49 protein-coding genes and 2 pseudogenes (2 of these 51 only partly in view) are annotated in these 57,671 nt (G+C 72.2%); 23 read left to right on the forward strand and 28 right to left on the reverse strand.

Translation table 11 applies throughout. From position 1 onward, the window contains the following. On the forward strand, positions 1-3,100 hold the 3' portion of the coding sequence (locus tag BJY14_RS04495; RefSeq protein ID WP_179842441.1) for a HEAT repeat domain-containing protein. The gene continues 1,514 nt to the left of window position 1, outside the view; 3,100 of the gene's 4,614 nt are visible here — the last part of the coding sequence; the start codon falls outside the window, past its left edge; it ends in the stop codon at positions 3,098-3,100. A 10-nt stretch (positions 3,101-3,110) separates the two neighbouring features. Here the strand turns inward: BJY14_RS04495 and BJY14_RS44340 are convergent, their stop codons facing one another. After that, entirely contained in the window at positions 3,111-4,841 is a 1,731-nt protein-coding gene (locus BJY14_RS44340; RefSeq protein ID WP_312878975.1) for a serine/threonine-protein kinase, read from the reverse strand. Positions 4,842-4,877: 36 nt separating this feature from the next. Next, positions 4,878-5,339, reverse strand: a complete 462-nt coding sequence (locus BJY14_RS04505; protein ID WP_179842442.1) for a hypothetical protein — start codon at positions 5,337-5,339, stop codon at positions 4,878-4,880. A gap of 164 nt (positions 5,340-5,503) precedes the next feature. On the opposite strand from BJY14_RS04505, the gene BJY14_RS04510 reads away from it, so the two are divergent. Further along, the gene (locus tag BJY14_RS04510) at positions 5,504-6,271 is read left to right on the forward strand and encodes a phosphotransferase (RefSeq protein WP_179842443.1); all 768 of its coding nucleotides are present in this window, start codon (positions 5,504-5,506) and stop codon (positions 6,269-6,271) included. 156 nt (positions 6,272-6,427) lie between these two features. Then, positions 6,428-7,534 (forward strand): epoxide hydrolase family protein, encoded by a 1,107-nt coding sequence (locus tag BJY14_RS04515; protein WP_179842444.1) that lies wholly within the window; start codon positions 6,428-6,430, stop codon positions 7,532-7,534. A gap of 7 nt (positions 7,535-7,541) precedes the next feature. Here the strand turns inward: BJY14_RS04515 and BJY14_RS04520 are convergent, their stop codons facing one another. From BJY14_RS04520 to BJY14_RS04550, 7 genes and pseudogenes are all read right to left on the reverse strand, one after another. Beyond that, positions 7,542-7,886 carry a 4Fe-4S dicluster domain-containing protein gene (locus BJY14_RS04520; RefSeq protein WP_179842445.1) on the reverse strand — a complete coding sequence of 115 codons (345 nt, stop codon included), beginning with the start codon at positions 7,884-7,886 and terminating at the stop codon, positions 7,542-7,544. After that, positions 7,883-9,433, reverse strand: a complete 1,551-nt coding sequence (locus BJY14_RS04525; RefSeq protein WP_179842446.1) for an FAD-binding protein — start codon at positions 9,431-9,433, stop codon at positions 7,883-7,885. The genes BJY14_RS04520 and BJY14_RS04525 overlap by 4 nt, the downstream gene beginning before the upstream one ends. Continuing rightward, on the reverse strand, positions 9,430-10,401 hold the full coding sequence (locus tag BJY14_RS04530; RefSeq protein ID WP_179842447.1) for an ABC transporter substrate-binding protein: 972 nt from the start codon (positions 10,399-10,401) through the stop codon (positions 9,430-9,432). Before BJY14_RS04530 ends, BJY14_RS04525 begins: the two co-directional genes overlap by 4 nt. 35 nt (positions 10,402-10,436) lie before the next feature. Beyond that, complete coding sequence (locus tag BJY14_RS04535) at positions 10,437-10,778, reverse strand: 4Fe-4S dicluster domain-containing protein (RefSeq protein ID WP_179842448.1); 342 nt, start codon at positions 10,776-10,778, stop codon at positions 10,437-10,439. Further along, a complete protein-coding gene (locus BJY14_RS04540) occupies positions 10,775-12,343 on the reverse strand; it encodes an FAD-binding protein (protein ID WP_179842449.1) in 1,569 nt (522 codons plus the stop codon). The genes BJY14_RS04535 and BJY14_RS04540 overlap by 4 nt, the downstream gene beginning before the upstream one ends. Before the next feature lie 190 nt (positions 12,344-12,533). Further along, positions 12,534-13,232: pseudogene (locus BJY14_RS04545) on the reverse strand (ABC transporter ATP-binding protein); the annotation flags it as partial. Beyond that, complete coding sequence (locus BJY14_RS04550; protein WP_312878976.1) at positions 13,229-14,077, reverse strand: ABC transporter permease; 849 nt, start codon at positions 14,075-14,077, stop codon at positions 13,229-13,231. The gene BJY14_RS04550 and the pseudogene BJY14_RS04545, both read right to left, overlap by 4 nt. A gap of 790 nt (positions 14,078-14,867) precedes the next feature. On the opposite strand from BJY14_RS04550, the gene BJY14_RS04555 reads away from it, so the two are divergent. After that, entirely contained in the window at positions 14,868-15,077 is a 210-nt protein-coding gene (locus tag BJY14_RS04555) for a DUF397 domain-containing protein (RefSeq protein WP_179842451.1), read from the forward strand. 66 nt (positions 15,078-15,143) lie between these two features. On the opposite strand, the gene BJY14_RS47655 is transcribed toward BJY14_RS04555, so the two are convergent. The 5 genes and pseudogenes from BJY14_RS47655 to BJY14_RS04580 form a co-directional block, all read right to left on the reverse strand. Continuing rightward, complete coding sequence (locus BJY14_RS47655; protein WP_376769993.1) at positions 15,144-15,557, reverse strand: DUF397 domain-containing protein; 414 nt, start codon at positions 15,555-15,557, stop codon at positions 15,144-15,146. Positions 15,558-15,706: 149 nt separating this feature from the next. Then, positions 15,707-17,449, reverse strand: coding sequence for an FxSxx-COOH system tetratricopeptide repeat protein (gene fxsT / locus BJY14_RS04565; RefSeq protein ID WP_246396504.1), 1,743 nt, complete (start codon positions 17,447-17,449; stop codon positions 15,707-15,709). Between the two features lie 70 nt (positions 17,450-17,519). Further along, positions 17,520-20,072 (reverse strand): annotated as a pseudogene (gene fxsT / locus BJY14_RS47660) (FxSxx-COOH system tetratricopeptide repeat protein); the annotation flags it as partial. A 107-nt stretch (positions 20,073-20,179) separates the two neighbouring features. After that, entirely contained in the window at positions 20,180-21,337 is a 1,158-nt protein-coding gene (locus tag BJY14_RS04575; RefSeq protein ID WP_246395796.1) for an AAA family ATPase, read from the reverse strand. A 169-nt stretch (positions 21,338-21,506) separates the two neighbouring features. Beyond that, the gene (locus BJY14_RS04580) at positions 21,507-23,084 is read right to left on the reverse strand and encodes a VMAP-C domain-containing protein (protein WP_179842454.1); all 1,578 of its coding nucleotides are present in this window, start codon (positions 23,082-23,084) and stop codon (positions 21,507-21,509) included. 317 nt (positions 23,085-23,401) lie between these two features. On the opposite strand from BJY14_RS04580, the gene BJY14_RS47110 reads away from it, so the two are divergent. Further along, a complete protein-coding gene (locus tag BJY14_RS47110; protein WP_179842455.1) occupies positions 23,402-24,316 on the forward strand; it encodes an effector-associated domain 2-containing protein in 915 nt (304 codons plus the stop codon). Between the two features lie 31 nt (positions 24,317-24,347). Here the strand turns inward: BJY14_RS47110 and BJY14_RS04590 are convergent, their stop codons facing one another. Genes BJY14_RS04590 through BJY14_RS04630 form a run of 8 tightly spaced genes read right to left on the reverse strand, consistent with a single transcriptional unit; the run spans position 24,348 to position 31,271 of the window. Beyond that, positions 24,348-25,529 (reverse strand): cytochrome P450, encoded by a 1,182-nt coding sequence (locus BJY14_RS04590; protein WP_179842456.1) that lies wholly within the window; start codon positions 25,527-25,529, stop codon positions 24,348-24,350. Continuing rightward, complete coding sequence (locus tag BJY14_RS04595; protein WP_179842457.1) at positions 25,526-26,230, reverse strand: TcmI family type II polyketide cyclase; 705 nt, start codon at positions 26,228-26,230, stop codon at positions 25,526-25,528. Before BJY14_RS04595 ends, BJY14_RS04590 begins: the two co-directional genes overlap by 4 nt. Before the next feature lie 51 nt (positions 26,231-26,281). Then, positions 26,282-27,787, reverse strand: a complete 1,506-nt coding sequence (locus BJY14_RS04600; protein ID WP_218905102.1) for a methyltransferase — start codon at positions 27,785-27,787, stop codon at positions 26,282-26,284. Further along, a complete protein-coding gene (locus BJY14_RS04610; protein WP_179842458.1) occupies positions 27,784-28,062 on the reverse strand; it encodes an acyl carrier protein in 279 nt (92 codons plus the stop codon). Before BJY14_RS04610 ends, BJY14_RS04600 begins: the two co-directional genes overlap by 4 nt. Positions 28,063-28,076: 14 nt before the next feature. Further along, complete coding sequence (locus BJY14_RS04615) at positions 28,077-29,399, reverse strand: ketosynthase chain-length factor (RefSeq protein WP_179842459.1); 1,323 nt, start codon at positions 29,397-29,399, stop codon at positions 28,077-28,079. Continuing rightward, a complete protein-coding gene (locus tag BJY14_RS04620) occupies positions 29,396-30,679 on the reverse strand; it encodes a beta-ketoacyl-[acyl-carrier-protein] synthase family protein (RefSeq protein ID WP_179842460.1) in 1,284 nt (427 codons plus the stop codon). The genes BJY14_RS04615 and BJY14_RS04620 overlap by 4 nt, the downstream gene beginning before the upstream one ends. Then, complete coding sequence (locus BJY14_RS04625; RefSeq protein ID WP_218905104.1) at positions 30,676-31,131, reverse strand: cupin domain-containing protein; 456 nt, start codon at positions 31,129-31,131, stop codon at positions 30,676-30,678. Before BJY14_RS04625 ends, BJY14_RS04620 begins: the two co-directional genes overlap by 4 nt. Next, positions 31,128-31,271 (reverse strand): hypothetical protein, encoded by a 144-nt coding sequence (locus tag BJY14_RS04630; protein WP_179842461.1) that lies wholly within the window; start codon positions 31,269-31,271, stop codon positions 31,128-31,130. Before BJY14_RS04630 ends, BJY14_RS04625 begins: the two co-directional genes overlap by 4 nt. A 924-nt stretch (positions 31,272-32,195) precedes the next feature. Between BJY14_RS04630 and BJY14_RS04635 the strand changes: the two genes are divergently transcribed. Continuing rightward, on the forward strand, positions 32,196-32,999 hold the full coding sequence (locus BJY14_RS04635) for an SAM-dependent methyltransferase (protein WP_246395798.1): 804 nt from the start codon (positions 32,196-32,198) through the stop codon (positions 32,997-32,999). A 43-nt stretch (positions 33,000-33,042) separates the two neighbouring features. Here the strand turns inward: BJY14_RS04635 and BJY14_RS44870 are convergent, their stop codons facing one another. Both BJY14_RS44870 and BJY14_RS04645 read right to left on the reverse strand, forming a co-directional pair. Then, complete coding sequence (locus BJY14_RS44870; RefSeq protein WP_179842463.1) at positions 33,043-34,119, reverse strand: DUF4190 domain-containing protein; 1,077 nt, start codon at positions 34,117-34,119, stop codon at positions 33,043-33,045. An 82-nt stretch (positions 34,120-34,201) separates the two neighbouring features. After that, complete coding sequence (locus BJY14_RS04645; RefSeq protein WP_179842464.1) at positions 34,202-34,825, reverse strand: maleylpyruvate isomerase family mycothiol-dependent enzyme; 624 nt, start codon at positions 34,823-34,825, stop codon at positions 34,202-34,204. Between the two features lie 288 nt (positions 34,826-35,113). Here BJY14_RS04645 and BJY14_RS04650 point away from each other — a divergent pair, with 288 nt between their 5' ends. The 7 genes from BJY14_RS04650 (at position 35,114) to BJY14_RS04680 (ending at position 43,718) form a co-directional block, all read left to right on the forward strand. Continuing rightward, on the forward strand, positions 35,114-36,550 hold the full coding sequence (locus tag BJY14_RS04650) for an MFS transporter (protein WP_179842465.1): 1,437 nt from the start codon (positions 35,114-35,116) through the stop codon (positions 36,548-36,550). A 96-nt stretch (positions 36,551-36,646) separates the two neighbouring features. Then, positions 36,647-38,176 carry an FGGY family carbohydrate kinase gene (locus BJY14_RS04655; RefSeq protein ID WP_179842466.1) on the forward strand — a complete coding sequence of 510 codons (1,530 nt, stop codon included), beginning with the start codon at positions 36,647-36,649 and terminating at the stop codon, positions 38,174-38,176. Continuing rightward, on the forward strand, positions 38,173-39,846 hold the full coding sequence (locus tag BJY14_RS04660) for a glycerol-3-phosphate dehydrogenase/oxidase (protein ID WP_179842467.1): 1,674 nt from the start codon (positions 38,173-38,175) through the stop codon (positions 39,844-39,846). Before BJY14_RS04655 ends, BJY14_RS04660 begins: the two co-directional genes overlap by 4 nt. Further along, on the forward strand, positions 39,843-41,390 hold the full coding sequence (locus BJY14_RS04665) for an FAD-binding oxidoreductase (RefSeq protein ID WP_179842468.1): 1,548 nt from the start codon (positions 39,843-39,845) through the stop codon (positions 41,388-41,390). The genes BJY14_RS04660 and BJY14_RS04665 overlap by 4 nt, the downstream gene beginning before the upstream one ends. A gap of 19 nt (positions 41,391-41,409) precedes the next feature. After that, positions 41,410-42,021, forward strand: a complete 612-nt coding sequence (locus BJY14_RS04670) for a glycerol-3-phosphate responsive antiterminator (RefSeq protein ID WP_218905107.1) — start codon at positions 41,410-41,412, stop codon at positions 42,019-42,021. Between the two features lie 211 nt (positions 42,022-42,232). Continuing rightward, positions 42,233-43,078: a DMT family transporter gene (locus BJY14_RS04675; RefSeq protein ID WP_179842469.1), complete on the forward strand. Its 846-nt coding sequence runs from the start codon at positions 42,233-42,235 to the stop codon at positions 43,076-43,078. Between the two features lie 34 nt (positions 43,079-43,112). Further along, positions 43,113-43,718, forward strand: a complete 606-nt coding sequence (locus tag BJY14_RS04680) for a TetR/AcrR family transcriptional regulator (RefSeq protein WP_179842470.1) — start codon at positions 43,113-43,115, stop codon at positions 43,716-43,718. A gap of 4 nt (positions 43,719-43,722) precedes the next feature. On the opposite strand, the gene BJY14_RS04685 is transcribed toward BJY14_RS04680, so the two are convergent. Together BJY14_RS04685 and BJY14_RS04690 are read right to left on the reverse strand one after the other, a co-directional pair. Next, complete coding sequence (locus BJY14_RS04685) at positions 43,723-45,024, reverse strand: oxygenase MpaB family protein (RefSeq protein WP_179842471.1); 1,302 nt, start codon at positions 45,022-45,024, stop codon at positions 43,723-43,725. Positions 45,025-45,067: 43 nt separating this feature from the next. Next, positions 45,068-46,537, reverse strand: a complete 1,470-nt coding sequence (locus tag BJY14_RS04690; protein WP_312878977.1) for a flavin-containing monooxygenase — start codon at positions 46,535-46,537, stop codon at positions 45,068-45,070. 107 nt (positions 46,538-46,644) lie between these two features. On the opposite strand from BJY14_RS04690, the gene BJY14_RS04695 reads away from it, so the two are divergent. From BJY14_RS04695 to BJY14_RS04720, 6 genes are all read left to right on the forward strand, one after another. Continuing rightward, positions 46,645-47,256, forward strand: coding sequence for a TetR/AcrR family transcriptional regulator (locus tag BJY14_RS04695; protein ID WP_179842473.1), 612 nt, complete (start codon positions 46,645-46,647; stop codon positions 47,254-47,256). Positions 47,257-47,382: 126 nt separating this feature from the next. Further along, the gene (locus BJY14_RS04700) at positions 47,383-49,248 is read left to right on the forward strand and encodes a hydroxysqualene dehydroxylase (protein ID WP_179842474.1); all 1,866 of its coding nucleotides are present in this window, start codon (positions 47,383-47,385) and stop codon (positions 49,246-49,248) included. Positions 49,249-49,341: 93 nt separating this feature from the next. Continuing rightward, positions 49,342-50,580: a PucR family transcriptional regulator gene (locus BJY14_RS04705; protein ID WP_179842475.1), complete on the forward strand. Its 1,239-nt coding sequence runs from the start codon at positions 49,342-49,344 to the stop codon at positions 50,578-50,580. A gap of 40 nt (positions 50,581-50,620) precedes the next feature. Continuing rightward, positions 50,621-50,959 (forward strand): ArsR/SmtB family transcription factor, encoded by a 339-nt coding sequence (locus BJY14_RS04710; protein WP_179842476.1) that lies wholly within the window; start codon positions 50,621-50,623, stop codon positions 50,957-50,959. Beyond that, positions 50,956-51,432, forward strand: a complete 477-nt coding sequence (locus tag BJY14_RS04715; RefSeq protein ID WP_179842477.1) for an SRPBCC domain-containing protein — start codon at positions 50,956-50,958, stop codon at positions 51,430-51,432. The genes BJY14_RS04710 and BJY14_RS04715 overlap by 4 nt, the downstream gene beginning before the upstream one ends. Next, positions 51,429-52,055 carry a dihydrofolate reductase family protein gene (locus BJY14_RS04720; RefSeq protein ID WP_179842478.1) on the forward strand — a complete coding sequence of 209 codons (627 nt, stop codon included), beginning with the start codon at positions 51,429-51,431 and terminating at the stop codon, positions 52,053-52,055. The genes BJY14_RS04715 and BJY14_RS04720 overlap by 4 nt, the downstream gene beginning before the upstream one ends. A gap of 78 nt (positions 52,056-52,133) precedes the next feature. Here BJY14_RS04720 and BJY14_RS04725 read toward each other — a convergent pair whose 3' ends face one another. Next, entirely contained in the window at positions 52,134-53,207 is a 1,074-nt protein-coding gene (locus BJY14_RS04725) for an L-type lectin family protein (protein WP_179842479.1), read from the reverse strand. A gap of 236 nt (positions 53,208-53,443) precedes the next feature. Next, positions 53,444-54,232: an SAM-dependent methyltransferase gene (locus BJY14_RS04730; protein ID WP_179842480.1), complete on the reverse strand. Its 789-nt coding sequence runs from the start codon at positions 54,230-54,232 to the stop codon at positions 53,444-53,446. 120 nt (positions 54,233-54,352) lie between these two features. Here BJY14_RS04730 and BJY14_RS04735 point away from each other — a divergent pair, with 120 nt between their 5' ends. The 4 genes from BJY14_RS04735 to BJY14_RS04750 all read left to right on the forward strand — a co-directional run. Continuing rightward, positions 54,353-54,838: a MarR family winged helix-turn-helix transcriptional regulator gene (locus BJY14_RS04735; RefSeq protein ID WP_246396511.1), complete on the forward strand. Its 486-nt coding sequence runs from the start codon at positions 54,353-54,355 to the stop codon at positions 54,836-54,838. 2 nt (positions 54,839-54,840) lie between these two features. Beyond that, entirely contained in the window at positions 54,841-56,196 is a 1,356-nt protein-coding gene (locus tag BJY14_RS04740) for an MFS transporter (protein WP_179842482.1), read from the forward strand. Positions 56,197-56,371: 175 nt separating this feature from the next. Beyond that, positions 56,372-56,854 (forward strand): cation:proton antiporter regulatory subunit, encoded by a 483-nt coding sequence (locus BJY14_RS04745; RefSeq protein WP_179842483.1) that lies wholly within the window; start codon positions 56,372-56,374, stop codon positions 56,852-56,854. 7 nt (positions 56,855-56,861) lie between these two features. Continuing rightward, positions 56,862-57,671, forward strand: partial view of a cation:proton antiporter gene (locus BJY14_RS04750; protein WP_179842484.1) — the 5' portion only. It continues 498 nt past the right edge of the window; the window shows 810 of its 1,308 coding nt (coding positions 1-810); the start codon lies at positions 56,862-56,864; the stop codon falls past the right edge of the window.

The raw sequence follows: 57,671 nt of genomic DNA on the forward strand, positions 1-57,671 counted from the left end.
CGACCCGGGAGATCTACCCCGCCGCATCGCCGCCGATCTCGGCGGGCCCGACGAGCGGGAACTGGCGTTGCTCCGCGCGGGCCTGGACCCGGGCAGGCCCGTGGCCGCCCTGTGCAGGCTGGCGCGCAACGCCGGCTCCGGCACCGTGCCGGCCATCGCCGACCTTCTGCTGCGGGTCGTGTCCGATCTCGCAGCGGCGTGGGCGCCGGGCGCGTCCGGAGACGCCGGCGAACCGACGGTGCCTCAGGAGGTCGTCACGGCCCTTCGCGATCTCGGCGGCCGTCTCCACGCACGAAGGAAGATCAGGCCGCGCCTGCTGCTGGACGCCGTGGACGAGCGGGAGGCGGGCGAGGCGCTCGTCGCCGGCCTCACGCTCGATCTGCTGGACCGCCCTGAACTCACGGCGGCCGAGCAAATGATCCTGCTCAGCCTGCTCCTGCAGACTTCCCATCGCGGAATCCGGTCACGGGTGCATCCGCTGCTGCGCCACCGTGACCGCCATGTCCGCAAGCATGTGATCGCCCTGCTCGCCCGCGACGCCGATGGCGAGGACGCACAGGCCCTGTCGGCGAGCCTGGTCCCGCTCACCACCGCCTCCGACGTGCAGACCGCGCGCCAGGCGCTGCTCGCGCTCGGACACGCGGGCGCGCGCTGGGCCGCGGAACCGATCGCCGCCTGTCTCGACCACCCCAACATGAACGTCAAGAAGACCGCCGCGAACGCGCTGATCAGCGCGGGAGCCCCACCGGCTGTGCCGAAGCTGCTGTTCTGGCTCGGACGGCACGACAATCCGGGCCTGCGCGACGCGCTCGTCGAGGCCTTGCGGACGATCCTCGGCGACGCCTACGCCGCCACCGTCGTCGCCGCGGCCGACCGCGCCGACGACGACCGCACCCGTTCCCTGCTGCTGACCGGCCTCGGCGGCGCGCTGTCCGCCCGTGCCGTCGGTGCCCTGGCCGACCAAGGATCACCGGCCGGGGCCGCGCTGCTCTCGCTCGTCGCCGCGGGGCGGCTCACCCTTGGTTCGGGTACGGCCGCGGAGCTGACGGACCGGATGGCGGCCCGCGGCATCACGCCGCCGGTCCCGCGAGTACCGCCGGCCGCTCGGCCGGACGCCGAACTCGACGCTCTGGCGAACCGCGGCTGGGACGCCGAGACCGCACGGCGCCTCGTGGAGAGGTTCGAACGGGATCCCGGCGAGCTGACCGCCGAGCGGCTGAGCCGGCTCCGGCCGCTGCTGGAGCGTTGGCTGGAGCTGGCCGCCGAAGGGCCGGAACAGCGCGGACGGGTCCTGCGGCTCACGTTGCGGCTCTGCCCGCCGCCGTGGACGGCCGGTGAGACGGCGGTCTTCGCCCGGTCGGCGCGGACCCTGGTCGCGGGGCTGGCAGACGTCGGTGACGCTGATCGCGACCGTCTTCTCGCGCTGCTCAAGGAGACGGTGGTGCGCTTGTCGTCCACCGCCAGGTTCGACATCGCCGCGCGGATTCGCGCGCTGCCGCCGGAGGCCGCGGGAGGCCGGTCCTTCCTGGTACTGCTGCGCCGGTGCGGCGCTGTGCTGACCCGGCCCGATCTCGTGCGCGCGCTGGACGCCGCCCGCGCGGGCGCGAACCCGTGGCTGGCGGAAGAGGAGGCGCTGCGGGAGGCGTTCGGGCTGACGGAACCGATCAGCGCCGAGGCGTCCGAGCGTCCCGCCGTCCGCCCCTGGCGGGAGGCCCTCGCCGCGGCCGTCCGCACGCCTGACACCCTCCGGCGGTTCCGTGCGGACCCGCCCGTCGATCTCGACGGACGCCCGATCGGTTCGCGAGACCAGCTCGACGCGCTGATCGGCGTCTTCGTCAACGCCGGCCTCCAGGCGCGCGATGCTCTCCTGGACTGGATGATCGAGTTGCAACCGCCCGGCGCACCGTCATGGACCATCGCCGAGGACGCCTGCCGCCCCGCACCGAGCCACCCCGCCGATCGGGACCGGCCCCGGTCCGCGGACAGGCATGAGCGCCTTATGGAACTGCTGGACGATCCCGCGCGGGATCAACGCGAAGCCGCGGCCCGCGTCATGCTGGGCTGGCCCGAACCTCAGTTCCGGCTCACGGTGCTGCGTGCCTTCCTCGACGGCCGGATCGATCTCCCCGTCTCCTCGACTCTCGCGCAGGCCCTGACCCTGATGAGCGATACCGAACTGCGCCAGGCCGGTGACCGCGACTCCGGCGGCGACACGGTTCGCGAACGCATCGCCCTCGTCGCCGCCGGTCTGGACCCGCCGGACGTGGAACGGCTCATCCCCCTGCTGCTGACATGGTGGGAGCACGGCGGCGCGTCCCTTCACACCTCGGCCGGGCGAGCACTGCGCAAGGCGGACCCCGACGTCCTGGCGGGAGCCCTGGCCGCCCGCATCGACAACGGAGACTGGGGCCTGCTCGATCTCGTGTCCAGAGTCGCGTTGCTGCGCACCCCCGCGCTGGTGCGAGCGCGCCGGCGGCTCCGCGAAGAGGGACGTCACGACCTCGCGGACAAGATCCTGCTGGTGGACGGGCCGCTGCGCCGTCCCGGCGCGGCCCAGCAGGACACCGCCGCCCTCTCGGCGCTTCGCGTCCGAACCCCCGTCCCGCAGGCAGAGCGGCGGCCGGGACGAGCGGAACTGTTCCACCTGGCCCGCACCGGCGGCCCCGAGCAGATCCGGCGGGCGCTGACCCTGCTCGCCGAGTCCCACGCCGGCGCTCCCGAACTCGAGGAGCTGCTCGCCGAGTCGCTCGGCCATCCCGAGGCCAGGGTCCGGCTGCACGCGCACCGGATCTCCCGCAAGGTGATGGGCCGTGGGGACTACCTGGAGCAGACGGTGCTGCTGCTCGACGACCGGCAACCCGACATCGTGCGCTCGGCGGTCAAGACGTTGTCGCACGCGGCGTGGAAACCGGCCGTGCCGGCGATGGTCGATCTGCTCACGCACTCCCACCCCGCCGTCCGCAGGGCCGCGTCCGACGGGCTCGTCCTTATGGGAGCGCAGGCGATCCCCGCCCTCAAGCACGCCGCAGGCCGGGCGCGCCCGGACAAGCGTCCCCTCTACACCACCGTGCTCGAAAGGATCGCGGCCACGGTGAGCTGACGGCGCGTCGTCAGTCGGCGGGCCCCTGCCAGACGCTCAGGTCGAAGTTCATGAACTCGTAGTCCTTGGTCCTGATGTGGACGATGCCGAGAAGGCCGGACTCGGTGTAGACGCACCAGGTCGTCCCCGGGTCGGGCTGGAAGATCCTGTCCTCGATGTACTTGGTGTTGTCGTGGCAGGTCTTGTAGGTCGCCGGCCGGCCACGCGCGATCGGACCGAACTTGCCGTCGCCGCGGATGTTCCCGGCGAGAAACTCCATATCGCCGCCCTCGCCCTTCTTGGGGCGCTTCGGGTTGTCGGCGAAGCCGATGGTGTAGCCGGTCGAGATGTCGATCTTGCTGTAACGGGCCAGGAGCGTGCCGGGCTTCTTCCCCTTCCCGCCCTTGCCGCCGCCGGACCGCGGCGACGCGGTCGTCTTCCCGGAGCCGTCCGTGCCCGTCTGGCTCCCGCTGCCCGACTGGCCGGCCCTGACGACGAACCCGAGGACGATGAGCAGCGCGACGACGCCACCGCTGACCAGCAGGAAGGTCCTGCCGCAACCCGAGCCCCTCTGGCGCGCCGGCGGGTACGGCGGGTACGGGGTGTGCGCGCCAGGCGGGGGCGGAGCGGGCACACCACGCCCAGGTGGAGGGGGCGTGCCCGGGTAGGGCGGTGCGGGCGCACTGTGCGGGGGCGGTGTGGGCGCGCCGTGCGGCGGAAGCGTGGGCGCGCCGTACGAGACGCTGGTGGGCGCGCCGTACCGGGGCTGCTCAGGCGCACCGTAGCGGGGTTGCTCAGGCGCGCCGTAGTGGGGCTGCTCGTGCGCGCCCGCCGGGAGCGTGCGGGTGCGCGGCTCGTCCAGGACCCGGGTCGGAGACGGCACCTCCTTGTACGCCCGGAGCTGTTCGGTGACCGGCTCGGGCGGCCAGACGGCGGCCCGCGACGACTGCATGCGGCTGAGCTCGCCGAGCAGTTCGGCGTCGGACGGACGGTTCGCGGGGTCCTTGTCCAGGCACCGCTCGATGATCGGCCGCAGCGCCTCGGGGCACCGGTCGAGCCGGGGCGCCTCCTGGACGATGCGGAACATGACCGCCTGCGGGTCGCCCTCCCCGAAGGGGCTGAGGCCCGTCGCCGCGAAGTGGAGCAGGGTGCCGAACGCGAAGATGTCGACCGCGGCGGTGGACGCGTCGCCGCGCACCTGCTCCGGCGCCATGAACTGCGGCGATCCGATGACGCCGCCCGTCCGGGTGAGCGGTGTCGCGTCGGCGGCGCGGGCGATCCCGAAGTCGATGACCCGCGGGCCGTCGTCGGCCAGCAGCACGTTGGACGGCTTGAGGTCCCGGTGCACGATCCCGGTCCGGTGGATGCTCTGCAGCGCCTCGGCGACGCCCGCCCCCAGCGTGGGCAGCGCCGACGGCGGCAGCGGCCCCGACTCGGCGACCGCCTCCGCGAGGGAGGGGCCGGGGACGTGCACGGTGGCCAGCCACGGCATCGCGCCGCTCGGATCGGCGTCGACGACCGCGGCCGTGTAGAGGTTCTGCACGCGTTGCGCGGCGGTGACCTCCTGGGCGAACCGGCGGCGGAACTCCCGGTCGTCGGCGAACTCCGGGCGCACCACCTTGATCGCGAGCTTCCGCCCGCTCTGCGTGGCGGCGAGGTAGACCCGTCCCATCCCGCCGGCGCCCAGCCGGGCGAGGAGGCGGTACCCGCCGATCTCGGCGGGGTCATCCTGGGCCAGGGGCTCGTACACCTGGTGACGCACTTTTCCTCCGTCAGTTCCGCTGCGTCTCGAACGGTCCTACTGCTGCCGCATCCAGCGTTCGCTCTTGAGCCATCCCTCGCGGCAGGCCGCCAGGAAGGCGTCGCGTCCCGCCGGGAACGACCCTCCTCCCTCTACGCCCTTCCGGTAGGACTTCTCGCAGAAGCCCGACGGGGCGTTCTCCCCCATGGTGACCCGCATGCCCGCGGCCATCTGCGCCATCGTCGTGAACGTGTAGCGCTTGCCCTCGGGATCGATCATCACGATCTGCCTGCTGTTGGTGACCTTGGGATCGGCGGGCGTGGCCCGCGATGTCGGCGAGGCGCTCGCGGTCGGCGCCGCGGAGGGCGGCGCCGGCTCGCTGGTCGCCGCGGAGGGGGTGCCGGCGGCGGACGGCGCGGACGATGAGCCCGCCGCGTTCCCACCGTCGCCGTCGCACGCGGCGGCGCCGATGAGCAGCAGGCCGCTGACGGCCAGGCGGATCGCGATCGTCTTGGTCACGGGGAGCTCCGGGGGGCGGTGATAACGGACGGACACCGAAGAGACATGCGTCTGTGTGACGGCCGCCCGGCGGGGAAAGGTTCGCACCATTATCGGGATTCGGAGAGTACTACTCTCGGGAAAAACCAGATGCGCGGGCTCGCGCCTCGGGTTAGAAAGCCCGCATGGAAGAGCAGCCGCTGCCGGGTGGCAGGCACGTGGGCGGGGTCCGTGTCGGAGACACCGTGCACCGTCCGGCGAATCCTTGGACACCCACCGTGCACGCGGTGCTGCGGCATCTGGAGGCGGCCGGGTTCGAAGGCGCGCCGCGGGTGCTGGGGTATGACGAGCGGGGGCGCGAGGTCCTGACATTCCTGCACGGCGACACCATCGGCGAACGCCACCCGTGGCCGGCATGGCCTCATTCGGACGGAGCGCTGCGGCAGGTCGGCGCGTGGATGCGGCGGCTGCACGACACGACGGCCGCCTTCGTCCCGCCCGAGGACGCGACCTGGTTCGCCGGGCAGAGCTGGCAGCCCGGGTCGGTCATCGGCCATCACGACGCCTCGCCGTACAACGCGGTGTGGACCGAGGCCGGCGGTCTGGTCGGGTTCGTCGACTGGGACACCGCCGGGCCCTCCTCGCGCGAGTTCGACCTGGCCCACCTGGCACTGACCTGGGTTCCGCTCCAGGCACGGCACGTCGCCGAGTTCCAGGGGTTCACGGCGTTCGAGGACAGGTCCCGCCGTCTGCATCTCCTGCTGGACTCCTACGGCTACGACGGCGATCGCGAGGCCTTCGCCGCCGTCGTCGTCGGCCGGGCCCGCCGTCAGGCCGCCATCATCCGCCGCCTGGCCGACGCCGGGCAGACGGCGCTGCGGCCGTTCGGCGAGCGGCTGGAGCAGGCCGCGACCGAGATCGAGACGCTGCCCCCCTCGTTCTGGCGCGCCTAGGAGGCCGTCCCGTCCTCGCCGCGGGCCCGCATTCGATCACGCACCGGCTCGGCCACGGGGCCGCCGAACTTTGTTGGCACGACCAACAATGCCGTGTATGGTTGGCAATACCAACGTTGGCCATGCCAACAAAGTGGCGATCCCTGGAGTCAGAGCATGATCAAGCCGTTCCGCATCGAGATCCCCCAGGCCGACCTCGACGACCTGACCGACCGGCTCTCCCGCACCCGCTGGCCCAACGAGGTCGCCGGCGCCGGGTGGGACTACGGCTTCCCGCTGGCACGGCTCAGGGAACTGGCCGAGTACTGGCGCACCGGCTACGACTGGCGCGGGCACGAGGCCGAACTCAACGAGCTTCCGCACTTCACCACCGAGATCGAGGGCCAGAACATCCACTTCGTCCACGTCCGGTCGCCGAGACCGGACGCGCTCGCGCTGGTCCTCACCCACGGCTGGCCCGGCTCGTTCCTGGAGTTCCTCGACGTGATCGAGTCGCTGTCCCGCGACTTCCACCTGGTGATCCCGTCCATGCCGGGCTACGGCTTCTCCGGGCCGACCCACGAGCGCGGCTGGGACGTCACCAGGATCGCGCGGGCGTGGGCCGAACTGATGCGCCGTCTCGGCTACGAGCGCTACGGCGCGCAGGGCGGCGACTTCGGATCGGGCGTCTCGCTGGCGCTCGGCGCCGTGGCTCCCGAGCAGGTCGTCGGGGTCCACGTCAACTACCTGCCGACCCGACCGGACCCGGACGCGGGCATCGACCTGTCCGAGACGGACGAGGCCAGGCTCGACAAGGTCAGGCGGTTGATGGCCAACCGTCCCCCCTTCCAGGCTCTGCAGGCCCTCACCCCGCAGACCATCGGCTACGCGCTGACCGACTCGCCGGTCGGCCAGCTCGCCTGGATCGCCGAGCGCTTCGCGGAATGGACGGATCCTCGCTCGCAGATCAGCGACGACCGGATGCTCACCGACATCTCCCTGTACTGGCTGACCGCCACCGCGGCCTCCTCCGCGCGGCTGCACCACGACGCCCCGCGAAAGACCGAGCCGTGCCCGGTGCCGGTCGGGGTGGCGGTCCTCCCGCACGACATCACGCAGTCGGTGCGGCCGCTGGCCGAGCGGCTCTTCGACATCAGGCACTGGTCGGAGTTCGAGCGCGGCGGCCACTTCGCCGCGATGGAGGTGCCGGATCTGTTCGCCGAGGACGTCCGGGACTTCTTCCTCACCCTCGCCAAGGACGAGAATCCGGTCACCTCCCGCTAGAAGACGGTCAGGGCGAGGAGCGGAGGCGTTCGGTGAAGATGTGGTTGCGGTCCGCGCGGCTGCCCGGGGTGCGGCCGCGGCCCCAGCCGACGATGCGGCGGTACTCGCCGAACGCGTCGCCCAACACGTCCTCGTCGGTGTGGGGAGAGTCCGCCGGGGCCGGGCCGGTGAACGGCGCGACGTAGAGCGCGTCCGTCGGGCAGTGGGCCTCGCACATGAAGCAGGTCTGGCAGTCGCTCTGCCGGGCGATGACCGGGATACCGCCCGGGCCGCGGTCGAACACGTCCGTCGGGCAGACCTTGACGCACACGTCGCAGCGTACGCAGCGGTCCGCGCTCACCACCTCGATCATGCCAGAGCCTCCTCGGGTTCGGCGGCCGTCCAGAGCCGGTCCAGACCTCCGACAAGGTGCCGGTGCTCGAACCGCGGCAGTTGCGGAAGGCCGTCCAGCCGGTGCATGCCCCGGGACTCGGGACGGGCCAGAGCGGCGCGGTAGCTCCACCGGGCGTGCGCCGTCATCGCCGCGGCCGATCTCGCGCGGAGACGTTCGCGGCCGGTTCCGGCGATGCCCTGGGAGGTGATCTGCTCCCACAGGGCGTCGAGCGAGGCGAGGGAGTCGCGAAGCCCGTCACGTGTCCGGAAGAGGTTGCGGTCGAGCGGCAGCATCTCGTCCTGCACGGCACGGACGACCGCCGCCGCGTCGAGCCGTCCGGGACGCAGGCCGGCGCGCCCGGCCGGGACGGCGTGCGGACGTGCTCGTCCCACGGCGAACCCGGCGGCGCCCCGGCCGGCCCAGGTGCCCGAGGAGATCGCCCATGCTCCGTTGTAGGCACCGCCGCCGCTGACGGCGCCGGACACCAGCTCCCGCGTCGCGACGTCACCGGCGGCGTAGAGGCCGGGGACGGTCGTCGCGCAGTCGTCGCCGACGATCCGCAGACCGCCCGTCCCTCGGACCGTGCCCTCCAGCACCATGCGCAGCTCGTAACGGTCGCGAAAAGGGTCGATCCCCGCCTTGTCCAGTGGGAGGAAGTAGTTCGGCTGGGCGTCCCGCATCGCCTCGTGCAGGTGCGGAGGCGCCTTGTCCAGACGCGCGAACACCTTCTCCCCCGCCGCGAGCCGCTCCGCGACGCGGATCCTGGCGCCGAGCGGGTCCGGCACGTCGATCGGGGCGCCGTCCTCGGCGTAGTACGTCGCGAACTGCATCATCAGGCCCTTGGTGTGCGAACCGTGTGCCGGGGAGAACGCGTAGGCGCTGGAGAACTCCATGCCCGACAGCTCGGCGCCCAGCTCGGCGGCCATCAGGTGCCCGTCACCGGTGTCGACGTTGGTGCCGAACGCGCCGGAAAGGAACGCGCAACCGCCGGTGGCCAGGACGACCGCGCCCGCGCGGACGGTCCACGTCTCGCCGCCCTTCTGGCGGGCGATGCCGGACGCGCCGGCCGCGACGCCCCAGTCGTCCACGAGCAGCCGCAGCGCGGGATGGTGGTCGAGGATCGTCACGCCCGATCTGTGCACACGGCGCCGCATCCGCTTCATGTACTCGGGCCCCTGGAGGCTGCCCCGCCGCTCGACGCCGTCCTCGCCGGAGGGGAACGGGTAGCCGAAAGAGGCGAGGTCGTCGACACGGCGGTAGGTCTCGTCAAGGACGCGCGCCATGACACGGCGGTCGGCGAGCCGGCCGCTCTGCTCGAAGCGCTCGTCGACGGCCCGTGCCCGCGCCTCGGTGTCCGGCGGGACGTACCAGAGGTTGTTGCCGCCCGACGCGGTCGGGCCGCTGGTCCCGCAGTAGCCCTTGTCCGCGAGGACGACCGCGGCCCCGGCGCCGGCCGCGGCGAGCGCCGCCCACGCCCCGGCGGGCCCGCCGCCGAGGACGAGGACGTCGGCGTCCAGCCGGGTCACGGCCTGGCTCCGGGCGCCAGCCAGGAGTCGAGCGTGTAGTCCTTCTTGACGAGCGCCTGCCGGACGAGGAACGTCTTGGTCCCGTCGAGCAACTTCAGACCCTCGGCCGGAAAGGGCTCGTCGGGCAGCTGGTCCTTCAGTGTCGTCTTGACCGAGATGTCGGGGGCGTAGCCGCCGGTCTCGGCCACGTACGCGGTGTAGCCGGGCCAGTCGGCCTTGGCGACCTTCGCGGCCCTCGTCTCGGCCTTCTGCCACACCTGGACGATGTCCTTGTGCCCCGCCAGGTACTTCTCCGTCACCACGGTGACGGACGTGCCGAGCAGGTCGGGATGGTCCCGCGACGCGATGTCGATCGACCGGTAGCCCTTCTTCTCCTGCGCGGCCTGGTCGGCGGAGACCAGGCCGCCGGCGTCGATCGCGTTCTTCTCCAGCGCCGCGATGATCGCCGGCGTGTACATGTGGATGATCTCCTTCGGCCTCACCCCGGCCCGCTCCAGCGCGCCGAGCAGGTAGCGGTGGATGTAGGAGCCGGTCTGGACGCCGATCCGCTTGCCCTCCAGGTCCTTCAGGGACGCGGGCCCGCCGTCCTTCCTCGCGACGATCGCGGCGTCGAGGCGGACGGAGTTGAGCGACAGCAGCCGGGTCGGCAGGCCCTGCCCCCGGCCGATCAGGGCGGGGGTGTCCCCGTACTGGCCGATGTCGAGGGAGCCGCCGGCGAGGGCCTGGTTCAGGTCGGGGCCGTTCGGGAACGTCGCGACCCGGATCCTGGTGATGCCGGCGGCCTTCAGCTCGGGCAGCAGCTCGCCGCGCCGGTCGAGGAACCCGACGGCGCGGGTCAGCTTGTTGCCGGCCCCCGACCCGATCACTCCGATGCGGAGCGTCCCGGAGCCGCTGTCGGCCTCGGAGGAGCCGCACGCCGTCGCGGCGAGGACGAGGAGGCCGGCGGCCAGAGCTCGGGGAAATCTCACGTGGTTGCCTTTCGCGGGGTCGATCGAGTGGTGTCTCAGGAGGTGAGGGGGGCGCCCGGGTCGAGCGACGGGCCGATCGCGAGCCTGGCGCCGGGGGTGCGGCCCCGGCCCCAGCCGATCTGCGCGCGGTAGGCGCCGAGCGTCCCGTCCGCGGCGAGCGCCGCCTCGTCCGGAGGCTCGGGCAGCGCGTGCGAGCGCGGGTCGACGAACAGGGCGTCGGCCGGGCAGTACGCCTCGCACATGAAGCAGGTCTGGCAGTCGCCCTGCCGGGCGATGACCGGGACGCCGTCCGCTCCGCGGTCGAAGACGTTCGTCGGGCACACGTCCACGCACTTGTCGCAGGCGATGCACCGCTCCCGCGAGACGATCTCGATCACGACGCCACCGCCTCGTCCTCCGGACGCGTCCAGATCTCGTCGAGGCCGCCGGTGACGAGCCGGCGGTGCTGGGCCGGGTCCTGGTCGGGCAGGTCCTGGCGCTTGTGCATGCCCCGCGTCTCGGTGCGGGTGAGCGCGGCGCGGTACATCCAGCGGGCGTGCGCGGTCATCGCGGCGGCCGACCTCGCCCGGACGACCCCGGCGCCCTCCTCGCGGAGCGTGCCGCGCAGCTGCCGCCACGTCCGGTCCAGGACGTCCAGTGCCGGGGCGAGGCGCCCGCCGTGCCGCAGCAGGTTCTTGTCGTAGGGCAGCACCTCGGCCTGGACGGCGGCGACGTAGTCGGCGTGGCCGCCGGCCGCCGTCCCCTCCGGGCGGACGCCCGCCTCGCCGAGGGCGTGCACGGTCCGCGCTCCGGCGCGCCCGCCCAGTCCGGCGGCGTACCGGGCGGCGCCCTGCCCGGCCCAGGTGCCCGACGACATCGCCCACGCGGCGTTGTGGCTTCCGCCGCCGGTGAAGCCGCCGCAGATCAGTTCGCGGGTCGCGGCGTCCCCCGCCGCGTACAGGCCGGGCACCGTGGTGGAGCAGTCGGCGCCGGTGATCCGGATGCCGCCGGTGCCGCGGACCGTCCCCTCGGCGAGGAGGGTGACGGGGAACAGGTCCGTGAACGGGTCGATGCCCTGCCGGTCGAACGGGAGGAAGAAGTTCGCCTGCGCGAGCCGCATCGCCCGCCGGTCCTCGGGCGTGGCCCGGTCGATGCGGCACAGGACGGGTTCGCTGAGCAGCGTCCGGGCGATCACCGATCGTCCCCGCCGGCTGCCCGCCCCTTCCAGTACGGTCCCGTCCGCGTGGTAGAAGGTGGCGAACGAGTAGAACGCCGTCTTGGTCACGGACGTGAAGGCCGGGGCGATCGCGTAGGCGTTGGAGAACTCCATGCCGGACAGTTCCGCGCCCGCCTCCGCCGCGAACAGGGCGCCGTCCCCGGTGTTGACGTCGCAGCCCAGCGCCTTGCTGAGGAAGGCGCACCCGCCGGTCGCGAGCACGACCGCGCCCGCTCGGACCCGGAACGGCCGGTCGTCCCGCACGCGGTACCCGGCGGCGCCGGCGACGGCCCCGGCGCCGTCCGCGAGCAGTTCGGTGACCGGGCTGTGGTCGAGGACCCGCACCCCCGACCGGCGGACCCGCACGCGCATCCGCCGCATGTACTCGGGCCCCTGCAGGCCCCGCCTGATCTGGCGGCCGTTCCCGTCCTCCGGGAACGGGTACCTGGAGATCTCGGCCAGCTCGTTCATGTTCGCGTACGTCTGGTCGAGGACGCGGGCCATCCACCCGCGGTCGGCGAGGTACCCGCCGAGGGCCTCGCGGCCGGCCATGGCCGCCTCCCGGGCCTCCGGGTCCGGCTCGACGTACCAGACCCCGGTGCCCGCCGACGCCGTCGCGCCGCTCGTCCCGAGGTAGCCCTTGTCGGCGAGGACGACGTCGGCGCCGGCCTCCGCGGCCTTGATCGCGGCCCACGCGCCGGCGGGGCCGCCGCCCGCGACGAGCACGTCGGCGGTCAGATCGGTCATGATGCCTCCTTGGCAGTCAGACGGTTGGTCGAGCGGAGCTCGTCGGTTGAATGGCGGCGGGTGGGGGCTGGAGGACGGTTGGTCGAGCGGAGCTCGTCGGTTGAATGGCGGCGGGTGGGGGCTGGAGGACGGTTGGTCGAGCGGAGCTCGTCGGTTGAATGGCGGCGGGTGGGGGCTGGAGGACGGTTTGGATGCCGAGCCCGTCGAGCAGGTCGCGCCGCAGCGCGATGAACCTCGGGTCGTCCAGCGACCTCGGTCTCGGGAGGTCGACGGCGTACTCCCGCTCGATCCGGCCGTCCGCGAGCAGGAGCGCGCGGTCGGCGAGCAGCAGCGCCTCCTCGACGTCATGGGTGACCAGCAGGACCGCCGGCCGGTGCTCGGCCCACAGGTCGGCGACGAGCGCCTGGGCGTTGAGCCGGGTGAGCGCGTCCAGGGCCCCGAACGGCTCGTCGAGCAGGAGCAGGTCGGGCGTCCGCACCAGCGCCCGCGCCAGCGCGACGCGCTGGGACTCGCCGCCCGACAGGGTGAGCGGCCACGCGTCGGCGCGAGCCGTCAGCCCGACCTCCGCCAGGGCCGCCTCGGCCCGCCCGCGCAGGTCGCGTCCCCGCAGGCCGAGGACGACGTTGTCCCACACCCGGCTCCAGGGCAGCAGGCGGTGCTCCTGGTAGACGACGGCCCGCCTGCCGGGAACATCGATCTCGCCGCCGCCTTCGCCGTCCAGCCCGGCCAGTGCGCGCAGCAGCGTGCTCTTCCCGGAGCCGCTCGCCCCGAGCAGGGCGACGAACTCGCCGGGCGCGATGTCGAGGTCGACGCCGTCCAGGACGGCGCGCTCGCCGAACACCCGCCTGAGGCCGCGGACGCGCACGCCGCTCGCAACCGTCGCCGTCATCGCGCCACCAGCCCCCTCCGCCACGCGAGGGCGCGCCGCTCGACGAGCCGCACCAGCAGGTCCGTCGAAACGCCGAGCAGCGCGTACACCACGAGCACCAGGAAGACCGTGTCCATCTGCAGGAACTGGGTGGCCTGGTTGATGACGAAGCCGATGCCGCTGGCCGTCGCGGACTGCTCCACGACGACGAGCGTCAGCCAGGCGACACCGAGCGACAGGCGCAGGCCGACGAGGATCTGCGGGAGCGCGCCGGGCAGGATGACCTTCCGGATGAGGCCGAGACGGCCGAGCCCGCAGGTACGGGCCGACTCCACCAGCCGCTCGTCCACGCCCCGGATGCCGTGGAACACGTTGATGTAGAGCGGGAAAACGACGCCGACCGCGATCAGGCCGACCTTGGACGTCTCGCCGATCCCGAACCAGATGATGAACAGCGGGACCAGCGCGAGGTGCGGAAGCATCCGGACCGCCTGGACCGGCGCGTCGATGACGTCCTCGCTGATCCTGAACAGCCCGGAGAGCAGTCCGAGGACGAGGCCGGCCGGCAGCCCGACCGCCAGTCCCTTCAGGACCCGCGCCAGCGAGACTCCGAGATTCTGGAACAGCGCGCCCGACGACGCCATCTCCCAGCCGCGGACGGCGACGTCGCTGAGCGGCGGGGTCGTGCTGCCGAGCCAGCCCGCGCGGGCGCCGGCCTCCCACAGGGCGAGGACGACGACAAGCCCGCTGACCTTGCGGGCCCGGCGCAGCAGGGACAGCAGCACGGCGCCGGAACGGGCGGCGTCCGCGGGCCGCGCCGCTTCGGGGATCGCCGAGCGGGGTGGATCGAGCAGATGGGTGGACACGAGGCACCTCCGGAAGAGGGGAACGGAAGGAAGGCGGCAGGGTCCCGGCGCAGAGGGCGGCCGGTGGAAGAGGGGGACTCGCCGGTCAGTGGCGTCGGCGCACGAAAAAGTGGCTCAACAGGACGCACTGCACACGCGAAGGAGGTCGACGTGGCGCCTCGCCACCAGGACCTTCGCTGCGTTCATGCCCACAGCATGCACTCGGCGTCCGCCCCTGTGAAGCCCCAAAGAAGCTGGCTTCACCTGCGAAGACGTCCACCGCCGGGCAAGTTCCCGATAAAACCTACCGTTTTACCTGGGAATATGCCGAGGGCACCTCTCCTCGCCGACCGACTCCACGGTTACGCAGATCACACCGACGGGAAACCCCTAGGCGGACGGACCGTGACAAGCCCTACACAGACGGTCCGCCCGACACCCTCCTCCACTCGGTGCAGGCGGACCAGACTCGTTCCGCATGGACGACCGCCGGCGCGACGAGCTGACAGCCCGGCCTACGGAAGGCGCCCGCCACCACCCGAACCACCAGGCCTGATCGCGCAGCCGCCGACCCGTGGGCACCCCACCGCGTCGCCCGGGAAATGCGTGCTTTGGTTGCCGATTTTCTTTAAATACTAAATGTCAGATACAAGCTTTGCCGAATACGGCGATCCCGCATGTCGCACATTTGGGTCCAGATTAGCGAGGAATACCCGGACCATGCGATAGATTAATTCTCACCAGGGGTCGCCGGGGACGGCCTTGTGCACTTCCTGGCGGCGTTGAAACGGTTCACAAGGAGCATCCAGCCATGACTCATACCAATGCGCCCACGCCCGTCTGGAGGAAGAGCAGCCGGAGCAGCGACCCCGACCTCGCGGTGTGCGTGGAGGTGGCGTCGATCGGCAGCACCCGCGCGATCCGCGACTCCAAGGACCCCGAAGGTCCGCGGCTGTCGCTGTCCATGGACTCCTGGCGCACGTTCATGAACGCGGTGAAGACCGACGCCTTCGAGGCCTGAGCGGACGGAAGCGGAGGCGCGGATCCCGGGGTGGACGTCGCGCCTCCAACCGATGATGAGACGGAATCACCGCAGGTCGAAGACGCCGTTCTTGATCTCGTCCAACACTCCGCGTAAGGCGGACTTCGGAAGGACGATGGTCGCCCGACAGGGGTCATTGGTGTCCCGGATGGCGGCGTACGAGGCGGAGGCGGCAACAGCGACGCAGTTTCCCCCCTGATCCTCCGAGCCAGACCGCCTGCTCTTGCGCCATGGCACCTTGTCCCAGTTTCCTTGACCGCCCATTACCTCTTCCGTCCTCGGGAGCATCGCGGTGGTTCTCGGTGGGAGAGGACGGCGATGTCCGCGAGCCCGATCCCTCGGCGGCCGGATCGGCTGGATTCCCACGACGCTCACGTGGTCGCCGACAATTACCAAAGATAAACAATCCGTACGGACACACAAATTTGCTCCCCTACTATACGTGGGGAGCATAGTCATGTCCAGATCCGGAAAATTACACCTCAACTGTCATCGGCGGCGTGACGCCGGATTTATCCTTACCCAACTCAACGGGCATTGAAACAGAGCCAAGTCAGGAGCAGGGGCCCGGAAGGCTGCCACGTTTCCAGCCCCCGGTCGGTTTAGACTCAGACCGGAATCGGATATATATCGCAGTCCGCGCGGGCTCCCTCTTGCGCGGCCGCTGTGGCCAGATGCTGGGGGCCGTGTACCCTGCGCATGCCGTCGATGGCGCGCTCCGTCAGGCTGCCGGCCTCCTGCTCCTCCTCCAGCGCGCGCAGGTCGAGCCCGAGGTTGAGCATGCATGCCAGCGAGGTGGGGTGCTCCTCCCCGAGGACGCGCTGCGCCCGTTCCAGGGTCTCCCGGTCCCTCTCCATGGCCTCATGGAAATTGCCGACCGCGTAGTGGTCACTGGCCAGATTGATCGCACAGACGATGCTGCGCGGGTGGTCGATGCCGAGGACCCGGGTCAGGACCTCCAGTGCCGCCTCGTCCAGCTTCTTGGCCTCTTCGAGCTGCCCGTTCAGCCGGAGGGCGACCGCGAGGTTGATGTTCGCGCTCGGCGTGTTGGGGTGATCGGGGCCGAACATCCGCAGGAAGTTCTGCGCCGTGATGCGCGCCAGACGAATCGAGTCGCCGAGCCTGCCGACCTGGCGCAGGTTCACCGCGTGGTTCAGCGCGGCGGAGATCGAACCCGGATGGTACTGCCCGTACCGCTCGTTGTAGCGTTCAAGCGCCTCGGTGGAGAGATCGAGTGCGCGCTCGTGGTCTCCTGCCTTGCGCTCCATCACAGAGAGCGCGGTCAGGCTTTCGGCAAGGCCGGCGAAACTGCTGCCGAATGCGGATTCGAGGCGCTGCGCGTTCTGCCGCGTCAGCTCTCTCGCCACTTCGAAGTGGCCCAGCTCCATCTCGTCCACGGCGACCGCCGCCAGGGACGACAGGGTCCGGCCGTGGTGCTCCCCGAAGATGTTGATCAAGTGCCGGTAGGTCTGCCGGTCGAGATCGCACGCCGCCCGGAAGTCACCGTTGAGGCGGAGGCTGATGGCGTAGAGGTGAGCCTGCTGCAGGGTGGTGGGGTCGTCCTCGCCGTACATACGGCGCAGTGCCTCGAAGGAGCGCCTGTCGTATTCGAGAGCCTGCTGGAACTGCCCCAGGTAGCGCAGGTCGGCCGTCACGAAGCGCTGCGCGTCGATCGTGCGCTCGTCGTCCGCGCCGTGCTCCTCGGCCCGCAGGTCGCGGACCCGGAGATGGTGAACGTACGCCTCCTCGAACCGCCCCTGCAGGCGCATGGCGCGACCAAGGTGCAGCATGGCCTCCTGCACCTGCTCGTTGCCCTCGCCCAGCATCTCCGTCCAGGTCTTGACCGCGGTCTCCGCCAGTTCGAGGAAGCCTCGGTGGTCGCCCCACTGGAAGAGGAAGTCGATCTCGTTGAGGACGAGCCGGCGCGTCCAGGGGTCGTCGAAGCCGACGACGCCCGAGTAGTGGACGTGCGGCAGCAGATCGGCGTAGCGCCGCCAGTTGGCGGGCAGCGCCGGGTCGCGCGGGTCGAAGTTGGCCATCAGCTGGTAGCCGCACCGGCGCAGCTCCTCGGCCTCTCCGGGCGGGATCTGCCCGACGAGGACGCGCTGGACCAGGCGGTGCAACATGATCGTGTTGTGCTTGTGGCTGATCCTCGCCAGGGCGTACCGGTTGATCGCACGGATCGCGCGCCCCCGCCTGACCGGGTCCCCCAGGGCCTCGATCAGCTCGGGAGGACCGTCGACGTTGCGCGCGCCGGACAGCATCCGCAGCGAGATCGGCTCCGGCGCGAAGAACGCGCAGACCTGGAGCAGTTGCAGCGCCGCGGGGTCGCTCGTCCGCAGCCGGTCCAGGGAGACGTTCCAGGGCCGCGGCGACCGGCAGCTCGTTGGCCACGAGCGCGGCGTCGGCCAGCAGCTCGGTCGCCTTCTCGTGCTTCTCCCTGAAGAGCTGGAGGTACTCGTCGACCGGCATGCCGGTCTCGGCGAGCCAGACTCCGGCCTGGGCGATCGCCAGCGGAAGGTCGCCGAGCACCTCGGCGAGCTCGTCCGCCTCGGCGTCGGCGAGCTCGGGCCCGCGGAGGCGGAGCAGGGCCTTGCTCTCCTCCCGGGCGAAGACGTCGACCTCCAGGGAGCTGGCGACCTTCGTCCACTCCTGGTTGCGGGAGGTGACAAGGATCTTGCCCGGGCCGTTGGTCGGGAAGAAGTCGCGGACGTCCTGGAGTTCCTCGGCGTTGTCGAAGACCAGCAGCCAGTTGCGGTAGGGGCGGCCGAGGCGCAGCGCCTCGCGGACGGCCGGCACCGCGACGTTGACCTCCTGGCTGACCGGCAGGTCGAGCTCGGCCGCCAGTTCGGCGAGGTCCTGCTGGATCTGGCCGGGCCGCTCCGATCTGATCCACCAGATGACGTCATAATCCGCCATATGACGGTAAACATATTCAATGGCTATCTGGGATTTGCCGACCCCGCCCATTCCATGCAAAGCCTGCGGCAGGACCGCCGTCGTTCCCTCCGAAAGGCGCTCATGGAGTTGCTCCAGCAACTCTTCCCGCCCGGTGAAACTGATGTTCTGTGGAGGTACGTTTCCCCAGACGGGCGGCGGCTCGTCCGCCTTGCGCCCGACTTTCTCCGGGATATCTCGAACTGTCACACCGACTCCAAGGTGGGGGGCCTTGACAATGTCCTCAGGTCTGGTGAGCGCATCGAGAGCGGCGATGTCCAGCGATTGCATGGAGCCAGTCCTTCCCGCATCTCGCACGGCTCTAGCCTGGATTCGTTCATAGAGAGGGTCAATTTTGCCGTGGAGTTCGGCGTCCAGCGCCTTCGCCGGCCTGAGATAGGGCCCGGCCAGCGCCCTGAAGACATGCAGAACGGGAAGGGCGAACGGCACGAGTTCGGCAGTCAATTCTGGCATTTCAGCCCGCTCCGGCGCGGTGACCAGTCCGGCCAGATCGCGGAGCCCGGCGATGCGGTCGCCCAGATGCCGGGCCACCGTCGTCAGCACCCGGGTCGTGTCGGAGCGCCGCCCCCCGGCGAGGAGTTCGTCGCGGACCCCGGGAGCGAAGTCGAAGACGACCTCGTCCCGCGCGTCGGCCCCCGGCCCGGGCTCGGGGCCGACCCGGTGCAGCAGTCCGCTGCCGACCAGTTCGACCAGGTCGGAGGGCCGCGACTCCGGAAGCATGGTGCGCTGGACGAGCCGCATGACCGGGGCGTTCAGGGGCGCCGCGGCCAGGTGCACCGCCAGGGCGTACACGGTCGGGCTGACCGCCGCGCGGAACCGCCGGACGATCTCGGGCGCCGACGCCTCCGAGGGCGGGGCCTCCTCGATGTCCGCCGCGTCCGGCGCCCAGGAGGGTTCCGGGGGTGCTCCGCAGACGGCGACCGCGCCGTACCAGTCACCGCGGCGCGCCGCCGCGAACCCAGCCCAGCCGGCGAGCTGCCCCGGATCCAGCTCGATCACGGGCACGTGGACATGTGAACGGTCCGCGTGCCGGGGCTCGGCGGCCGGGTCGCCGAGGAGGGGTGCGGCGGGGTAGCGCGCTCGGTAGAGGCGGTTGGCGATCGCGGGCCGCGCCGCGTAGAGCTTGGCGGGCCTGGTGGTGAGGCCCGTGCGCCGCCACTGGCGCCGGGCGAGCAGATTGATCACCACGATCGGGGCCTGCCGGCCCCACCGGGCCAGCAGTCGCTGGGCGGCGCCCGAGTGCCAGGCGTCTCCGATCCCGTCCGTCAGCACGAAGATGAGCCGCCGGTCGCGGCGTCCCCGGGAGGTGAGGCCCTCGGCCGCGCGCGCGGCGGCCAGCGGGCCCGTCTCGCGCAACGCCAGCGGCCCGCTCTCGCCGGTGTCGGTGTCGAGCAGGTGCGTGCGGATCATCCCGAAGGCGCCGACGGCCCCGAGGCAGTCGATGAACCGCTCGGTCGTCGGCCGGTTGAGCGCGGCCAGGCGCCCGTCGTCCACGACGACGTCGAGATCGAGCCACCGTTCGGGGACGGGACGTGTCTGGGGCAGCCAGAGACCGTCCTCGGCGGCGCGGATCGCCGTCGCCTCGTCGTCCAGTTCCACCTCGCCCCGGCGGGACTCGACCGCCCGTTTGAAAGGGCGGAGCGCCTGTTCGAGGCGGCGCCGGTCGGTCAGGGGCCGTACTCCGGCGAACGGGTCGCTCCGCACGGGGAAGAGGAGGCGAGGGGGCGCGGCGTGCCCGTTCATCCCCGCCCGATGCGGTGCCGGGTCCTGCGGGCCTTCGCCTCGGGACGTTCCGAGAGCCGACGCCGGCGGCGTCCCGGCCGCACCGGGCATGGTCGCCTGCTCTGCGCCGGGAGAGGAGTCGCGCGAAACGCCGTCAGGGCCGGCGCCCTCTGGAGGCTCGGCACGATCGGCGGCGGAGGCGGCACCGTTCGCGGACCGCCGCTGCTCCGCCTGGGGTGCGCGCGCCGCGGCGGGATCTCCCTCGCGGCCCGCCGCGAGGGCGGCGGCGTTCATCTGCGCGGCCAGCCAGATGGCGTCGGAGACCTGGTGCCAAAGGGGAGGACCGGCCGGGGCGTCGGGACGTCCCGCGCCTCGCGCCGCTGGGTCTCCGGTCCGCTCGCTCACTCAGGCGCCACTTCCAACCGCTGCCAGATGAGATCCAGGAGACGTTCCCAGCCGGTATCGGGGTCGCTTGCACCGGAGGTGGCGAGGTAGACGGCGTTGAGCAACTGGTCCGCGGCGAGCCCGCGGTGGCTGCTGCGGTGCTCCAGGAAACTGCGGACCAGCCGCCGGGTGCGCTCGTCGGACCGCTCGGCGAAGTGCGCGGCCACCATGTCGGCGAGCCGTGTCTCGTCGGGCTCTCCCATCGAGAACTGCAGGCACCGGCGAAGGAAGGCGGGCGGGAACTCCCGCTCGCCGTTGCTGGTGATCACCACGATGGGGAACGCCCGGCAGCGGACTCTGCCCCGCACGATCTCGGCCGTGCCGTCAGGGTCGGCGGTGTGGACCTTCACCACGGGTTCCCGGGCGCTGACGCGGAAGAGTTCGGTAATCCCGTATTCGCCCTCCTCCAGGACGTCGAGAAGGTCGTTCGGCAGATCTATGTCGCTTTTGTCGAGTTCATCGACGAGCAGCACCCGCGGGAGCTCATAGGGCAGCAGCGCGGTACCCAGCGGGCCGAGCCGGAGGTAGTGCCCCACTCCGGCATCGGTCAGCGCGGCGACATCCGGATCCCCTTCGGCCGGCGCCTCCGGTAACTCCCCGGCCTGGCGCGCGAGCGTCCTGCGGCCGGTCGCGGCGTCCTGCGCCCGTCCGATCGCGTCGTACTCGTAGAGGCCGTCGCGCAGCGTGCTCCGGCTGCCGATGGGCCAGCGCAGCACCCGGCCGAGGCCCAGCTCGCGGGTGATCCGGTAGGCGAGGGTCGACTTCCCGACGCCCGGGTCTCCGGTGACCAGAAGCGGCCGCCGCAGGAACAGCGCCGCGTTGACGGCGTCGACCTCCGCGGGGTCGGCCAGGCGCGGCCGCGCGCTGACGGGGCCGAGCCTGCGGACGAGGTCGCGCTCGTCGCCGGGCGGAGGCGGGAGGGCCGGTCCGCCGTCGAAGGCGCGCCACGGGGGCGGCGGGGGCAGTTCCTCGGCGAACCGCCCCTCCGGCAGGGGGCGTCCGGTGCCGCGATAGATCCACCATGCGGCGCGGGCGTCCGGGGCGGCGTCCCCCGCGCCGGCGGGCATGGGCGCGTCACGAGGGTAAGGGACCTCGGGCGGCTCGTCAGCGGCCATCGACGATGTCCCCTTCTGGTGTGACTATGGGTTCCTGCGATGGATGGTCGAACTCGGGCAGAACCGGTGAGGGCCACCTTAGATCGAGCATCCCCTTCGGGGCGGCCGTTCGCAAGAGCTTGTTGGGCCACGGCGTTGTGACCCTTAATCAGTCACGTCGCGTCAACCGTCACATCCGGGAGGCAGGGGCCCGAAGTGCACTGGAATCGTCCAGGAAGTGATTCGGGTCATCCCATAGGAGGGTTAGTTCCAGTGCGGAGCCACCATTATGGTCATCGGACGGCGCGTTTCCCCGGAGCCGTCTGATGTCGGTCGGCAGGGTCCTGATGTCGGGACGATCGACGACCTGCCGCACCGCCTCCCGCATTTCCGGTGCGGGCCGATCCGCCCTGTGCCAGAGCACCACGGGCACCCCGGCCCGCAGCGCCTTCCAGAGTTCGCTGCGGCCGGGCTCGCGATCGGGCGGACCGCTCAGCACGCACGCGACGATCTCGCGGCGGCTCAGCAGCCGGTCGCCCATCGGACGCGGATGCGCGGGCTCCCCCGGGGCGGCCCAGTAGGTGAGCCCGTCGACGGCGTCGACGAGCACCTGCCAGCGCTGGCGCCATGCACGGTGAAAGCCGAACGCGCGCAGCCGCTCCTGGCTCCGGACGAGGATCTCGTACTCCGCGCCGAGCGGCGGGGGATCCGGCATCTCCAGGGCGTCGCGCGTCCACCGGTCCACATCGAGATTGATCATGTCGAGCGGCAGCACGAACTCCAGCACGAGGGAGTCGTCGAGTTCGTAGGCCCAGCCGTGCTCGGCCTCGTGGATCAGGGCGCCGACGCGCTCGCGCACCGAACTCATGGTGACGACCTCGTCCTCTCCCGGCTCGGGGCGCCATTCGAGCGGATGTATCTGCCGCCAGTGCGACAGCCGGAACACGACCTCGTCCTCGACGAGATCCGGGAGCGGTTCGAGCTGGATGATGAGGTAGATGGGCTTGTCGGCGCGCGTCGAGAGCACCCCGGAACGGTCGCGCATGCGGTCGAGGTAATCGGCCTGGGCGACGTCGCCCGCGCCGCGCAACTGCTCGGTCTGCCGGGCGAGCCAATCGCGCAGCCTTTTGAGCCGCCACGCCTCCTCGGTCCCCGCGCTTCCGGACGTCTGCCTTGTCTGCATGGTCTGCAGCAGCATCGCGACGAAAATAAGGTGCGGCGAGGGTTTCCCGGGCGCCGTGTTGTGGTCGAGGAGCGCCGAGAACGCGTCCCAGGCGTCGGTGAGCCTGAACGGCACGGTGGCGATGCCGTTTCCGGTGGCGGCCACGTAAAGGCGGGTGAGGGAGGGGATCCGCAGGCCGCTGAGCAGATCCTCGATCTGGGTCTCGACGACCGGCTCCAGGTGGGCGCGGACCGGGCTCAGCATGCGCTTCAGGTGGGCCACGGCCGCCGTCGGGCCGGCCACGAACTCGATCGCGCGGACCAGCAACTGGAGCCCGTCGGGTATTTCCCGGCAGGCGAGCACGAGGTGGTAGAGGTAATACCTCGGCTGCGGCAGATCCGGCAGCAGCACCGGTGCGCGCACGTGCTCGCTGATGTAATGCAGGACGATGGAGCGGGCGGTGGCCTCCCGCATATCCGGTATGTCCAAGAGCAGCGCGACGATGTCGGCGGTGGTCTGCTCCGCGAGGACCTGCTCCTGCGCGTGCCCCAGCGACAGCGAAGCCGACGGCACCAGGGCGGGCCACCTCGACTCCTCGTCGGCCATGCGCCGTCACCGCCTCCCCGCCCCCGTCCGTTCCGCCAGTCAATGTAGGCCGCGACCGCCCGATCGTTCTGCGTCGCCGGACACAATGGGATTTACCACATCACCGCAAGGGGCGCCCATTCTCCGGAGCGGCCGAACGGAACCCTACTTGCCGGAGTGTGCACCATGCGTGCACCCTTGGGGGCAATCCAATCGTTCAAGGGGCATCAGAGGTCATGCGGAACGGCTCCGGCGAAGCGGGGACAGGCTGGACCCCGACCGGTCATTGCACGCTCTTCGTCTGCGACATCATCAGTTTCGGCAAACGCCCTGACCACGTGCAAAGCCATCTGCGAACCGTCTTATACGAGGCCCTCCGGAGCTGTTTCGAGGCGTCGGGCGTCCCCCTCGAAGGCTGTTACCAGGAGGACCGCGGCGACGGCGTCATCGTCGTGCTGCCGCCGTCCTACGACCCGTCCCGCCTCGCCCATCCGCTGCCCGACCACCTGCGCGGCGCCCTGCGCAGGCACAACGAACTGGCCGCCGAGCACGCGCGGATGCGGTTGCGGATCGCGCTGCACAGCGGGCCGCTCGAATCGGACGCCAAGGGGATCGTCGGCACCTCCGTCAACCACGTCAACCGGCTCCTGGACGCGCCGTCCTTCAAGGAGGCGCTCGCCGCGGTGCCCGCCGACCTGGGGGTGCTGGCGTCCGACGAGTTCTACCGCGAGGTGATCCGGGAGGGCCGCGGCGCCATCGACCCCACGGAGTTCCGGCCGATCGAGGTGCGTCTCAAGGAGACCGAGACCACCGCCTGGCTCAGCGTCCGCACCTCGCGACAGCAGGAGGCCACGGAGGACGCCGCCGGCGCGCCGGCCCGGGTGGGACCGCTTCCGGCCAGCGGCACCGGGCCGCCCGCTCCCGGCCTCGACGGGCACCCCGAGCCGGACCGGGCGGACGTTCCCGCCCTGCCCGCCCTGTTCGAGATCGTCGAGCGGCTCATGGACATCCCGCTGCTGACGACGGCCGAGGGCCGCCAGCAGATCGTGGACGCCCTGCGCAAAGAGATCGCGATCCGCGTGCCGCGCCGCGCGCAGCCCCATCTGGACGTCCATTCGATCGTGCGGACGTGCCTGGAGTTCCCCAACGGGCTCCAGGAATTCCTCGCACTGGTCCATGCCTACGCCGGTGAGTCGACGCAGGTCCAGGCGCTGGACGACACGGTCGCGAGGCTGACCGGGCGCGCCCCCTGACGTCGGCGCGCGAGCCTTCCCAGCCGAACGGTCACCAGGTCACGGGCAGCTCCAGGGGGCCGTGGAAGAGGGAGTCCGCGCGCCACTGGACGGCCTCCGGGGGCACCGCCAGGCGCAGGTCGGCGAAGCGCCGCACCAGGGCGGCGAGGGCCGTCCGCATCTCGGTCCTGGCGAGCTGGGCGCCGATGCAGAAGTGGGGGCCGTGGCCGAACGTCAGGTGCTTGTTGTCGGTGCGGCCGAGGTCCGTCATCTCCGGATCGGGGAACAGTGCCGGGTCGTGGTTGGCCGCGAGCGCCGACACCGCGACCGTGCTGCCGGCGGGGATCGGCACCCCGCCGATCTCCACGTCCCGGAGGGCCAGGCGCGGGGTGCCGACCGGCACCGACGGCACCGTCCGCAGCAGCTCCTCCACCGCCGGGGCCACCAGGTCCGGATCGCGGTGCAGCGCGGCGTACAGCTCGGGGCGCGCCAGCAGGGCGTACACGCATCGGGCGAGCTGGTTCATCGTGGGCCCGTGCCCGGCGATCAGGAGCGTGATCGCGAGCCTGACCAGCTCCGCCTCGCTGATCCGCTCTCCTCGGTCGGACATCGTCAGCAGCTCGCTGACCAGGTCGCCGGCCGGTTCGGCGCGTCTGGCCGCGACCAGGTCGACGAAGTAGCGCTGGATCGCGGCCCGGGCCCGGTCGATCTCCTCCGGGGAGTGGCCGCGCAGCGCCATGATCGTCTCGGCCCAGCCGCGGAAGGAGTCGCGGTCCTCCCGCCGCACGCCGAGCAGCTCGCAGATGTCGGTGAGCGGCAGCGGCGCGCACAGCGCGTGGACCAGGTCGGCGGGCGGCCCGCCCGCGGCCATCTCGTCCAGCAGTCCGTCGACGACCTGCGCGATGCCCGCCCGCATGGCCTCGACACGGCGGCGGTTGAACGCCTGGGCGACCGCCCGCCGGAGCCGGGTGTGCTCCGGCGGGTCCATCTCGAACAGGACCCTGCTGGAGCCGACCGGCTCCCGCGGCTGCGCGGGCGCGCGGGGCAGGAACGTCGCGGCGCTGCTGAAGGCCGGGTCGCACAGCACGTGCTGCGCCTCGGCCGCCCGGGTCACCACGTACCCGACGTCGCCCGACAGCATCCGCACGCGGGCGGCCGGGCCGGGCGTGCGGATGTCGTTGATCGACGGCGGCGGCCGGTCGCCGGCCTCCTCCCGACCGGTCGGCTCGTTCATCGCTCCTCCCGTCCGGTCCCGGACGCCCCGGGCGCCCGGTCGTCCCCGGCCTGGCCCGCGTGGTAGGCGCTGATGCGCGTGCGGGTCGCGCGGACCTTGGCGTCCAGACCGCGGAGCGCGGCGGCGAGCGCCCGGTGCTCCGGGGAGGCGAGGAAGCCCTCGTGGGCGTCCTCGTCGGTCCAGTCGCTGATCAGGTGGTAGGTGCCGGGGTCGGCGAGGTCGCGCGACAGCGACTGGGCGACGTGCCCGGGGTGGCGGGCGGCGACGGCCGCCATCTGGCACCAGGTCCGCTCGAACTCCGTGCCGCGCGCCTCGTCCACGCTGATCTCCAGCAGCAGCCGGTACGTCGCCTGCGGCCGGTCGTCGGACCAGTGGTAGAACTCCTCGGCCTGCGCCTGGCGCATGGCCGGACGGTCCCTGTCGTACGGGACGAGCAGCGTGGCGAGCCTGGCGTTGATGTCGAGGAACCCGGGGTCGTCGCCGGCGGCGTACAGGGCCTTCTCGAAGGAGGCGTCTCCCTCGACCAGGTGGATGTACAGGTCGTGGAAGGTCAGCAGCGTGCGGCGCGTGACGCCGATGCGGCGGGGCAGGTCGGTGCGGTCGTGCTCGCGGAACACCGCCGCGACGGCGTCCCGGTCACCGGGCGCGATCTTCCGGATCATGACCGCCCGGTGGGTCGGGGGCGGGGCCTGGGGAAGCATGCTCGTCCTCCTTGACATCGGGATCGGCGGGCCCGGGTCACCGGCGCCCGGTCACGCGGCCTCCACGGGGCGGCATTCCAGAACGGTCCAGTGCCCCTCCCTGGGGCGGCCGACCAGCGCGAAACCGCACCGCGCGAGCAGCCGCCGCCACTCCCCCGGCGTCCGCTCCCGGCCGCCGAACAGCACGAGCATGTCGAGGTCGAGGAACTTGGCGTGGTCCCAACGGTTCCCCTCCGCCACCACGTGCTCGACGATGAACAGCCGCGCGTCGCGACGCTCTCCGATCGCCTCGCGGACGGCGGTCAGCAGCTCGGCGGCCCGCTCGTCCGGCCAGTTGTGCAGGACGGCCTTGAGCACGTAGGCGTCGCAGTCGTCCGGCAGCGGATCGTTGAAGAAGTCGCCGGCGACGCGGGTGACGCGCTCGGCGACCCCCTCGGCGTCGAGCACCTCAGCCGCGGCCTTGACGGCGGACGGCCGTTCGAACAGCACGCCCGCCGCGTGCGGGGCGCGCCGCAGCGCCGCCGCGAGGAAGTGGCCCTGCCCGCCGCCGATGTCGGCGATCCGGCCGAAGCGCTCGGGCCCGACGACGTCCAGGTGCCGTTCGGTCTCCCAGCGGCCCAGCGTGGTCATGGTGTGGTCGAAGCGGTCGCCGTCCTCAGGGTTCTCCTCGAAGTAGCGCCAGATGTCGGTGCCCAGCGTCGGGACCGTCGCCGGCTCGCCGGTACGGATGCTGTGCGCCAGCGCGCCGAACGGCTTCGTCACGAACGGCCGTGCGCTGTGCAGGACCAGAGGCAGCAGGCTGTAGGGGTCGTCGGCGCGGAGGGCGTCGCCCACCGGGGTGCCGGCGAACCGCCCGTCCGGCCGCTCCTCCAGAATCCCGACGGAGGCGGCGCAGCGCAGCAGTCGGTAGAGCGCGTCCGGCACGGCGCCGGTGGCCTCGGCCAGCTCGGTGACGGAGCGCGGCCCGGACGCGGTCAGATCCGCCACGCCCAGTTCGGCCAGGGTGCTCACCACCGCGGCCAGCCGCATCCCGCACGTCAGGTACAGCAGGCGCCGCGCGTGGAGGTCGCCGGGCCCGTACCCGTCGGGGCCGTCATCGCCGGAGGCCTTGCGCGCGCGTTCCTCCAGGACCGCCTTGATGTGCGCCATCTGCTCGACGGTGCCGCGGTTGATGCGGTCGCGCATCGCGTCCTCGGCGATCGGAGAGTCCGGCTTCATCGCGAACTCCTGCGTCCACCGCATCAGCACGCCCGCCGCCTGCTCGCGGTACTCCCAGCAGATGTTCATGAACGCGAACGGCCCGGTCTCCACCCGGTGGGCGCGGACGGTGCGGGTCTCGGGGTCGGGGACGCGCCGCGACACCCACGACCAGACGTTGCCCTGCTCGTCCGGGTGGGTGGTGAGCCGGAACACCACCGAGGGGCCGTCCCTCTCGACGATCTCCACTGCGGCGTACTCGGTGAACAGGTCCGGCCACCCGGCCACGTCGTTGGTGTGCTCCCACACCAGCTCCATGGGCGCGTCCACCAGGATCTGGTTGTCGGTGCGCGCGGTCATCGCCGGGCCTCCCCGTCCCCGGCCGCGGCCTGGTTGAGGCAGCGCAGCATCTCGGCGGGGGTCGCGAGGTCGAACAGCCGGTCCTCGTCGAGTTCCAGGCCGAAGCGTTCGGCCATCCGCGCGGAGACCTCCATCATCGCGACGGAGTCGTAGCCGAGGTCGGTGAACGCGCGGTCGGCGATGTCGCCGCCGAGATCGACGCCGTCGTCCTCGCCTGCGCAGGCGCGCAGGACGGTCACCAGATCGGTCAGGGTTATCGGTCCGTCTTGGGCCATGTCAGCTCCAGGGGTCAGGTTCCGGGAAGGTCGCGGGAGGCTCGTTCATCGCGTGGTTCGGCCGCCGGTGGGGTTTCGCGCGGGCAGGCGGCCAGGACGAGAGCGCTGTTGAACCCGCCCTCGCCGCGCGCCAGGATCAGCGCGTGGTCGATGCGGGCGGGCCGGGGGCGCCCGGTGACCAGGTCGAGTCCGTAGGACGGATCGGGCCGGACGTCGGCGGTCGGCGGGATCATCCCGTCGCGCATGGCCAGCAGGCAGGTCGCGACGTCGACGGCGGCGCCGCCCGCCGACATGCGTCCGGTCATCGCCTTGGGCGCGGTCACCGGCACACCGCCGGCGCCGAACAGCCCGGTGAGCGCCTCGGCCTCGGCACGGTCGCGCATCGTGCCGCCCGCGGCGTCCGCGAACACCACGTCGATCCGCTCGGGGGCGAGCCCGGCGTCGGCGAGGGCGAGCGCGGCGGCGTTGCGCAGCGTCGCCGGGCGGCTCGACCCGGGCGGCGGGTCCATCGTCGCGGCGTATCCGGCGACCCGCCCGTACCGGTGGCGGGCGCCGCGGGCGCGGGCACGGCCCTCGCGTTCCAGGACGAGGATCGCGCCGCCCTCGGCGAGCACGTGCCCGGAGGCGCCGGCGGCGAAGGGGCGGTAGGCGGTCGCCGGGTCGTCGCCGGCGGACAGCTGCGGAGCGGTCGGCGCGTCGCGGCCGGCCGACATCGCGGTCACCCCCCACGAGCAGACCGGGGCCTCGAACCCCCCGGTCAGCACGCCGTCGGCGCCCTTGCGCAGTACACGGCACGCCTGCCCGATCGCGTCCAGCCCGCCGGCCTGACCGCTGACCAGGACGCCGCAGGGGCCGCGCAGCCCGTGCCGGATGGAGATCTGGCCGGTGTTGACCGCGTAGAACCAGGCGTACGACTGGTACGCGCTGACCTTCTTCGGCCCCATCGACCACAGCTTGCGCAGCTCGTTCTCGCCGAACTCGAACCCGCCGGCGGAGTTGGCCAGCACGACGCCGTACCGCAGCGACTCCTCGGGGGACGGCGACAGCCCGGCATCGGTGATCGCCCATTCGGCGGCGGTCAGCGCCAGCTGGGTGAGGCGGTCGGTCTGCGGCAGCAGCCGGCCCGGGAGGTGGTCGCGCGGGACGAACCCGGGGACCTCGCCGGCGAGCCGGGCCGGGTAGCCGCTCGGGTCGAACCGGGTGATGGGCCCGATCGCGATGCGGCCGGTCAGCGTCGCCTCCCAGTGCCGCTCGGCGCCGAGGCCGCTCGGCGACACCACGCCGATCCCGGTGATGACCGCCCGGTCGTCCTCGGCGGCCGCCGCGGCGCCGGTCATCCCGGCCACCGTCCCGGGGCGCTGAGCACCATCGCGCTCTGGAAACCGCCGAACCCGCTGCCGACCGTGAGCACCGTGTCGACCCGCTGCTCGCGCGCCGTCACCGGAACGTAGTCCAGGTCGCATTCGGGATCGCGATGCCGCAGGTTCGCGGTGGGCGGGACGAGGTCGTACTCGATCGCCAGCGCGCTCGCCGCCACCTCGATCGCGCCGATCGCGCCCAGCGAGTGCCCCACCACCGACTTGATGGAGCTGACCGGAAGCCGGTAGGCGTGCTCGGGGCCGAGCGCGAGTTTGAAGGCGGCCGTCTCGTGCCGGTCGTTCTGCCTGGTGCCGGACCCGTGCGCGTTGACGTAGTCGACGCCCTCCGCGGGGACGCGCGCCTCGTCCAGCGCCGTTCTGATCGCCGCCGCCATCTCGGCCCCGTCGGGCCGCAGCCCGGTCATGTGGTAGGCGTTGCTCCGGGACGCGAACCCGCGGATCTCCGCGTGCACGTGCGCCCCCCGCGCACGGGCCGCCGCGGCGTCCTCCAGCACCAGCATCGCCGCGCCCTCGCCGAGCACGAACCCCGCCCGGGTGGCGTCGAAGGGGCGGCAGGCCCGTTCAGGGTCGTCGTTGTCCGGGGACGTCGCCCGGATCGCGTCGAAGCAGGCCACCGTGATCGGGGAGATGGGGGCCTCGCACGCCCCCGCCAGCACCACGTCCGCGGCGCCGTCGCGGATGATCTCCACACCGTGCGCGACGGCGTCCAGTCCGGAGGTGCAGCCGGTCGACACCACGCAGGCGGGCCCCTCGGCGCCGACGTCCCAGGCGACCTCGCGGACCAGGGACGCCGGGACGAGGTAGTCGGGCAGGTGCGGCGAGCCGTAGGACGGATCGACCACCGGGAGGCGGCCGCTGTCGCTGACCACGCTGTACTCGCGTTCGAGCGAGACGGTGCAGCCGACCGCGCTGCCGACGACCACGCCGGTGCGGGCCGGGTCGAGGTCGCCGGGCCGCAGGCCGCAGGCGGCCAGGGCCTCCCGGGCGGTGACGAGGGCGAACTGGGCGGCGCGGTCCATCCGGCGCCGCTGCCGGGGCGTCAGCCCGTGCCTCGCGGCGTCGAAGTCGATCTCCGCCGCCATTTGGGACCGGTACGGCCCCGGATCGAACACGGTGATCCTGCGGAAGGTGGGCTTTCCGCCGGTGACGGTCTCCCAGAAGCCGCCCGCGCCCGGGGCGCCCGGCGTCAGGACCCCGATCCCGGTGATCGCCACGGGGCGGGCCGGCCCCCCGCTCATGCCGGCTCCCGCGCGCCCGCGGCGGCGGACGGAGGCGTGTCCACCGCGGGCGGCGGCCCGTCGCCGGCCGGCTCGGCGGTCTCCACGTGTCCCATGTCGGGGCTCGGGGCCAGCGGCCCGAGAAACAGCACGGCCGTCGCCGGCCGGTCGCTCCGGTTCTCGTAGCCGTGCCGGGCGCCGCGACGGATGAGCACCGCTTCCCTGGCGTCCACGACCTGCTCGACACCGTTGACGGCGAGAACCAGCCGCCCGTCGGAGACGTAGACGTGCTCATCCGTGTACGGGTGATAATGCTCGCTGACGCGCTCCCCCGGCTGGAGTTCGAGCAGCGCCATGAGGCCCGCGGTCGTCCGGGCCGTGCCGGGCGACAGGAGCATGCGGATGCTGCCGCCGAGGCGGTGGTTCGGTTCGACCTCGCGGGCGCCGACCTTGACGGCTTCGAGCGCGTTCACGTTCCCTCGCCCCGCTCGGCGGCCGGTGCCGGACCGGCGTGAACGGGCGGAGCGGCCGACCCGGCCCGCGTCCGGTCGCGGGCGGGCGCGTCGCGCACCTCGAAGGCGCGCGTCGCGAAGGGCATGGGGGTGCGGGCCATAGGGGGTTTCGTCCTTCCTGGCGGGCGGCGGCCTCCCTCGCCCTGCTCGGCAGCCGAGAGTGGCCGGTACGCCTCTGGAGATCGATGTCGAGCGCCGTGTCGGGGCCCTCCCGCCCAGGGGAAGCACGTGCGCTCGATCCGGGCTCGCTCCTTTCAGGGAACCGCGCGGACTCTCTTCTTTATAGCCAATAGCGAACGATCAATGGCAGGCCATAGGTAGATTGTTGCGAGATCCTCGGAGCACAGTTCTTCTGAAATCCGGACCGAGCGCGCCATCAAGACACCCCGCCCCCGAAAGGGGGTTCGATGTGAGTCATTTGCGCCACATGTCCGGGCTGCACAACTCGCCAGATGAGCCAGCTATGCCGGTTATGCGACCGAGGACGCCCCGACCGCCACGACGACGATCATCAGCTCTGACCTGCTGAGAGAATCCAGGGTGGCGCACAGGGCACGGTCGAGGCACGAGTCGACGCAGGCACCTTCCCACGCCCCACGGCATTCGCGAGAAGAAGATGCCAAGCAGTCAGGAATTCAAAAAGAGACCATTCCAGGCGTGATCATAAACGACCTCGCCTGCAATGACGAAGTGCTTTGGATCCACACCCCAGGCCGTTGCCAGTAGCAGACAGCCAACACCGACCCACCCGCTCCTCGCCCTCGGACCAATTCGCCGCGAGTGCACTGGCCGCGCCATAAGGGCACGCGCTCATGCGGCCGCGACCCCGCGCCCACGATGAGCGGATCCCGCGGCCGAGGCGGATGCGTCCGAACGCGCGCCTCGGGGACCGTTCCACAGCCGGGGCACCCCCCGCCCGCCGTGACACGGAGACGGCTCGCTGATATGAGTGATCCGCACGACGCGCGACGGTGCCGCCCCTAGAGTGATCTTGGGCGGCAGTCATGACGATCGAGGGGCCGGAAATGACCGAGGACCAGGTGGACCTGAATACCGAGATCCCCCATTCCGCCCGGGTCTACGACTACATTCTCGGCGGCAAGGACAACTATCCGGCGGACCGCGACGCCGCGACGAACATCGTCGCCGACTGGCCCCACCTGCCGAAGTCCATGCGGGCCAACCGGAATTTCATGGCGCGAATGGCCCGTCGGCTCACCGCCGAGTTCGGCATCCGGCAGTTCCTGGACATCGGCACCGGGCTGCCCACCGCGCCCAACCTGCACGAGGTGGCCCAGTCCGTCGCGCCGGACTCGCGAATCGTCTACGTCGACAACGACCCCATCGTTCTGGTGCACGCCCGCGCCCTTCTCACGAGCACGCCGGAAGGCCGCACCACCTACCTGGACGCCGACTTCCTCGACCCCGACGCGATCCTGGGCTCCGGACATCTGCGCGACACCCTCGACCTGAGCCGGCCCGTGGCGCTGAGCCTGATCGCGATCGTGCACTTCATCCCGGACGACGCCGAGGTGCAGCGGATCATCGACCGCCTCATGGAGCCGCTGGCCCCGGGCAGCATGCTGGCCGTGTCGACCTGCACCGCCGACAGCGCCCCGGACGAGGTGGCCGCGGGCGTCGCCGCCTACAACGCCAACGGCATTCCGCTGGTGGCGCGCACGAAGCCCGAGGTGGAGCGCTTCTTCCACGGCCTGGAGATCCTCGATCCGGGCATCGTGCTCGTCAACCACTGGCACCCCGACCACGAGGCGTCCGAAGACCCGGACGCCCACGTCCACATGTACGGCGGCATAGGCCGCAAACCCTAGGCGGAGGCGCCGAGCGGAGAGTCAGCGCCTCGGCCGCACGGGGTCAGTGCGGGACCACGGACCGCTTCAGAGGTCCGTGACGGCCCTCGACCAGGCAGAAGCCCAAGCGCCTCTCGGATTCCCAGCCGTCCTCGTTGGGGACCACGTAGGCGAAGTCGATATCGGCGGGCGGGTCCTCCCCCCAAGCCTCGCGGGCGAACTTGAGACAGTCTTTGGTCACCTTCTTCTCCATCCCCTTGTCGCCCGGGTACTTGCCGCCTTGCATCGTGTAGACGGCGAGCACCTCGAACTCGTGTTCTTCGGTGCAGGCGATGATGGGCTGCACGCCGTCGTAGTTCCATTTCTTGACACAGTCACCCGGCGAGAGTTCGGATTCGTACCGGGACTTCGTATCCATGGTCTGCGCGAGAGGGGACGGAAGCAGGCCCGATCCTTTGTAGACCATGACGCAGGTCGCGGACCGTCTTCCGTCCTTCCACGCGTCCTCATCCGGTGGCGCGACGTGGAGCTTCAGATCGGAGCCGTACCGGCTCCGCTCCAGAAACTCGGTCCGCTCACGGCAAACGGTCCACGCCCGGTCAGCGGTCTCTCGTTCTCCGGGGTACGGGATGTCCGGGAGCTCCCCCTCAGCACCGACCTCTCCCTGATGAGGTGTGGTGCAGGACGATCGCCGCACATACAGACCGGTGCGAGTCTCCTCGAAATCGCTGAAGCACTCCCCCGGTCGAATGGCGGTGACCGTCACCTTTCCGTCCTTGCGTCCGGACTTTCCGTCCAGGTTCGAGAGCGGCAGCGTGAGCGCCAGGGCGACGGCGGCGGCCCAGGCGAGGGAGGCGGCCAGTCCGCCGATGGCGAGTCCCTTGCCCCTCTCGCCGCGGCGGGTGGTCTGGACGAGCGCGGCGATGACGAAGCCGACCGTGAACGGGATCAGGCCGAGCAGGCCCGTGACCAGCGCTATGACCGCGAACCGGTTTGTCCGGCGCGGGGCGGGGGCGGGGAGGGGCGGAGCGGGTGCGGGGGCGGACGGGAGAGCCGGGGGCTCGGTGGCGTCGGGTGGAGCCCAGGCGGGGGACGGGGCCGGGCCGTTCGGGACGTCGTCAGAGGGAGGTGGCGTGGTCACGGCGGAACGGTAGAACCTAAAATCCCAATGAAACCGGCATTTCAGGCAGTCGTCGCCGAGTCGTGATCATGAAGGCCCCCGGTCAGGTGGTGGCCAGGGTGGGGGCGCCCGGTCCGGAGAGATCGTTCGACGCCGCGCGGCGGCCGGACATCGCCAGGAGCAGGGAGAGCGCGGTTCCGCTCACTTCCGGGCCGTCTCCGACCGAGAGGTCGGCGTCCGTCGCCGTGAAGCGGAAACGGGCCGTCAACTCCTTGGCTCCGCCGAAGGACGCCGGTGTGCGGGCCTGGTAGCGGAGCGATCTGACGACGGCCTCCAGCGGGTAGGCGTGGACGATGCCCAGGGGACGGCGGATGTCCTCGCCGTGGACGACCTCTTCCACCAGCCGACTGTCGAGCGACGCCGGAGGGGTGGACGTCCGTGAGGCCACCTGGCGGAACCGCTCCAGCGTCTCCTGAGGTGAGGCGCCACGCTCGCGCTCCACCCCCTGCGTGTTCTGGCGGTCGAAGTCGAACCGCGCCTGAGCGAGGCGGAGGACGAACCCGAGGCGGGTCGTGCGGGCCGTGTCGACCAGGTGCGCGACCACGTCGTGCACCGTCCACCCGTCGCAGAGCGAGGGTTCCTCCCACCGCTCGCCGTCGAGGTGCGAGAGGTCGTCGATCAGCGCCGCACGCTCCGCGTGCACCATCGGCCAAACATCGTTCTTCATGGATCCCTCCTTCGGTGACCATCGGGTCCGGAGTGAGGACCTGCGGCGCGGCGAGAACTCATCGCCGGAGGCGTGCGCGTCGCTGGATCGGCCCGTGGCCTGCGGCTTTGCAGGCGGCCCGCGCGGGGCAGGGCAGGGGTGTGGCGCTTGACACACCGGATCGGACCCGCCTAACCTCCCGTCAACCGACAGGCACAGACGAAGACACCCCTGTCAGTGGTCTTCGTCTGTGCCTTTGTCATTCCCGGACCGCTGGCAAGGGTTTCAACCCCCCGAAAGGCGGCGGGCATGAACGACGGCCCTGCGAGCAAGAGAACGGCGGTCATCCGCAGCGCGGCGGACGCGGCCGGCCTCATCGACACCCTCACGAGCCTGCGCGGCCGGGCGAACTGGATCTGGTTCCTCGCCCTGTCGGGGCTGTTCCTGGACGCCTACTCCAACGCGGCGCTGGGCGCGGGGCTGTCCCCCATGGTCGCGCAGCTGGACCTGTCGCCCACGCAGGTCAGCGTGCTCACCGCGATGGCCCCGGCCATCGCGATCGTCTCCAATCCGTTCGGCGGCTGGCTCGCCGCCCGGATCGGCCGGATCAGGCCCCTGCTGATGACGAAGGTCATCTTCGGGGTCGGCGCGATCCTGACCGCGGTCGGCTCGGACTTCCAGACCGTCTTCGCCGGACGGGCCCTGGTGGGCGTCGCCTACGGCATCGACTTCGCCGTGGCGATGGCGCTGCTCGCCGAGTACACCCCGTCCTCGCTCAAGGGCCGGCTCAACTTCTGGCAGGGCGCCTGGTACGTGGCGACGACCACCAACCTCGCGCTCACGCTGCTGTTCTACAAGCTCGACGTCGGCTCCGACATCTGGCGGTGGTCGGTGGGCTCGGCGGTCGTCTTCGCGACGGCGCTGTTCCTCCTCCAGCTGGCCTTCCTGGTGGAGAGCCCGACCTGGCTGGCGTCCAAGGGCCGGCTGCGGGAGTCCGCGGCGAACCTGCGCCGCCTCTACGGGGTGGAGGCGCAGGAGGGCCCGCCGGCCACCCCGCAGGCCCGGGAGGCGCGCCACCAGGTCGGCATCCGGGACGCGGGGGTGCTGTTCCGCGGCGCGTACCTGCCCCGGACCGTGCTGTCCACGGTGATCTCCCTGACCCAGTCCATGCAGTACTTCGCCGTCGGCTGGTACCTGCCGGTGATCAGCCTGGAGCTGTTCGGCAAGGAGTTCGAGAAGGCGACCGCGGGCTCCATGGCGTTCAACGCGGTCGGCATCGCCGGCGGGTGCCTGTCGGCCTACTTCGGCCGCCGGCTCGGGCTGCGGGTCAGCTCGGCGGCCGGGTACGCCGTGGTGTTCGTGGCGCTGCTGGTCATGGGGGCGACCTTCAAGCAGCTCCCGATCGCGCTGGCCGCGATGCTGCCGGTGCTGTTCATCTTCTTCCACTCCGCGGGTCCCGGCCCCAACGGCAAGTCGATCGCCGCGCTGTCGTACCGCAGCGACATCCGCACCCTCGGCACCGGCGTGACCGGGATGCTCGGCAGCTTCGGCTCGGTCGCCGGCCTGTACGTGTTCCCGCAGCTTCAGGCGGCTTTCGGGGTCGGAACCAGCCTGATGGTGCTGTCGGCGGTGCCGCTGCTCGGCCTGGTCACCTGCGTGATCGTCAAGTGGGACCCGACGCGCGTCGCGGTGAACCTGGAAGAGGAGCAGGTCCGGCTGGAGCGCCGCGAGACGGTGCCGGTCTGAGCGCGGTGCCCGTCTTAGAGCAGTGCCCGTCTTAGAGCAGTGCCCGTCTGAGAGCAGTGCCGGTCCGGACGCGCTGAGGAGAGGAATGTTTCGCAGATGATCAGAGAACGCCGGCGCGGCGTGCTGAGCATCGACGAGGGCACCACCGGGACCCGCGCCGCCGTCGTCCTCGACGACGGCGGCGCGGTACCGGCCGCGTACCTGCCGATCTCGGTGCGCTCCCCCGACCACCTGCGCGTGGAGCAGGACGGGGCGGAGATCTGGGAGAACACCGTCCGGGTCTGCCGGACGGCCCTGGAGCGGGCGGCCGCTGACCGGGTGGAGATCGCGGGGGTGTCGATCTCCACGCAGCGCGCGACCGTGCTGCTGTGGGACGCGGTGACCGGTGAGCCGCTGAGTCCCGCCGTCGTGTGGCAGGACCGCCGCTACGCCGGACGGCTGCGGGAGTGGGAGCCGGACTGGGACGAGCGTCTCGCCGAGTGCACCGGCCGGCCGGTCGGGTCCCGCGCCCCGCTGCTGTGGGCGGCGGAGGAGATCGCCCGGAACGGGGAGGCGCGGCGGGCGCACGAGCGGGGCCGGCTGGTGTTCGGGTCGATCGACACCTGGCTGGTCTGGAAGCTCACCCGCGGGGCCCGGCACGTCATGTCCGCGACGAACGCCGTCGCCGCCGGCGCCTACGACCTGAGGACCGGCGACTGGTACCGGCCGTGGGCGGACTTCCTCGGCTGCCCGCCCGACATCCTGCCGTCCGTCGTGGACGAGGACGGGGACTTCGGCTCCACCGACCCGTCCGTCCTGGGGGTGCGGCTGCCGATCCTGTCGGTCATGGGCGACCAGCACGCGGCGATGGTCGCGCTCGGCGCGCACCGGCCCGGCCAGGCGATGTGCGTGCACGGGACGGGAACGTTCCTGGACGCCGTCGCGGGCGACCGGCCGCCCGGCCGCCGGGACCGGGTGCCCGGCGTGCTGACCCTGCTCGCCTGGCGCTCGCGCGGCGTGCCGCTGTTCAGCCTGGAGGGGTACGCCGCGACGACCGGCTCGGCGGTGCGCTGGCTCTGCGAGGAGATCGGGCTGTTCGAGTCGCCCCGGCACCTGGCCGAGCTGGCCCGCGAGCACTCCGGGCCGTCCCGCGTGCGGTTCGTGCCCGCGCTGGCGGGGCTGCGCACGCCGGTCTGGGCCCCGGAGGCCACCGGGCTCCTCGCCGGGTTGAGCCTGTCCACCACCCGGGCCGAGCTCGCCCGCGGCGTCCTCGACGGTTTCGCGCATTCGGTGTGCGACCTGCTCGAAGGTGTGGAGGAGGCCATGGGGCGGCCCGTCACCGACCTCGTCTGCGGCGGCGGCCTCGCCGGCAGCGACGCCCTGATGTCCGCCCAGGCCGACCTGATCGGGCGGCCGGTACGCCGCGCCCTCGCCCATGAGACCGCCAGCCTGCGCGGCACCGCCTACCTCGGCGGCGTGCGCGCCGGACTGTGGCCCGATCTCGCCTCGGCCGTCGCCGGGCTCGGCACCGCCCCGGTGTTCGAGCCCGAGCTCGCCGACGGCGACCGCCGGGAGGCCCGCGCCGCGTGGCGCGACCTGCTGGCCCGCCATGTCCCCACCCACTCAACGAAGGAATCGACGTCGTGATCCGGCTTACCGAACGCAAGGCGAGGCCAGAGGCGAGGAACGCGGTCCGCCGCACCCCGCTGGCACTGGACCGCGCCGCGCAGATCGAACGGCTCGCCGCCGAGCGGTTCGACGTGCTCGTCGTCGGCGGCGGCGTCACCGGCGCCTACACCGCGCTGGACGCCGTCAGCCGGGGGCTGAAGGTCGCCCTCGTGGAACGGGACGACTTCGCCTCGGGCACGTCCTCCAAGTCCTCGAAGATGGTGCACGGAGGCCTGCGCTACATCGAGCAGGGCAACCTTCCGCTGGTGCGGCGCTCGCTGCTGGAGCGGCAGCGGCTGCGCCGCAACGCCCCGCATCTGGTGCAGCGGCTCCCCTTCGTGTTCCCCGTGCTCACGCAGGACGGCGTGTTCGACCCGCGCATCGCCAAGGCGTTCGAGGGCCTGCTGTGGACCTACGACCTGGCGGGCGGCTGGCGCATCGGGCGGCTCCACCGGCGGCTCACCGCGCCGGAGGTCCTCGTCCGCGCGCCCCGGCTGCGCGCCGACCGCCTCCGCGGTGGCCTGCTCTACTACGACAGCCGCACCGACGACGCCCGCCTCACCCTGACCATCGCGCGGACCGCCGCGCACTTCGGCGCGGCCGTCCTCAACGGCGCCGCGTGCCGCGGCCTGGTCCGCGAGGGCGGGCGCGTGCGCGGCGCCACCGTCCAGGTCGACGGCCGCGATATCGACGTGCGCGCCGGGGTGGTCGTCAACGCGACGGGGGTCTGGTCCGACACGCTCGACGCGCTGTCGGATCCCGGCCACCGGCCGCGCGTCCGTCCCGCCAAGGGCGTGCACATCGTGGTGCCGTGGACCCGGCTGCCGATCGACGGGACCGTGACGGTGCCCGTTCCCGGCCGGGCCCGCCGCGCCACGTGCACCCGATGGGGCGACGTGGTGGTGGTCGGCACCACCGACACCGACTATGACGGGCCGCTGGACGAGGTGCTGTGCACGCGCGAGGAGATGCAGTACCTCCTCGACGGCGCCAACACCGCGTTCGACGCCGGACTGGGCGCGGACGATGTCGTCGGGTCGATCGCAGGGCTGCGGCCGCTCGTCGGCGGCAAGGAGGGCGCCACCCTCGACATGAGCCGCGACCACCAGATCACCACCGACGCCCACGGGCTGGTGACCGTGACCGGCGGGAAGCTCACCACCAGCCGCCACATGGGAGAGCTGGTCGTGGACGAGGCGCTGAAGGAGCTCGGCCGCACGGCGCGCTGCCGCACCGTCCGCCTTCCGCTGCTGGGCGGGTCGGGCTACGACGCGGAGGCCACCTCGGCCACCGGGGGGCTGGGCGCGCACCTGGGCGAGCGGTACGGCACCGAGGCCCGCTTCGTCGCCGACCTCATCGCCGAGGACGCCTCGCTGGCCGAGCCGGTCATCGAGGGCGGCGGGCACCTGCGGGCCGAGGTCGTGTACGCGGCCCGGTGCGAGATGGCGCGGACCGTCGACGACGTGCTGTCGCGCCGCACCCGGATGCGGCTGTTCGCCCGTGACCTGTCGGTCAAGGCGGCCCCGGAGGTCGCGCGGCTGCTGCAGCGGGAGCTGGGGCTGTCCGACGAGGAGGCCGGGCGGCAGATCGAGGACTACGTCTCCGGCGTCGAGCGGGAGCGGACCGTACTGATGGAGGAACTCAGTTGATCAGCAGGCAGACCATCACCCACCCCTTCAACCGCGGCGACTACGTCGTGGGGGCGCCCACGCCGCCGCGCTGGGCCGCCGACTGCCCGCCCGGCGACGGCGAGGCGAGCCTGCAGGAGGGCGTGGTCCGGGTGCCCGAGGCGGTCGTCGCCGAGCTGCGCGCGGCCGCGGCCGCCGTGCACACCGCCCGGGACGAGGTGGTCCGGCGGACCCGCGACTGGTGGGCGGGCACGTCCATCGGCGAGACCGACGGCCGCCCGGCCACCCCCGAGGCGGTGGTCGTCGAGGCGGCCGACGAGGAGCAGGTGGCCGCCGTGGTCCGGATCTGCGCCGCGCACCGCGTCCCGCTGACGGTGTCGGCGGGGCGCAGCAACGTGCTCGGCGCGGCGCTGCCGGTGTCCGGCGGGGTCGTGCTCGACGTCTGCCGGCTCGACCGGATCCTGTCCTTCGACGCCGAATCGATGATCGTCGAGGTGCAGGCGGGGATGTTCGGCGACCTGTTCGAGAAGGAGCTCCAGGAGGTCCACGGCGCCACCGCGGGGCACTGGCCGTCGGCGTTCGCGATCTCCACGGTCGGCGGCTGGGCGGCCTGCCGCGGGGCGGGCCAGCTCTCCACCCGGTACGGCAAGATCGAGGACATGGTCGTGGGGCTGGACGTGGTCCTGCCCGACGGATCGTCCGCGAGCTTCGGGACCCACCCCCGGGCGGCGGTCGGCCCCGACCTGCGGCAGCTGTTCATCGGCTCCGAGGGCACGCTCGGCGTGATCACCCGGCTGCGGCTGCGGACCCACCGGCTGCCCGCGTACGCGTCGGGCCTGGCGTACGGGTTCGCCACGTTCGCCGACGGGCTGGACGCCTGCCGCGAGATCCTCCAGCGCGGCGCGACCCCCGCGGTGCTGCGCCTTTACGACGCGCACGAGAGCGGCACCCATTTCGGCGAGCCGGACACCAGCCTGCTGCTGATCGCCGATGAGGGCGACCCGGTGCTGGTGGACGCGACGATGGCCGTGGCGAAGGAGGTCTGCGCGGCCCGCGCTCCGGTGACGCTGGACGGGGACGCGGTCCTGGCGCGCTGGCTCGACGAGCGGATGATCGTGGGCAAGTCGGGCGACGGGTTCGCCAAGGGACCCGGCTTCGTCGCGGACACCTGCGAGATCGCGGCGCCGTGGTCGTCGCTCACGGCGCTCTACGACGAGGTGATCGCGGCGGTGGAGGCCGTTCCGGGGACGCTGCGCGCCTCCGCGCACCAGTCGCACGCCTACACCGACGGGGCCTGCCTGTACTTCTCCCTGCGCGGCGACGTGGAACGCTTCCGCCGGCGGGAGTGGTACCGGGCCGCCTGGGACGCCGCCAACGACGTGCTGATCCGGCACGGCGCCGCGATCAGCCACCACCACGGCGTGGGACTGCTCCGATCGCCCTACGTGCGGCCCTCCCTGGGCAGCGGATTCGGCACCCTGGCGGCGGTCAAGCGAGCCCTCGACCCGAACGGGATCATGAACCCGGGGAAGCTGGGTCTGCCCGGGTTCTCCGAGGACATCTGAGCGCACATAGGGTGATTTTGTGGGTCATCGTCCGAAACGTCCCGTGGACCGGCGGCTGCTCGCCGCGCTGGCCGAGCACCCGGTCATGGCCTCGATCGTGGGGGTCGCCATGGCCGAGCGGTTCGCCGCCCGGTCGGCGCCGCTCGGCATCCTGGCGTCCGTACCGCTCGGCGAACTGGAGGCCACGGTGGCGGCGACGGTCGCCGCACGCAAGATCGTCTTCGTGAACATGGACTCGACGCCCGGCCTCGGGCACGACCCGGGCGCCCTGACCTACCTCAAGGGGATCGGGGCGATCGGGGTCTGCTCCACCCGCGCGGCGATCATCGAGCGCGCGGGCGGGCTGGGCCTGCTGACCATGCAGAAGGTCTTCGTCACGGACCGTTCGAACCTGCACCGCAGCGTGCAGTCCATCGGACGGTCCCACCCGGACCTCGTCCAGCTCATGCCCGCGGTCATGCTGCGCTACATCGAGCGCGAGGCGCGCGACCTCGGCGTGCCGTACCTGGCCGCCGGTTTCGTCCAGGAGGAGGCGGACGTCTCCGAGGCGCTCCGCCACGGCGCCGCGGGCGCGTGCACCTCCGACGACGCCCTGTGGGATCTGCGCCGGTCCGCCCTGCGCACGTCCTGATCGCTCTGCGCACGTCCTGACCGCCCTCCCCCGGTCCGACGCGCCGGCCCGCCCACCCGTGCCGCCCCGCGGCCGGGCGGGCCGGTCGCGTGTGCCCGCCCCCGTAACGGAAGGACCCTCGATGAAGCCGGGGACCCCCGCTCCTCCCCCGCCGACCAGCACTCATAACCCCGCCGCCACCGCCCGGAGGAGGGACGGCAGCCGGAGGACGATGGGAGCGGCGCTGGCGCCCGCCCTGTTCACCGTCCTGTGGAGCAGCGCTTTCGTGGCGGGCGTCCCTGGCGTCAGGGCGGCCCCGCCACTGCTGCTGATGTTCGCGCGGTTCTCCGTCGCGGGGGCGCTGCTCGCCGCGTACGCCCTCGTCACGCGGGCCCGGTGGCCGCGCGGGCGGGCGCTGGCGCACGTCGCCGTCACGGGGCTGCTCATCCAGGCGGTGCAGTTCGGCTGCTTCTACACGGCCCTCGCCCTGCACTACCCGGCGGCCGTGATCTCGCTCGTCCAGGGCCTCAACCCGGTGGTGATCGCGTTGGCGGCGCGGCTGCTGGGCGAGACCGTCACCCGGCGGCAGGCCCTGGGCTTCGCCCTCGGCGCGGCGGGCGTGGTGCTCGCGGTCGCCGACCGGGTGAGCCTGTCGGCCTGGGGCGTCCCGCTGTGCCTGGCGGGCCTGGGCGGGCTCAGCCTCGGCACCCTCTACCAGAAGCGTTTCGTCCCGGACATGGACATCCGGACCGGGACCGCCACGCAGGTCCTCGTGAGCGCGGCGGCCGTGGGCCCGCTCAGCCTGGCCCTGGAGAGCCCGCGCGTGTCGGACTGGACGGCGTTCGGAGGGTCGGTCGCGTGGATGGTGCTCGTCAACTCCATCGCGGCGTTCCTGCTGCTCAACTGGATGCTGTCGCGCTCGTCGGCGACCAGGGTGAGCACGGTGTTCTTCCTGACCCCGTCGGTGACGGCGGTGCTGGCCTGGCTGGTCACCGGTCAGGCGCTGGGCCCGCTGGTGATCGCCGGCCTCGGGCTCGGCGGCGCCGGAGTCCTGCTCGCCGCCGGGCGGGGACGATAATGGTCGTCCACCATCCGACGGAGGAACTGCAACGATGGCCGATGCCGGTCCCAAGCCGCGGTTGCGCGCGCCGGCCCGCCGGGCCCTGATCACGGCCGCGGCCGTGAAGGTCTTCGCGGCCAAGGGCTACCACGGCACGTCCCTCGGTGAGATCGCGGCGGCCGCCGGGGTGGCGCGGACGGTCCTGTACGACCACTTCCCGTCCAAGCGCGTGCTGCTTCTGGCGGTCATGCAGGAGGAGAACGCGTCGCTGATCGAGTACGTGGGGGCCCGCATCAGGGCCTCCGGCACCGCCGAGGACCGGATGCGGTCCACGATCGAGGCCTACTTCAGCTTCGCCCAGAGCCGCCCCGACGCCCGGCGCCTGCTGTTCGACCGCACCGGGGAGGACGACCCGGAGGTCCAGATCGTCCGGCAGGGCATCCGCGAATCGCGGACCCGCGCGGTGACGGCGCTGCTGGCCGACGACGTCCGCACGGTGGGGGTCGAGCCCGGCGAGCCGATCGCCGAGGCCATGGTCGAGCTGATCATCTCGGGGCTGGACGGGGTGGCGCAGTGGTGGGAGCGCAACCCCGACATGCCCAGGTCCATGCTGGTCGAGGGCGCGATGCGGCTGCTGTGGACCGGACTCGGCGAGTGAGCGCTCAGCCCACGCTCGTGTCGTGGTGGTCGTAAGGAGTCCCGGCGACCCCGGACCTGGCGGCGAGCTTGGACGCCAGGGCGACACCCCGCCGCTGCCACGCGTCACCGTGGCAGGCCCTCGCGTCCCTCCTGCGCCGCGCGCCGGGCAGGCGGTCACCGATCCGGCGCACGGCCACGTTGAGGTGGACGAGGCGTCCGGCGATCCACTCCCAGGGCTGGAGGCGCAGCGTCGCGAAGGGTGAGGCGCGGAGCAGGGCCCGGACGAGCGGTTCGCCGGTGAGGGCCGAGACCAGGCCGAGCAGCGGGGCCGATGCGTGGATCTGCAGGCGGCGCAGCACCGGGTTGCTGCTGAGCAGGTGGTCGCAGGCCGCCCTGACCGTGATGTCGGTCCATTCCGTCGGGCCGCCCGCCGTGAGGATCATGTGGTGGGCCATCTGGAGGCCGTCGACGGCGCCGCGGGGGATGAGCTCGTCGGCGACGCCCATCAGGTGGGCGATGTAGGCCCAGTAGAGCATGACGCTGTCGAGGTCTGCCGGCGTGACCCGCCGGCCGTGGGCGTGGTCGAACAGGAGCGGGAGCAGGCCGAAGGTGACCGCGGCGCCCATGGTCATGGCGTTGGAGATGGGGTTGCCGTGCCGGGCGAAATGCTCGTCCCCCCAGATCCGGCGCAGCGCGAGCCGCGCCTGGGCATGCATCAGCCTGACCCGGACGATGCTCTTGAAGACCTCGGAATGCCGGTCGGCGCCCCCGGGCCGGGTGACGTCGTGGAACCAGGTGACGGTCTCCAGTTCGCGGCGGCGGAAGTCCGCGAGGAACCTGCGCGTCTGCCCGGTCGCCGCCGACACCTCGGCGCCGACGAAGGTCCCCATGGCGTCGCTGAGCATCATGGTGGTCTTTCCGGCGAGGGACGCGTTGATCCACAGGCGCCGTCCCCGCTCCCAGGTGCCGGCGTCGAACCATTCCGGAGGATGGTCCAGGTGGCGGAAGAGTTCGACGAGCGCGGGCGGCGCGTCCTCGACAGCGTCGATGCCGCGGTCGAGGGCTTGGTCGAGCATCCTGCGGCCGCGCGACATCCCGATCTTCGTGAAGGCGAGGACGACGGCGTCCATCGGCTCGTCGCCCTGCCAGCGGTGGTCGTCGAACAGCCGGGTCAGCGGTGTCCGCACGGGATCGGCCCGCACCGGGATCCAGGGTGAGAACTGCTCGACATGGGGCTCGGTCAGCCAGAGCGGTGAGGCCTGCGCGGTCTCGGGCGCCGGCCGCAGAGCCATGCCGTCCCGGTAGTGGTAGTCGTGAGGGTGCATTAGGGATCCCGTACTCCGCGTCCATCGGGGCGAGCGGCCCCCGTCAGTGTTCGAGGTGGTAGTCGGTGGGGTCGAGACGGCGGGTGCGGCGGCGGTAGCCGGTCATGGAGCCGGGCCAGTTGTTGGTGTTGCGGCGGTCGGCGTCGAGGTACCAGCTGTCGCAGCCCCCCTCGTTCCAGACGGAGGTGGACAGGCGCTCCTGGGCGGCGGCGTCGAAGCGGTCGAGGACGTCGGCGCGGACGTCCATCGAGGTCGCGCCTCCCGCGAGGAGGCGGGCGGCCTGGACGATGTAAGCGGCCTGGCTTTCGAGCATGTGGACGATGGAGCCGGAGCCGACGTTGGTGTTCGGCCCGTACATGAGGAAGAAGTTGGGGAATCCGGTGACGGCCAGGCCGAGGTAGGCGCGGGCGCCGTCCTTCCAGGCGGCGTTGAGCTCCTGTCTGTGCGCGCCGAAGACGCGCATGGGCGCCACGAAGTCCTGGGAGCGGAACCCGGTGGCCCAGATGAGGGTGTCGAAGGCGTGGCGGCCGCCGTCGGCGGTCCGGGCGCCGTGGCCGGTGATCTCGACGATGGGGCTGTCCACCACGGCGACGTCGGGGCGGTTCAGCGCCGGGTAGTACTCGCTCGAGGTGAGGATGCGCTTACACCCCGGCTCGTAGCGGGGTGTCAGGCGCCGCCGCAGCCGCGGGTCGCGGACGGACCGGAGCGCGTACCGGCACAGCAGGCGGACGGGCGCCGACAGGACGCGGCGGCCGCGCGGGGAGACCAGCGCGGGGTTGAGGACCAGCTCGAACCACAGGAAGATCCCCAGCCGCGACAGCCTCTGCACCGCGGGCAGGCGGCGGTTGAGGGCGTGCCGCCGGCGCGGGTAGAGGCGGTCGGGTTTGCGGCTGATCCAGTGCGCCTCCCGCTGGAAGATCGTCAGGTGCGCGGCGGCGGGGGCGATCAGCGGGACGAACTGGACGGCGCTGGCGCCGTTGCCGACGACGGCGACGCGCCTGCCCTCCAGGGCGTGGTCGTGGTTCCAGCGGGCGGAGTGGAACGCGGTGCCGGCGAAGCGGTCCAGCCCGGGCAGGCGGGGCACGGCCGGGTTGGACAACTGCCCGCATGCGGCGACGAACAGGTCGTACTCGTGAACTCCGCCATCGCCGGTGTGCAGGCGCCAGCGTCCTGTCGCGGCGTGGAAGTGCGCGTCGGTGACCGTCGTCCGGAACCGGAAGTGCGGCGTCAGGCCGTACTTGTCGGCGCAGTGCCGCAGGTAGGCGAGGATCTCGTGCTGCTCCGCGAACCGGCGTGACCAGTCGGGCTTGGGTTCGAAGGAGTAGGAGTACAGGTGGGAGGGCGCGTCGCAGGCGGCGCCGGGGTAGGTGTTGTCGCGCCAGACGCCGCCCGGCCCGTCGGCCCCGTCGAAGATGGTGATGTCCTCGAAGCCGGCCCTTTTCAGGGCGATGGCCAGGCCTATCCCGCTGAACCCGCTGCCGACGACGGCGATCGAGATCGTGCGGCGCCGCACGCGTGGGCCTCCCGCCCCGCCGGGCCGGCCGGGCGCCGGCCGCGGTCGCGCTTTTCCGACACTCATGTCGGTTAGGGTGGCCGCACCGGAAGACGGGAGTCAAGACCATGGGCAAGAATCCGCCCAGGACGCGGATGCGGGGGCCGGCGCGGCGGGCGGTCATCACCGCCGCGGCGCTGGAGCTCTTCGCGGGCAAGGGCTACCACGGGACGTCGCTGGGCGAGATCGCCGCCCGGGCCGGCGTGGCCCGGACGGTCCTGTACGACCATTTCCCCTCGAAGCGCGGGCTGCTGCTGACCGTCGTGCAGGAGCAGAACACGGCGCTGATGAGCCATGTCGGTGCTCGCATCACCGCGGTGGGAGCGGCCGAGGATCGGATGCGGTCAACCATCGACGCCTATTTCAGTTTCACCGAAACGAGGTCCGCCGCGCGCAAACTGCTGTTCGACCACGCGAACGAGGACGATCCGGAGATCCGGATCGCCCGCCAGGGCATCCGGGAGTCCCGAGCCCAGGCGGTGACCTCCCTGCTCGCCGACGATATGCGCGCGATGGGCGTCGACCCCCGCGAACCGATCGCCGAGGCGATGGTCGAGCTCATCATCACCGGTCTGGACGGCGTGGCGCAGTGGTGGGAGCGCAACCCCGACATGCCCAGATCCCTGCTGGTCGAGGGGGTCGCGAGGCTGCTGTGGAACGGTCTCGGCCGGCCGCGGTGACCCGGCGCGCCCGCCGGCGGAGATCGCACCGGGGGCTTGACGGCCCGCGGCGGCGTGCTCATAGTGAGGGGCCATCCGCAACCGACATGAGTGTCGGTTAGCACACCACCTCCCAAGGAGTGCGCTGTGGAGGACAAGACTCCATCGCAGAACCCGTCGCCCCAGAGCGAGCCGGAACCGAGCGGGCGGGCGGGCGGCGGCGGGCTGGACCGCCGCCGGTTCGTCACCGGGGCGATCGCGGCGGCCGGGGCGCTCGCCGCCTCCGGCGCCCTCGGCGCCGGGCAGGCCGCGGCGGCCGCGCCCACCGCGCGCCGGGCCGCCCGCACCGGCCGCGCGGCCGCCGGACGCCGGGTAGCGATCTTCGGCGGCGGGATGGGCGGCCTGTCGGCCGCCCACGAGCTGGCCGAGCGCGGCTTCCAGGTGACCGTCTACGAGCGCAAGGCCTGGGGCGGCAAGTGCCGCAGCATGCCCGTCCCGAACACCGCGGGCGGAGGCCGCCAGGACCTGCCCGCCGAGCACGGGTTCCGGTTCTTTCCCGGCTTCTACCAGAACCTCCCCGACACCATGTCCCGGATCCCGCTGCCCGGCGGCGGCAAGGCCTTCGAGAACCTGGTCGCGGGCGACCAGGTCGCCGCCTTCTACAAGGGCACCAAGTTCACCCTTCCCGCGAAGGGCAGCATCATCGGCACGCTGAGCCCGGACTCGCTGCTGGCCTTCCTGCAGACCGCGCTCAACGTGGCCGGCGCCGTCCCGGTGGTGGAGGTCGGCTACTTCCTCCAGAAGATGATCGCGTTCGTCACCAGCGGGCCCAAGCGCCGCTACCAGCAGTGGGAGAACATGAGCTTCTCCCAGTTCGTGCACGCCGAGAAGATGTCCAAGCCCTACAACGAGCTGCTGGTGGAGATGTTCACCGGCACCCTCGTGGCGGCCAAGCCCGACAAGGCCAACGCCCACACCATGGGCCTGATGGCCGAGGCGTGGGTCTACAGCACCCTCGGCCTGGGCGGCTACAAGGCTCCCGACCGGCTGCTGAACGCCCCGACCAACGAGGCGCTCATCGACCCGTGGGTGGCCTACCTCAAGTCGCTCGGCGTGACCTTCCAGTCCGACGCCACGCTCACGCGGCTCGACGTCCAGGACAAGAAGATCAGCGGCGCGGAGATCACCGGCGCCTCCGGCAGCGGCACCGTGGACGCCGACTACTACGTGCTGGCGGTCCCGGTCGAGCGCGCCGTCCCGCTGCTCAACGACCAGATCCTGGCCGCCGACCCGAGCCTGCGGTCGCTGCGCGAGCTGACGACCGACTGGATGAACGGGATCATGATCTACCTGCGGCAGCCGATCAACCTGGCCAAGGGGCACGTCGCCTACGCCGGGCAGCCGTGGGCGCTGACCTCCATCAGCCAGGCCCAGTTCTGGAAGAAGAGGTTCGGCACCACCTACGGCAACGGCGAGGTCAACGAGTGCCTGTCGATCGACCTCTCCGCCTGGGACAAGCCCGGCATCCTCTACGGGAAGGCGGCCAGGGACTGCACCTCCGACCAGATCTTCAAGGAGGTCGTCGCGCAGATCCGCAAGGCTCTCCCCTGGAACGGGATCATCCTCAACGACGCCAACATCCACTCCTACTTCATCGACCCGGCCATCACCGGGAACGGGACCTCGCAGGCCGCCAACGACGAACCACTCCTCATCAACAGGCCCAGTTCCTGGAACCACCGGCCGGAGGCCGCCACCGCCCTGCCCAACTTGTTCCTTGCCTCCGACTACGTCCGCGCCGACATCAACCTGGCGACGATGGAGGGCGCCAACGAGGCCGGGCGGAAGGCCGCCAACGCCATCCTGGACGCCTCCGGCGCCTCCGGCACCCCGGCCAAGCTGTTCAAGCTCTACCAGCCGAACGAGTTCAAGGGCTTCTTCGACGACGACGACCGCCGCTTCGACCGCGGCGAGGCCAACTTCTTCGACCTCTACGACCCGGCCAGGCCGTGATCCGCGAAGTCCCGCCATGAGCCGCCGCCCGCGGCCCGGCCGAGCGCGCCGACCGGCCGGAGCCGCGGGCGGCCTGGGGAGGTGGCGTGGCCGATGACCGCGCCCGAGTCGCCGCCCTTACCCGGACGGCCCCTGGACGAGCACGCGGTCAGGAGCCTGCGCGAGAGCGTCCCGCACATCGCCGCCACCGCCGCGGACGCCGCGCGCACCCGGATTCCGGGCTACCGGTGGGCCCGCCGGACGGCCGACCGCGATCTTCTGCGCGGGGCGATCGCCCTCGCGCTCAGCGGTTTCCTCGATCCCTCCGCGGACTGGTCCGGCGAGCCGCGGCCGGCGGTCCTGGAGGCCTTCCGGGACCTGGGCGAGGCCGAGGCCGCCGAGGGCCGCGCCCCCGACGACCTGCAGGCGGCCCTCACCGTCGCGACCGGCGTCGCCGCCGAGCACCTCACCCGGCAGGCCCTGCGGCGCGGGCTGGCGCTCACTCCGCGGCACGGCGGGACGGCCGTACAGAAGGGCCTCGCCTACACCGACCGGCTCCGGCGGGCCGCGGCTGCCGGCCATCTGTCGGCCACGGCGCGCGGCGCCGCCCAGGGCGGGCCGGAGCAACGGCGCCTGATCGACCTGATCCTGAGTCCGCACTGCGAGATCCGGGCCCTGCGCGAGGCCGCCGCCCGTGCGAGCCGGCCCCTCCCGCGGACCGTCGCCGTCATCGCCGTCGACGGTCGCCGCCGGGACGCCGCACCGCCGCGCTTCCTGCCGGAGGACGTTCTGAACGGGCTCCACCTGAAGGTGCCCTGCCTGGTGTTCCCCGACCCCGAGGGACCCGGTCGCCGCGCCGCCCTGGAGGCGATGCTGGGCGACCAACCGGCCGTCGTCGGCCCCGCGGTCGCCGTCACCCGCGCAGCCCTCTCCCTGCGTCTGGCCCGGCGCGGTCTCGACCTGCTCCCGCCCGCCATGCTCGCCGCCGGCACTCCCGTGCACGTGAGCGAGCACATCCCCGCGCTCCTGCTCGTCCAGAACCACGATCTGGCCCAACGCCTCGTCGACCGCAAGCTGGCGCCGTTACGCCGGCTGCGCCCGGCCCAGCAGGACCGGCTGGCGAAGACGCTGCTCGCCTACTTCGAATGCGGCTTCAACGCCAGCACCACCGCCGCCCGCCTGCACACCCATCCCCAGACGGTCCGCAACCGCCTTCGCCTGCTCGAACCTCTCTTCGGCCCCGAGCTCTACGCCCCCGCCAGCGCCCTCGACTACCTCATGGCCCTGCACGCCTGGCAACTCCTCACCGACCGGCCGGAAGGCGGCGCCTGGAAGAGACCGCCGAATACTTAGCCATTGCGCTAACCATGACGCTCGGGTAATACTTAGCTTTATGGCACAGTATTCGCCGGAGCTGGACGGCGTGTTCGTCGCCCTCGCCGACCCGACCCGGCGCGCCGTCGTCCGGCGCCTCGGGCTCGGGCCGACGAGCGTCGGCGACCTCGCCCGCGAGTTCCCCATGACCCTCCCCTCGTTCATGAAGCACGTGCGGACCCTGGAGTCGAACGGGCTCATCCGCACCCTCAAGTCCGGTCGGGTGCGCACCTGCGTGCTCAACCGCGAAAGGCTCGATCTCGTCGACGACTGGCTCGCCGAGCAACGCCGGATCTGGGAGGGGCGCACCGACCGCCTCGAACAGTTCGTCACCGACCCGAAGGAAGAAGGCCGATGAACCCCGATCTCGACCTCGGCCTGGAGCGGATCATCCGCGCTCCCCGCGCGACCGTGTGGCGGGCCTGGACCGATCCATCCCAGCTCGAACAGTGGTGGGTCCCGGCCCCGTCCCGCTGCCGGGTGGACCATCTGGACACGCGGCCCGGCGGAGCCTTCGTCACGCGGCTGAGCGACGACGGGGCCCACTTCGGCCCGCACATGGACGCGTGCTTTCTCGCCGTCGAGGAGCCCCACCGGATCGTGTTCACCAACGCGATCGACAGCACGTGGCGTCCCGCGCACCCCGCACCGGTCGCGATGACCGCCACGATCACGATGGACGACCATCCGGAGGGCACGGCCTACCGGCTGGTCGTCCAGCACCGCGACCCCGAGGCCCGCGCCCGCCACAGCGAACTCGGCTTCGCCGACGGCTGGACGACGGTCGCCGGCCAGCTGGCCGCCTTCGCGGAGAGGATCACCGCACGATGAAGATCACCCTCACCGAGTTCGTCACGCTCGACGGAGTCAGCCAGGGCCCGGGCTCGCCGGACGAGGACACCACGGACGGTTTCACCCGCGGCGGCTGGCTCGTGCCCCACATGGACGCGACGTTCGTCCGGCGCGCCTCCGAGTGGCTCGACCTCGCCGACGGCCTGCTCCTCGGCCGGCGCACCTACGAGGCGTTCGCGCGCGACTGGCCGAAGATCACCGATCCGGCCGACCCCTTCACCGGACGGATGAACGCGCTGCCGAAATACGTGGTTTCCGACACCCTCACCGAGGGGACCTGGCACCCCACCACCGTGCTCGCGGGCGATCCGGTCCAGACGGTCGCCGGCCTCAAGGCGCGGCCCGGCCGGGAACTCCAGATCCACGGCAGTTCCCACCTGGGGGACTCGCTGCTGTCGGCGGGCCTGATCGACGCGCTCCGCCTCGTGGTCGCGCCCGTCGTGGTGCGAAGCGGCCGGCGCCTTCTGGACGCGCAGGGCGCCCCGAACGGGCTGCGCCTCGTCCGCCACGAGGCCACCCCGGCGGGCGTGCTGCTCCTCGAATACGAGACGACCGGCCGAGCACCTCAAGGCCAGTACGAGGGAGTCGCGGCGTTCACCTAGTACGGGAGAAGGACGATCCACGGGCCGCGGCTCGACGGGCTCCGAGTGAGTCCGTCGAGCCGCGGTCCTCCGTCCGGGTCAGCTGCGCTGGGAGCGCACCGCGACCCGGCGGATGAGCTGAACGTCGGTGAGCGGTCCCGTGGACGCGGCGAAGCCGAACTTGACGGTGTTCGGGACGGGCCTGGGGGCGGCGAACCTCAGCACCCGCTTGAAGCCGCCGCCGTCCCGGAAGTCGATGTCGACCGTCGCCACCGGGTTCGGTCCAGGCGACACCGCCACGCGGACGACCCGCTTCACCGGTTCCAGCAGCCTTTCGGCCCGGCTCGGCGTCACGTCGGCGGGCATCGTCTTCAGGTCGCCGTGGAGGCGCCCGGGAAGGGACGACCGCCAGGGGCCCCTGGTCGTCTTGTTCTTGGTGGTCGCGCCGAGCAGGCAGTATCCGGTGGCGCCGTTCCCGGGCCCGCGCGCGGTCACGACGTTGGGGCCGGGGGCGGGCGGGCGGAACGCCGTCCCGGCCGGGGAACGCCGCTCGCAGCCGTTCCCGCGCCCTTCCCCGTCGCCGAAGTAGTCGCCGAGCACATCGAGCCCGATGCCGAGGTACCCGCCGTCGACTCCGGGAATGAATTGCCCGCCGGCCCGGCCGCCCGGCAGTTTCTGGGCGTAGCCGAGGCTTCCGCCGAATGCGCCCGGCGTATTGAGGCTCCTGGCGCCGTCGGTCAGGAAGAACGAGATCCCGTCGGCCGGGGCGCGCGTGGTGTTGCCGTACTGCCATTGTTCGAAGGTGACCTCCAGGCCGCCCCGCGTGGGGATCGGCGAGTCGAACAGCGCGGCGCCGGTCTCCTCGAAGTGGGCGTCGGTGAGCTGGAGGTATCCGCGCGAGGCGGCGTTGCCCGGCGGCACGGGGCCGACCGGGTCCCGGCGGCAGCCCCCGAGCGGGTGGTTCGTGGCCTCCGCAGCCGCGCTCGCCCGCGCCGCGCCCGTCAGGCAGGCCGCCCCGTACCCGATGAAGCGCGCGTCCGCGGTGGCTCTGGTGAACGATTCCTGGACCAGCACCGATCCCGGACGCCGGTCGGCCGCCGACGCGTGCCCGAATGACGCGACGGCCGCGACGACACCGACCGCCGCCGTGATGCAAGCTCCCCGATGCCTCATGCCGTTTCTCCCCACGGAGGTCCGAAGCGATCTTCCTTCCGCGTTCATCTGAACACACGATCACGTCGAGACCCCCGGATTGCCGGTATCGCGGCAATACATGAAGTCATTCTTTACCGGAATGCATGGCATCCCATGAGATGGCCGAGCTTTCACCACGAAAGCAGCGAACGGGGGTACCACCGAATACGCGGCGGCCATTTCGGAGCGGGCGGAGTCGCCTCATCCCAGGCGGGTCAGGGCTTGCGGGCCAGCCCTCCCGAGCAGGACACCTCGGGGACGTCCTCCTGGCCGGGGTCGGGCCGCCATCGCGTCACCGGTACGACACCTGGCTCCAGCAGTTCCAGGGCCTCGAAGTAACCGGCGATCTGCTCCTGCGTGCGGGGAATGTAGGGGACGGCGCCGCTGGCGGAGTTGTAGGTCCGGATGGCCTCGGTGTAGGCGGGGTCGGCGTCGGTGCCGTCATAGACGGCCAGGTAGCTGCCGGACGGCAGGGCCGCCATGAGCCGGCCGACGATCGAACGGGCCTGGTCGTAGTCGCCCACCAGCCCCAGGATGCCCATGAGCATGAGCGCGACGGGCTCGTCGTAGTCGAGGGTGCGGGCGGCTTCGGCGAGGATGGCGCCGGGGTCGCGGACGTCGGCCTCGATGTAGTCGGTGGCGCCTTCGGGCGTGCTGGTCAGCAGCTTCCGGGCGTGCGTCAGCACCAGCGGGTCGTTGTCGACGTAGACGATGCGGGAGGCCGGCGCCAGCCGCTGGGCGATCTCGTGGGTGTTGTCCATGGTGGGCAGCCCGGTCCCGATGTCCAGGAACTGGCGGACGCCCGCCTCGCCCGCCAGGTGCCGCACCACCCGCCGCAGCATCCGCCGGGACTGCCGGGCCATGGCGACCATGCCGGGAAAGACGGCGAAGATCCCCTCTCCGGCCTGGCGGTCGACGGGGTAGTTGTCGGTTCCGCCCAGCAGGAAGTTCCAGATGCGAGCCGAATGCGGCACGGTCGTGTCGATCTCGGGTTGTGAGCTCATCGCGGACGGCCCCCGGGGTCTCGGATTCCTTGCCGGCTCTATTACCCATCTGCGCCCCGCTGAGCGCCGCCGGGCGGGCGGGGTATGCATGAGCGCTGTTATATTAGCGCTGTGACATCTATGGACCCGACCGCGACGCCGGGACGTTGGCATGCGCTGCACACCCTGCTGGCGGGCCTGGACGCCCAGATCGAATCCCTGTACGCCGACCGGGGCGTCCGAGGGGTCCGCCCCCGCTTCGCCTACCCCCTGATCCGGCTCGCGCATACCGGCCCGCTGACGATCCGCGAACTGGCCGCCTCGCTGGACCGCTCCCACTCCGCGATGAGCCAGACGATCGCGACGATGCGCCATGAGGGGCTGGTCACCACCGAGCCCGGCACGGACGCCCGCACACGGCGCGTCACCCTGACCGACCGCGGCCGCGCCCTCGTCCCGTTCCTCGAGGCCGAGTGGCGCGCGACCGAGGCGGCGGTCGCCGAGCTCGACGACGAGGTGCCGCACCCGCTCAGCGCCGTCGTCACCGAACTGGAGCGCGCGCTGGCCCGGCGGCCGATGAAGGACCGGATCCTCTCCCACCTCGACGCGCCCCCGGCCGGGCCGTAGCCGTGGCCTTGCGCGAGAGGCTCGTGGACGTCCGCCCGCTGCGCGGGAGCAGGCCGTTCCGCGCCCTGTGGGCCGGGTCGGTGCTCGCCTCGATCGGGCAGCGGATCGCCGTCGTCGCCGTCCTGCAGCAGGTCTGGGAACTGACCCGCAGCCCGCTGTGGACCGGGGCCATCGGCCTGGCCACGGGCGTCCCGCTGCTCGTCCTCGGGCTGGTCGGCGGATCGCTGGCCGACGCCGTCGACCGCAGGAGCCTCGTCCGCGCCGCCACCGGCGGCCAGGCCCTGGCGGCCCTCGGCCTCATGGTCCAGGCCGCCGCCGGGAACCGGTCGGTGACGCTCCTGCTGGCCCTGGTCGCCGCCGGGGCCGGCTGCTCGGCGCTCGGGGCACCGGCCCGGCGCACCTTCCCCACCCGGCTGCTGCCCGCGGACCAGGTCGCCGCCGGGCTCGCCCTGCAGAACGTCGCGTTCCAGGCGTCCATGCTGGTCGGCCCCGCCGCCGCCGGGCTCGTGCTCGCCCGGTGGCACTACCCCGCCGCGTACGCGATCCAGGCCCTGACCACCGTCGCCTCGATGATCGCCGTGATCCGGCTGCCCGCGATGCCCGCCCCGGGCCGCGGCGATCGGCACCCGGCGGGGCGCGAGCGTCGCGGGCCGCCGCCGGGAGGGTGGCTCATCGCCTTCCGGCATCCGATCCTGTGGGGTTCGTTCGGCGTCGACCTCGCCGCCACCGTCCTGGCCATGCCCATCGCGCTCTTCCCCATGGTCAACGAACTCCGGTTCGGCGGCGATCCCCGGACGCTGGGGCTGTTCCTGTCCGCGGTCGCGGTCGGCGGGCTCGGCGCCGGGCTGTTCTCGGGAACGGTCACCCGCCTGCGCCGCGGCGGCCTGGCCCAGCTCGCCGCCGCCACGGTCTGGGGCCTGGCCCTCGCCGGTTTCGGCCTGGCGGAGCCCCTGTGGCTCGCGCTGTCCTGCCTGGCGGCGGCCGGCGCGGCCGACACCATGGCCGTGATCACCCGCGGCGCCCTGATCCAGGTGGAGACCCCCGACCACTTCCGGGGACGGGTCTCCTCGATCGAGCACGTCATCGGCGTGGCCGGCCCCGAGATCGGCAACTTCCGCGGGGGCCTCCTCGCGTCCCTCACCTCCGCGCCGCCGGCCCTCGTGACGGGCGGACTGGTGGCGGCGGCCGCGGTCGTCGCCGTCGGTCTCGCGAATCCTCCCCTGCGCCGACACCGGACGACGCACGGGCACGGGGACGCGCGCCCCTCCGCCGCACCGGACCCGGAGCCGGCCGATCCCCGCCGTCTGGTCGCCGCGGACCGCCCCGAGACCCCGGGCGGGGACCGCGATGGGGTCTGAGAGCACCCTGGGCTGCGCCCTCACCGGCGAGTTTCGCCTAGGGTCATGTCCGGTTGGGTCTGAAAACATGTCCAAAACCTCATGGGCGGCGATCAAGGACGGCCAGAGGGCGGTACGCGCGTGCCGGGCATGCTTCGGGCGGCCACGGAGATCACGGAGAAGGCGGGAGAGGGTCATGGACGTCGAGCGGACTTCGCTGCCGGGCATCGGGCTGCGGCACGTGTTCACCACGGGGCGGGGCCGGCAGATCGGCGTGGTGTCGCACCGCACGGGCCGCCGGGATCTGGTGATCTACGACAAGGACGATCCCGACACCTGCGTGGTGTCGGTGGCGCTGGCGGCCGAGGAGGCCAACGCCGTGGCCGAACTGCTCGGCACCGGCCGGGTGGTGGAACGGCTGGCCGAGCTGAACCGGCAGGTCGAGGGGCTGGTGACCGAGCAGATCCTGCTGACGGCCGCCTCGCCGTACGCGGGCCGCCGGCTGGGCGACACCCGGGCCCGCACCCGCGCCGGCGCCTCGATCGTGGCGGTGGTCCGCGACGGCGAGGTCATCGCCAGCCCGCGTCCGGACTTCGAGTTCCGCGCCGAGGACGTCGTGGTGGTGGTCGGCACCGACGAGGGCACCGCCGCCGTCGCGACCATCCTGCACGGCGGGTGAGAGGACCATGCACGCTGCGACACAACTGATAGAGCTCGGGGCGATCGTCCTGGCGCTGGGCCTGCTGGGCGCGGTGGCGGTCCGCTTCTCCATCTCCCCCATCCCGCTGTACCTGGTGGCGGGGCTGGCCTTCGGCTCGGGGGGCATCCTGCCGCTCGGCGCCAGCGAGGAGTTCGTCTCGCTCGGCGCCGAGGTCGGCGTGATCCTGCTCCTGTTCACCCTCGGGCTGGAGTACACCGCGGGGGAACTGGTCGGGACGCTGCGCACCTCGGCCCCGGCGGGACTGGCCGACCTGGTGCTCAACGCCGCTCCCGGGGTGGCGGTGGCGCTGATCCTGGACTGGGGGCCGGTGGCCGCGGTGGCGCTCGGCGGCATCACCTACGTCACCTCGTCCGGGATCACCGCCAAGGTCATGGGGGACCTCGGCTGGCTGGGCAACCGGGAGACCCCGGCGGTGCTGTCCATCCTGGTGTTCGAGGACCTGGCGATGGCCGCCTACCTGCCGATCCTGACCGCGCTCCTGGCCGGGGCGTCGCTGGTCGCCGGGGCGACCACGCTCGGCATCGCCGCCGCCACCATCACGGTGATCCTCTACGTCGCGCTGCGGCACGGCCGGCTGGTGGAGCGGTTCGTGACCAGCCCCACCGACGAGGTGCTGCTGCTGAAGGTGCTGGGGCTGACCCTGCTGGTCGCCGGGCTGGCCCAGCAGCTGCAGGTGTCGGCGGCGGTCGGGGCGTTCCTGGTCGGCATCGCCCTGTCGGGACCGCTCGCCCACACCGCCCGGGAGCTGCTGGCTCCGCTGCGGGACCTGTTCGCC

The sequence above is a fragment of the Actinomadura luteofluorescens genome (assembly GCF_013409365.1).
Taxonomy (GTDB): Bacteria; Actinomycetota; Actinomycetes; order Streptosporangiales; family Streptosporangiaceae; genus Spirillospora; species Spirillospora luteofluorescens.

Bases quoted from the DNA above. Each gene is read 5' to 3' on its own strand.
- BJY14_RS04510 (WP_179842443.1), top strand. From the start codon at position 5,504: ATGGAAGAGCAGCCGCTGCCGGGTGGCAGGCACGTGGGCGGGGTCCGT.
- BJY14_RS04515 (WP_179842444.1), top strand. From the start codon at position 6,428: ATGATCAAGCCGTTCCGCATCGAGATCCCCCAGGCCGACCTCGACGAC.
- BJY14_RS04520 (WP_179842445.1), bottom strand. From the start codon at position 7,886: ATGATCGAGGTGGTGAGCGCGGACCGCTGCGTACGCTGCGACGTGTGC.
- BJY14_RS04540 (WP_179842449.1), bottom strand. From the start codon at position 12,343: ATGACCGATCTGACCGCCGACGTGCTCGTCGCGGGCGGCGGCCCCGCC.
- BJY14_RS04555 (WP_179842451.1), top strand. From the start codon at position 14,868: ATGACTCATACCAATGCGCCCACGCCCGTCTGGAGGAAGAGCAGCCGG.
- BJY14_RS47655 (WP_376769993.1), bottom strand. From the start codon at position 15,557: ATGACTATGCTCCCCACGTATAGTAGGGGAGCAAATTTGTGTGTCCGT.
- BJY14_RS04575 (WP_246395796.1), bottom strand. From the start codon at position 21,337: ATGGCCGCTGACGAGCCGCCCGAGGTCCCTTACCCTCGTGACGCGCCC.
- BJY14_RS04580 (WP_179842454.1), bottom strand. From the start codon at position 23,084: ATGGCCGACGAGGAGTCGAGGTGGCCCGCCCTGGTGCCGTCGGCTTCG.
- BJY14_RS04590 (WP_179842456.1), bottom strand. From the start codon at position 25,529: ATGAACGAGCCGACCGGTCGGGAGGAGGCCGGCGACCGGCCGCCGCCG.
- BJY14_RS04595 (WP_179842457.1), bottom strand. From the start codon at position 26,230: ATGCTTCCCCAGGCCCCGCCCCCGACCCACCGGGCGGTCATGATCCGG.
- BJY14_RS04600 (WP_218905102.1), bottom strand. From the start codon at position 27,787: ATGACCGCGCGCACCGACAACCAGATCCTGGTGGACGCGCCCATGGAG.
- BJY14_RS04610 (WP_179842458.1), bottom strand. From the start codon at position 28,062: ATGGCCCAAGACGGACCGATAACCCTGACCGATCTGGTGACCGTCCTG.
- BJY14_RS04615 (WP_179842459.1), bottom strand. From the start codon at position 29,399: ATGACCGGCGCCGCGGCGGCCGCCGAGGACGACCGGGCGGTCATCACC.
- BJY14_RS04620 (WP_179842460.1), bottom strand. From the start codon at position 30,679: ATGAGCGGGGGGCCGGCCCGCCCCGTGGCGATCACCGGGATCGGGGTC.
- BJY14_RS04630 (WP_179842461.1), bottom strand. From the start codon at position 31,271: ATGGCCCGCACCCCCATGCCCTTCGCGACGCGCGCCTTCGAGGTGCGC.
- BJY14_RS04635 (WP_246395798.1), top strand. From the start codon at position 32,196: ATGACCGAGGACCAGGTGGACCTGAATACCGAGATCCCCCATTCCGCC.
- BJY14_RS04645 (WP_179842464.1), bottom strand. From the start codon at position 34,825: ATGAAGAACGATGTTTGGCCGATGGTGCACGCGGAGCGTGCGGCGCTG.
- BJY14_RS04650 (WP_179842465.1), top strand. From the start codon at position 35,114: ATGAACGACGGCCCTGCGAGCAAGAGAACGGCGGTCATCCGCAGCGCG.
- BJY14_RS04655 (WP_179842466.1), top strand. From the start codon at position 36,647: ATGATCAGAGAACGCCGGCGCGGCGTGCTGAGCATCGACGAGGGCACC.
- BJY14_RS04675 (WP_179842469.1), top strand. From the start codon at position 42,233: ATGGGAGCGGCGCTGGCGCCCGCCCTGTTCACCGTCCTGTGGAGCAGC.
- BJY14_RS04680 (WP_179842470.1), top strand. From the start codon at position 43,113: ATGGCCGATGCCGGTCCCAAGCCGCGGTTGCGCGCGCCGGCCCGCCGG.
- BJY14_RS04685 (WP_179842471.1), bottom strand. From the start codon at position 45,024: ATGCACCCTCACGACTACCACTACCGGGACGGCATGGCTCTGCGGCCG.
- BJY14_RS04695 (WP_179842473.1), top strand. From the start codon at position 46,645: ATGGGCAAGAATCCGCCCAGGACGCGGATGCGGGGGCCGGCGCGGCGG.
- BJY14_RS04705 (WP_179842475.1), top strand. From the start codon at position 49,342: ATGACCGCGCCCGAGTCGCCGCCCTTACCCGGACGGCCCCTGGACGAG.
- BJY14_RS04710 (WP_179842476.1), top strand. From the start codon at position 50,621: ATGGCACAGTATTCGCCGGAGCTGGACGGCGTGTTCGTCGCCCTCGCC.
- BJY14_RS04715 (WP_179842477.1), top strand. From the start codon at position 50,956: ATGAACCCCGATCTCGACCTCGGCCTGGAGCGGATCATCCGCGCTCCC.
- BJY14_RS04720 (WP_179842478.1), top strand. From the start codon at position 51,429: ATGAAGATCACCCTCACCGAGTTCGTCACGCTCGACGGAGTCAGCCAG.
- BJY14_RS04725 (WP_179842479.1), bottom strand. From the start codon at position 53,207: ATGAGGCATCGGGGAGCTTGCATCACGGCGGCGGTCGGTGTCGTCGCG.
- BJY14_RS04730 (WP_179842480.1), bottom strand. From the start codon at position 54,232: ATGAGCTCACAACCCGAGATCGACACGACCGTGCCGCATTCGGCTCGC.
- BJY14_RS04735 (WP_246396511.1), top strand. From the start codon at position 54,353: ATGGACCCGACCGCGACGCCGGGACGTTGGCATGCGCTGCACACCCTG.
- BJY14_RS04745 (WP_179842483.1), top strand. From the start codon at position 56,372: ATGGACGTCGAGCGGACTTCGCTGCCGGGCATCGGGCTGCGGCACGTG.